This is a genomic window from Aestuariivivens insulae, assembly GCF_022662195.1.
GTDB lineage: Bacteria > Bacteroidota > Bacteroidia > Flavobacteriales > Flavobacteriaceae > Aestuariivivens > Aestuariivivens insulae.
Map to the genome: position 1 here is coordinate 1 of NZ_JAKMCS010000022.1, position 51,475 is coordinate 51,475.

General features: G+C 35.2%; 46 protein-coding genes and 1 tRNA gene. 31 read left to right on the forward strand and 16 right to left on the reverse strand.

Annotation, left to right across the window (positions count from 1 at the left end; translation table 11 throughout):
• Window positions 1-81: 81 nt before the first annotated feature.
• The 6 genes from mobB to MR062_RS16880 form a co-directional block, all read right to left on the reverse strand.
• On the reverse strand, window positions 82-1,080 hold the full coding sequence (gene mobB / locus MR062_RS16855; RefSeq protein ID WP_242206449.1) for a MobB family relaxase: 999 nt from the start codon (window positions 1,078-1,080) through the stop codon (window positions 82-84).
• Between the two features lie 2 nt (window positions 1,081-1,082).
• Entirely contained in the window at window positions 1,083-1,640 is a 558-nt protein-coding gene (locus MR062_RS16860; RefSeq protein ID WP_242206451.1) for a BfmA/BtgA family mobilization protein, read from the reverse strand.
• Window positions 1,641-2,101: 461 nt separating this feature from the next.
• On the reverse strand, window positions 2,102-2,299 hold the full coding sequence (locus MR062_RS16865) for a hypothetical protein (protein WP_242206453.1): 198 nt from the start codon (window positions 2,297-2,299) through the stop codon (window positions 2,102-2,104).
• A 16-nt stretch (window positions 2,300-2,315) separates the two neighbouring features.
• Window positions 2,316-2,765: a JAB domain-containing protein gene (locus MR062_RS16870; protein ID WP_242206455.1), complete on the reverse strand. Its 450-nt coding sequence runs from the start codon at window positions 2,763-2,765 to the stop codon at window positions 2,316-2,318.
• 78 nt (window positions 2,766-2,843) lie between these two features.
• On the reverse strand, window positions 2,844-3,179 hold the full coding sequence (locus MR062_RS16875; protein ID WP_242206458.1) for a single-stranded DNA-binding protein: 336 nt from the start codon (window positions 3,177-3,179) through the stop codon (window positions 2,844-2,846).
• A 2-nt stretch (window positions 3,180-3,181) separates the two neighbouring features.
• Window positions 3,182-3,388 (reverse strand): hypothetical protein, encoded by a 207-nt coding sequence (locus MR062_RS16880; RefSeq protein ID WP_242206460.1) that lies wholly within the window; start codon window positions 3,386-3,388, stop codon window positions 3,182-3,184.
• 362 nt (window positions 3,389-3,750) lie between these two features.
• Here MR062_RS16880 and MR062_RS16885 point away from each other — a divergent pair, with 362 nt between their 5' ends.
• From MR062_RS16885 to MR062_RS17010, 26 genes are all read left to right on the forward strand, one after another.
• Window positions 3,751-4,272 (forward strand): hypothetical protein, encoded by a 522-nt coding sequence (locus tag MR062_RS16885; RefSeq protein ID WP_242206462.1) that lies wholly within the window; start codon window positions 3,751-3,753, stop codon window positions 4,270-4,272.
• On the forward strand, window positions 4,265-4,954 hold the full coding sequence (locus tag MR062_RS16890; RefSeq protein ID WP_242206464.1) for a nucleotidyl transferase AbiEii/AbiGii toxin family protein: 690 nt from the start codon (window positions 4,265-4,267) through the stop codon (window positions 4,952-4,954). The genes MR062_RS16885 and MR062_RS16890 overlap by 8 nt, the downstream gene beginning before the upstream one ends.
• 485 nt (window positions 4,955-5,439) lie before the next feature.
• The gene (locus MR062_RS16895) at window positions 5,440-9,453 is read left to right on the forward strand and encodes a hybrid sensor histidine kinase/response regulator transcription factor (protein ID WP_242206467.1); all 4,014 of its coding nucleotides are present in this window, start codon (window positions 5,440-5,442) and stop codon (window positions 9,451-9,453) included.
• A 188-nt stretch (window positions 9,454-9,641) separates the two neighbouring features.
• Window positions 9,642-10,094: a lipocalin-like domain-containing protein gene (locus MR062_RS16900; RefSeq protein ID WP_242206468.1), complete on the forward strand. Its 453-nt coding sequence runs from the start codon at window positions 9,642-9,644 to the stop codon at window positions 10,092-10,094.
• Window positions 10,095-10,118: 24 nt separating this feature from the next.
• Window positions 10,119-10,667, forward strand: coding sequence for a hypothetical protein (locus tag MR062_RS16905; RefSeq protein ID WP_242206470.1), 549 nt, complete (start codon window positions 10,119-10,121; stop codon window positions 10,665-10,667).
• A 57-nt stretch (window positions 10,668-10,724) separates the two neighbouring features.
• Entirely contained in the window at window positions 10,725-11,300 is a 576-nt protein-coding gene (locus MR062_RS16910; protein ID WP_242206472.1) for a hypothetical protein, read from the forward strand.
• 22 nt (window positions 11,301-11,322) lie between these two features.
• Window positions 11,323-13,080 (forward strand): hypothetical protein, encoded by a 1,758-nt coding sequence (locus tag MR062_RS16915; RefSeq protein ID WP_242206474.1) that lies wholly within the window; start codon window positions 11,323-11,325, stop codon window positions 13,078-13,080.
• Window positions 13,073-14,299 carry a radical SAM/SPASM domain-containing protein gene (locus tag MR062_RS16920; protein ID WP_242206476.1) on the forward strand — a complete coding sequence of 409 codons (1,227 nt, stop codon included), beginning with the start codon at window positions 13,073-13,075 and terminating at the stop codon, window positions 14,297-14,299. The genes MR062_RS16915 and MR062_RS16920 overlap by 8 nt, the downstream gene beginning before the upstream one ends.
• 11 nt (window positions 14,300-14,310) lie before the next feature.
• Window positions 14,311-15,030, forward strand: coding sequence for a sterol desaturase family protein (locus MR062_RS16925; protein ID WP_242206478.1), 720 nt, complete (start codon window positions 14,311-14,313; stop codon window positions 15,028-15,030).
• 176 nt (window positions 15,031-15,206) lie between these two features.
• Window positions 15,207-15,581, forward strand: coding sequence for a hypothetical protein (locus MR062_RS16930; protein WP_242206480.1), 375 nt, complete (start codon window positions 15,207-15,209; stop codon window positions 15,579-15,581).
• Window positions 15,582-15,773: 192 nt separating this feature from the next.
• Window positions 15,774-16,427: a hypothetical protein gene (locus tag MR062_RS16935; RefSeq protein WP_242206481.1), complete on the forward strand. Its 654-nt coding sequence runs from the start codon at window positions 15,774-15,776 to the stop codon at window positions 16,425-16,427.
• Between the two features lie 145 nt (window positions 16,428-16,572).
• The gene (locus MR062_RS16940) at window positions 16,573-17,430 is read left to right on the forward strand and encodes a hypothetical protein (protein ID WP_242206483.1); all 858 of its coding nucleotides are present in this window, start codon (window positions 16,573-16,575) and stop codon (window positions 17,428-17,430) included.
• A gap of 52 nt (window positions 17,431-17,482) precedes the next feature.
• A complete protein-coding gene (locus MR062_RS16945) occupies window positions 17,483-18,541 on the forward strand; it encodes a sensor histidine kinase (RefSeq protein ID WP_242206485.1) in 1,059 nt (352 codons plus the stop codon).
• Window positions 18,531-19,232: a LytR/AlgR family response regulator transcription factor gene (locus tag MR062_RS16950; protein ID WP_242206487.1), complete on the forward strand. Its 702-nt coding sequence runs from the start codon at window positions 18,531-18,533 to the stop codon at window positions 19,230-19,232. Before MR062_RS16945 ends, MR062_RS16950 begins: the two co-directional genes overlap by 11 nt.
• Window positions 19,233-19,386: 154 nt before the next feature.
• Window positions 19,387-20,406: a hypothetical protein gene (locus MR062_RS16955; RefSeq protein WP_242206489.1), complete on the forward strand. Its 1,020-nt coding sequence runs from the start codon at window positions 19,387-19,389 to the stop codon at window positions 20,404-20,406.
• A 153-nt stretch (window positions 20,407-20,559) separates the two neighbouring features.
• Window positions 20,560-21,504 (forward strand): toxin-antitoxin system YwqK family antitoxin, encoded by a 945-nt coding sequence (locus tag MR062_RS16960; RefSeq protein WP_242206490.1) that lies wholly within the window; start codon window positions 20,560-20,562, stop codon window positions 21,502-21,504.
• Between the two features lie 55 nt (window positions 21,505-21,559).
• Complete coding sequence (locus MR062_RS16965) at window positions 21,560-22,054, forward strand: hypothetical protein (protein WP_242206494.1); 495 nt, start codon at window positions 21,560-21,562, stop codon at window positions 22,052-22,054.
• A gap of 228 nt (window positions 22,055-22,282) precedes the next feature.
• Window positions 22,283-23,074, forward strand: coding sequence for a hypothetical protein (locus MR062_RS16970; protein WP_242206496.1), 792 nt, complete (start codon window positions 22,283-22,285; stop codon window positions 23,072-23,074).
• A gap of 56 nt (window positions 23,075-23,130) precedes the next feature.
• The gene (locus MR062_RS16975) at window positions 23,131-23,634 is read left to right on the forward strand and encodes a hypothetical protein (protein ID WP_242206498.1); all 504 of its coding nucleotides are present in this window, start codon (window positions 23,131-23,133) and stop codon (window positions 23,632-23,634) included.
• A 47-nt stretch (window positions 23,635-23,681) separates the two neighbouring features.
• Entirely contained in the window at window positions 23,682-24,422 is a 741-nt protein-coding gene (locus MR062_RS16980) for a lysophospholipid acyltransferase family protein (RefSeq protein ID WP_242206500.1), read from the forward strand.
• Window positions 24,419-26,743 carry a phosphotransferase gene (locus MR062_RS16985; protein WP_242206502.1) on the forward strand — a complete coding sequence of 775 codons (2,325 nt, stop codon included), beginning with the start codon at window positions 24,419-24,421 and terminating at the stop codon, window positions 26,741-26,743. The genes MR062_RS16980 and MR062_RS16985 overlap by 4 nt, the downstream gene beginning before the upstream one ends.
• The gene (locus tag MR062_RS16990; protein ID WP_242206504.1) at window positions 26,744-27,268 is read left to right on the forward strand and encodes a CDP-archaeol synthase; all 525 of its coding nucleotides are present in this window, start codon (window positions 26,744-26,746) and stop codon (window positions 27,266-27,268) included.
• The gene (locus MR062_RS16995; protein WP_242206506.1) at window positions 27,265-29,697 is read left to right on the forward strand and encodes a PEP/pyruvate-binding domain-containing protein; all 2,433 of its coding nucleotides are present in this window, start codon (window positions 27,265-27,267) and stop codon (window positions 29,695-29,697) included. Before MR062_RS16990 ends, MR062_RS16995 begins: the two co-directional genes overlap by 4 nt.
• Window positions 29,694-30,422 (forward strand): hypothetical protein, encoded by a 729-nt coding sequence (locus MR062_RS17000; protein ID WP_242206508.1) that lies wholly within the window; start codon window positions 29,694-29,696, stop codon window positions 30,420-30,422. Before MR062_RS16995 ends, MR062_RS17000 begins: the two co-directional genes overlap by 4 nt.
• A 1-nt stretch (window position 30,423) precedes the next feature.
• On the forward strand, window positions 30,424-31,395 hold the full coding sequence (locus MR062_RS17005) for a class I SAM-dependent methyltransferase (protein WP_242206510.1): 972 nt from the start codon (window positions 30,424-30,426) through the stop codon (window positions 31,393-31,395).
• A 9-nt stretch (window positions 31,396-31,404) separates the two neighbouring features.
• A complete protein-coding gene (locus tag MR062_RS17010; protein ID WP_242206512.1) occupies window positions 31,405-32,346 on the forward strand; it encodes a fatty acid desaturase family protein in 942 nt (313 codons plus the stop codon).
• A 281-nt stretch (window positions 32,347-32,627) separates the two neighbouring features.
• On the opposite strand, the gene MR062_RS17015 is transcribed toward MR062_RS17010, so the two are convergent.
• A complete protein-coding gene (locus MR062_RS17015; protein WP_242206514.1) occupies window positions 32,628-33,518 on the reverse strand; it encodes a polysaccharide deacetylase family protein in 891 nt (296 codons plus the stop codon).
• Window positions 33,519-33,972: 454 nt separating this feature from the next.
• Here MR062_RS17015 and MR062_RS17020 point away from each other — a divergent pair, with 454 nt between their 5' ends.
• From MR062_RS17020 to MR062_RS17035, 4 genes are read left to right on the forward strand one after another with little or no spacing between them, the layout of a single operon-like run.
• The gene (locus MR062_RS17020; protein WP_242206516.1) at window positions 33,973-35,601 is read left to right on the forward strand and encodes a long-chain fatty acid--CoA ligase; all 1,629 of its coding nucleotides are present in this window, start codon (window positions 33,973-33,975) and stop codon (window positions 35,599-35,601) included.
• A gap of 46 nt (window positions 35,602-35,647) precedes the next feature.
• A complete protein-coding gene (locus tag MR062_RS17025) occupies window positions 35,648-36,553 on the forward strand; it encodes an alpha/beta hydrolase (RefSeq protein WP_242206518.1) in 906 nt (301 codons plus the stop codon).
• 26 nt (window positions 36,554-36,579) lie between these two features.
• Window positions 36,580-37,488: an alpha/beta hydrolase gene (locus MR062_RS17030; protein ID WP_242206519.1), complete on the forward strand. Its 909-nt coding sequence runs from the start codon at window positions 36,580-36,582 to the stop codon at window positions 37,486-37,488.
• Between the two features lie 38 nt (window positions 37,489-37,526).
• The gene (locus tag MR062_RS17035) at window positions 37,527-38,450 is read left to right on the forward strand and encodes an alpha/beta hydrolase (RefSeq protein ID WP_242206521.1); all 924 of its coding nucleotides are present in this window, start codon (window positions 37,527-37,529) and stop codon (window positions 38,448-38,450) included.
• Between the two features lie 169 nt (window positions 38,451-38,619).
• On the opposite strand, the gene MR062_RS17040 is transcribed toward MR062_RS17035, so the two are convergent.
• The 3 genes from MR062_RS17040 to trxB form a co-directional block, all read right to left on the reverse strand.
• Entirely contained in the window at window positions 38,620-39,879 is a 1,260-nt protein-coding gene (locus tag MR062_RS17040) for a site-specific integrase (RefSeq protein WP_242206523.1), read from the reverse strand.
• A gap of 250 nt (window positions 39,880-40,129) precedes the next feature.
• Window positions 40,130-40,204 (reverse strand) — tRNA-Pro (locus MR062_RS17045).
• 199 nt (window positions 40,205-40,403) lie between these two features.
• Window positions 40,404-41,384, reverse strand: a complete 981-nt coding sequence (gene trxB / locus MR062_RS17050) for a thioredoxin-disulfide reductase (protein ID WP_242206525.1) — start codon at window positions 41,382-41,384, stop codon at window positions 40,404-40,406.
• A 176-nt stretch (window positions 41,385-41,560) separates the two neighbouring features.
• Here trxB and MR062_RS17055 point away from each other — a divergent pair, with 176 nt between their 5' ends.
• Window positions 41,561-42,031, forward strand: coding sequence for a hypothetical protein (locus tag MR062_RS17055; protein WP_242206526.1), 471 nt, complete (start codon window positions 41,561-41,563; stop codon window positions 42,029-42,031).
• Window positions 42,032-42,164: 133 nt separating this feature from the next.
• Here MR062_RS17055 and MR062_RS17060 read toward each other — a convergent pair whose 3' ends face one another.
• The 6 genes from MR062_RS17060 to MR062_RS17085 all read right to left on the reverse strand — a co-directional run.
• Window positions 42,165-42,806 carry a CAP domain-containing protein gene (locus MR062_RS17060; RefSeq protein WP_242206528.1) on the reverse strand — a complete coding sequence of 214 codons (642 nt, stop codon included), beginning with the start codon at window positions 42,804-42,806 and terminating at the stop codon, window positions 42,165-42,167.
• Between the two features lie 51 nt (window positions 42,807-42,857).
• Complete coding sequence (locus MR062_RS17065) at window positions 42,858-44,801, reverse strand: OmpA family protein (protein WP_242206530.1); 1,944 nt, start codon at window positions 44,799-44,801, stop codon at window positions 42,858-42,860.
• 13 nt (window positions 44,802-44,814) lie between these two features.
• The gene (locus tag MR062_RS17070; protein WP_242206533.1) at window positions 44,815-45,738 is read right to left on the reverse strand and encodes a PorP/SprF family type IX secretion system membrane protein; all 924 of its coding nucleotides are present in this window, start codon (window positions 45,736-45,738) and stop codon (window positions 44,815-44,817) included.
• Between the two features lie 87 nt (window positions 45,739-45,825).
• Window positions 45,826-47,085 (reverse strand): T9SS type B sorting domain-containing protein, encoded by a 1,260-nt coding sequence (locus tag MR062_RS17075; protein WP_242206535.1) that lies wholly within the window; start codon window positions 47,083-47,085, stop codon window positions 45,826-45,828.
• Window positions 47,086-47,278: 193 nt separating this feature from the next.
• On the reverse strand, window positions 47,279-47,464 hold the full coding sequence (locus MR062_RS17080) for a hypothetical protein (RefSeq protein ID WP_242206537.1): 186 nt from the start codon (window positions 47,462-47,464) through the stop codon (window positions 47,279-47,281).
• A 328-nt stretch (window positions 47,465-47,792) separates the two neighbouring features.
• Window positions 47,793-51,475: beta strand repeat-containing protein (locus tag MR062_RS17085; RefSeq protein ID WP_394800550.1), on the reverse strand; the 3,683-nt coding region annotated here is incomplete at its 5' end.

The following is a 51,475-nucleotide window of genomic DNA, read 5'->3' on the forward strand; positions in this document are numbered from 1 at the left end:
TTGTAAACTCAAATAGAAACGATTCTTAGTGGCTCACTTTCGTCCGGCAAGCTATGCTCAATTTAGACCGGCAAGGGTGGCTCACTTTGCTCCGAAGTTAGTGGTATACTTTGTCCGAATTTTGCACAATTGGACTTGGTTGGTTGGGATATTAAGGTCAGGGATGCGCATTCCGGATTTGCCCATAATCTTAAAGGCTGTACTTTTTTCGTTTGTTGGAAGTGCCATCAGGTGCGCAAAGAATTTGTAGGTATCCTTCCTGTACATTTTATGGGCAGAATAGCGCTCCACAAAGTTCCGGTCGTATTTGAACAGGGTATCAAAGGTCTTTTCTGCCTTTTCAAAAAAACCATCACGGTCAAAGCCCCGTTTTACGGGATTGCCGTTCAAAATGACTTCTGAGGCCTTATGTGAACTCCCTGGGGACAGGCTGAGTTGGTTGGTCACATCCTTACGGCTGACAATAATATGCACATGGGTCTGGAACCCTTGTTTTTTCATGCCCTGTTCGATCATCTTGCCGTCCATGTGGTGCGGAGCCTCGGCCCTCAGCCTGTCAATGTTCTTTTGGATCGCTTTGCTATTGCCCTTTAGTTCCCCTCTCCTGATCTTTACAAGGTCGTGTTCCAGTTTAACGATCTTGGCCCTGTAAGGCTGGTTCTCCTTGATCTCTTTGTCAAAACCTTTATAGGTACGTTCGTACTCTATCTTGGCATAGTATTTTATGCTGTCCACCGATACCGGGACATCCCTGTAAAAGGAACTGGCGTAAGCTTTCATGGTCTCACGGACGTACTGACGTAATTTGTCCGGGTCATTGTCTATATGTTTCAGTTCCCTTTGGCTTGGGCTTATGGTGAGGGAATAAAATTTGGGCTCATTTTTTCTGAGCTTGGCGGTATTGCCGTCGATATCCCAGACGACATGCTTGACGGATACCTGATCATTGTGCTGGTCAAAAAAGTGCTCCTGGAGCTCAGGGGACTTGTCCCTGTTTTCCTTTTCCAGATAATCCACAAAATCACCACAGCTTTTTGAAAAAGTGGTGCCCGAATGTTGTTTGGTAATGGAGATGTACATAGTTAACTGTTTTTGATTTTTTCTTTAAGGGCTTCATAGTCTTCCAAGGCCATATCCAATTGGAGCCTGGGCTTTCCAAAACTGCTTTTTACAATACGTACCCTGGAAAACAGGATGTCCTCGAACTGTTGTTTAGTTTCTTTTAAGTCTCGCTTGAGTGCGTTCTTTTCCTTTCGGAGCTCGATGGCCTCCATGGAGGTGGCAAAAAAAGGGTCTTTGGAGGTTTTGCTGCCTTGTTTGACCTCCACCAAACGGGGTTGCTTTGGTTTGGATGGTGATTGTTCGAACAGCAATTGGAGCATGGCCGTGGTAGGCCTTGTTTGGTTCTTTTCGATATCCTTAACAATTGAGGTGAGTGCATTGATCCTTTTTTTGATATTGGCCTCCATGCCCCGCATGTTTGGGCCAAAATCTTCCATGGGTGACAATTGATAGGTATCAAAAAAATCCATCATATGGTCCAGGGTATCTGTATATGATCCGCCAACCTTGGCGCAAAAACCCTTGAACCGTTCTACGGTGTCCTTATGGAAATTGATACTTAAAAATCGGCGTTTCATTTGTTTTTTAATTGTTATTTCCTTGATTATGTTAATGCACCCCAGTGTTTATGCGGGTTTCCAAGGGCATTAACATAATTTTGGTGTTCACCCCAAGGAATAAACATGATTTTAAATATTTTAAACAACTGATTTACAGCTGTTTACAAAAACTAAAATAACGCAATGTCGCTTTAGCGCATTGCCCTCTTGCTATTCTTTTCGTCACGCCAAAGCGTGACAAAATTTTTCTAAACGGAGTACTAATTTTTAGTCCCAATCCGCTTATTTTAAATTTATAGGATTTGTTTCTAACTCAAAAATGGCGTTTGGTTTCAATTGGTTGGTTTTGGCATTAAAAAAAATGATTTTTGCCAATGTTGTGAATCTGGACGTCAGATTTTCAAAATGGTCTTAGATAATTTGCAAATAAAAAGACCTTCGAAATTCAAAGGTCTTGTAGGGTGTCATTATAGCATTTATCAAATATTGAACACATACTGATACGTGTACAGGTTTTTAATAGCTTCTTCATCCAATAATGCATCGTAATCCAAATGGTGTTCTTTGGCGTATTGCTTCAAATCATTTCCAAACTTGTTTTCTACATCTTCCTTGGATACCGAAAGCAAATGGTTTTGCGTGTCTGCATCGAGGTTGTTATAATTCAAATAAATCATGGTTCTAATTTTTAAGTTATAACAATCCGTTATCTGAAAAGCTGTAATAGTCTCCATTTGGAACAACAATAATATGGTCCAATACTTTGACATCGAAAAAAGCAGCTGCATCCTTTATTTTTTCGGTGAGCTGTTTGTCCGCTTCGCTGGGCATCAGTTTACCGCTCGGATGGCAGTGCGATAAAATCACGCCCACTGAAAGGGATTTTAGGATGACCGCAAACAGAATGCGGATATCCACTAATGTGCCAGTAATACTGCCAGTCGATAATTGATAAATTCCTTTGATTTTATTGGAGTTGTTCAATAACAGCACCTTAAAGGATTCTTGTATGCCTATGGTGTCCTTGTCCCATGTCTCAAAAAGTAGTCTTCCTGCATCGGCTGAACTTTTGATAGAAGGAGATTTGGAAAGGGAAATTTTATCTTTGTAACTGATTTTTATTTCGTTAACTTTGTCTTTCATTGTTTCTTTCTTTAGAAATTAATAATGAAAAGAGGGCGCATACTAATTGAAAACTGGTCTTTGTGCCCTCTTTACTTTTTACTTACTGCCTAACAGTAAAACTTCAGAAGCTACTACTTCGGTAACATAGCGTTTTGTACCGTTCTTGTCCTCATAGCTCCTTGAGGTCAGTTTGCCCGCAATGGCGACCTCTTTTCCTTTGGTCACATATCTTTCAATAATGTTTGCTGTTTTGCCCCAAGCCACGATATTGTGCCAATCCGTATCGGTCTGTTTTTCTCCTTTGGCATTCTTGTAATGTTCATTGGTCGCCAATGGAAATTTTGCTACTGTCTTTCCGTTTTCCAAAGTTGTAACCGTTGGGTCTTGTCCTACGTTTCCGATTAACTGTACATGGTTCTTTAATGTTCCCATAATTAAATTGATTTAGCATCTACTAAAAAGTAGACAGGATTAATATTCAGTGATTTACTTATTGTATCCAGAAGCGTTTTTCTTTTTTGATTTTTTTTAGTGCCACTTCCTTTTTGGATATTTTGATATGATTTCATGGTCAGGTATTTTGATTTACTTCCCGTAGAGCCTTCAGCTGTTATCTTTTTTTGATGCTTGGTGTGATCCAATATTCAGGCTTGGTAAGACGTATAAAAAAGGGGCGTGTGCGCCCCTGGCTTTATGCCGTTGTCCAAGAATGAATGTTGTTGTTTTGCTGTCAAAAAAAGTAGGACAGTGATGGCTCGGAAGTGGATTGAAAAACTATGTGAAATTTAAAATGTCAGGAAGTGGGACTAATACATACGAAATATAAAAGGTATGTAGAGAATCGTTATGAAATTAGTTTTGTCCCTATAATTAACCATATTTGGAACTAAACAAGCGTTTCGAAACAATCTTATATTGCATATCGCAATATCAAATATATTTAATTAAAACATTGTTTATTAATTATTTAATATGTAATATTGCATATCGCAATATGAAATATATGCAACAATCCAGAAACAATTTGAAGCCTCAAGACATCGTAATACTCCTGAAAATAATAGCTTTAGGTAAACAATCATGGTTCCATCACACGATTGCCCAAGAATTGGGAATAAGCCAGTCGGAAGTAAGCCAATCCTTAAACCGTTCTAAATATGCGGGCTTAATTGATGGTACAAGAAAAAAAGTAAATAAATTAGCATTTAAAGAATTCTTGATGCATGGTATAGCCTATGCTTTTCCACAGCACCCAGGCCCCATTGTAAGAGGCATGTTAACTGCACATTCAGCGGAGCCTTTAAATAACATAATCCACGCCAATGATAAATATGTTTGGCCCTATGCCAAAGGACAAGAACGAGGTCAAGCCATAGAACCATTATACAATACTGTTGTAGAAGCCTCATTAAAGGATAAAGAGCTGTATGAGTTACTAACATTGGTTGATGCCATAAGGGTGGGAAGAGCTAGAGAAAAAGAAATAGCAAAAAAAGAACTGGAAAAGAGAATACAAAATGCATAACAAAGCCATCAATCTTGCATTAGTTGCCCAAGTTGCGAAAGGGTTAAAAGAGCTGAACGAAAAAATGGTTTTTATTGGTGGTGCTGTAATCAGTTTATATACTGATGACCCAGCAGCTGAGGAAATTCGTCCAACTACTGACATTGACATGACCATCAATTTGGCAAATTATTCTGAATGGGCTCAAATGCAAGAAAGACTAGCAGAACTTGGGTTTTCTCCTGACCCGCAAGGTCAATCCATATGCTCCTATAAATTCCAAGGTATTGCTATTGACATCATGCCGGCAGAAGACAGTAGTATTGGTGTTTCAAATGCATGGTACAAACCGGGTTTCCAATTTATACAACAAATAGAACTACCTGAAGGCATATCCATAAATCTATTACCTTCCCCCTATTTCCTGGCAACCAAATTAGAAGCCTTTAAAGACCGGGGTAAAAATGATTTTTATGGCAGCCACGATTTCGAGGACATAATCTATTTATTGGACAACAGAACCACAATCGTGGAGGAAATACTAACAAGCGAAGAAACGTTACAACTATACATTAAACAGGAATTGAAAACTATTAAAAACCATCCACAGGCCGAGGAAATTTTAGCCATGCACATACATCCATTAATTCGCGAAGAACGCTTTAAAATGTTGATGGAGAAAATAGAGCTCATAATAAATTAAATATATTATGGTATATCGAGCAAATCTTTTAAGAAAACCAAAAACCATTATAGACTGGGGGTTTTAATGTCTAGGACCATTAATAGCAGATATATATGAAGAATCGGGGACTATCAGAAAGTGAAACTAAATGCAATAATGGAATTCCGATGAAGTGGGCTTAAGTTCGGGCTTCTCAATTAAAGTTGACATGAGTAAATTTTACATCTTTTTGCTAAACGAAGGTAATTTTTAACAATATTTACCCTTGTACAAATAACATATGTAATCATTACTTGCTTTGAGCGGATACTTAATATGCCATTAACTTATAGGCCTTAAAAAAGGAAATGTTACTTAATAACAATAACTAAATTGTTGTAATGAAATTGCAGGGTTTGAGACCCTAATTAGAAATCAGTTCTTTATTTTTTGTTATTTAAGTAACTCTTGCAGGACTTTTTATATATTTATATAAATGAACTTGTTACAAAAAGATCTTTTTAATGCTAACAAATAATAGGATCGTTATTATTGTTTTATGTCTTTTAGTTAGCCTTTCTACCTTGTCTCAAATTGTTGACCCTAGAGTAGAATATCTTTCTATTGATGATGGAATGTCTCAAGTTTCTGTTAACGATATGGTCGTTGATGATGGTTTTGTATGGATAGGGACTGCTGATGGTTTGAATAGATATGACGGAAATTCTTTTAAAATTTATAAACATAATTCTAAAGATTCTACTTCAATTTCAGGGAATTACATTACAAAAATAACTAGAGGTCATAAAGGTGAGCTTTATATAGGAACGAAAGGTAACGGTCTCAATATTTTTTATCCTGAAAAAAATATTTTTAAGAGAATTACCCTTGCATTTGATTTTGAAGATGAAACCATTTCAGGAGTTGTAATAAAAAAAAATAGCGATGCAATAGTGTCCACAGCCAACAAAGGGCTCTATCTAATAAAAGATTCTGACGGAAATAAACATACAGTAAAAAAGTTACTCTTGGGGCAAACCATTACAAGTCTATATTATGATGAAATGGGATTATTGTGGGTTGGGAGTTTAAACGGTAAAGTTTATGGTTATGATGACAAATTCAGTAAATCCATAGTAGAGTTTAACATCGTTGGAAATGTGCAGTGTTTTTTTAGGACAGGTAATCTTTTGTTTATAGGAAGTTATGATGGATTTTTTGTGTACGACTTCGAGACACAAAACACAGAGTCTATAGAATTGGAGGAAACCGGAAATTTTAAAACCATGCATGTGGTCGATTTTCTAAAAGAAGATGATACTAATTTATGGGTTGCAACCGGTCGTGGCCTATACCTATATAATCATTCAAATCTAAAAGTTATAAAGAAAATTGAATACAAGGAAACCATAGGTAATAGTTTAAGTAATAACACTGTACAATCTTTACTTAAGCTGTCACCAACATTATTGTACGTGGGTACTGCTAACGAACTTACATGTTTAGAGTTCAAAGAACCGGTTTTTAATAATATTTCCAAGAACAAAAAAGGATTGAATATCCTAAATGACAATGTTATTTTTTCAATCTACAAAGATGACAACCTATGGATAGGAACATCAGATGGAGGGCTCAATTTGAAGACCAAGGATAGTGTATATTATTACATTGACAACAAAAACAATCCTTCAAGCATTGCGGGCTCAGTTGTCAGAGCTATAGTTCATGATACCGTTAACCAGCGTATGTGGTTTGCCACAACTAGAGGTTTGAGTTTATTAAAGTTAAAGGGGTTTAATCCTAATAATCCTGAATTTGTGAATTTTTACCACACCCCTTCAAATCCTAATTCTATAAACTCCAATTTTTTAAAGGATTTGGTTTTAGATTGTAATAATAATCTTTGGGGCGCCACACACGAACATGGTATTTTTAGGTTGGAATACTACGAGAATGGTACTTATGAAATTATAAGATATGTTTCTGGTGATGGAAATGAAAATGCATTGATCAATAATGAGGTTAATTGTTTGGAAATTGATAAAAACAATACTATTTGGGTTGGAACTCAACATGGCATGTCCAACATAGTATTTGACAAAACATACCAAAGGATAAAGTTCGAGAACTTTAAAAGCGATGCTACTACTGCCCAAACCCTTCCTCACAATGCCATAAATGATATTTTAATAGATAGCCAAGACAGGGTGTGGATTGGTACCAGAAATGGTTTAGGGCTTTTGGAAAAAGAAGTGTTTTATGCATGGACAGCCCAAAATCAATTCCCTAATGATTTAATATATAGTATTCAAGACGATTTGGATGACAATTTATGGATAGGAACTAACGATGGGTTAGTTAAGTTTGACACGCATAACCAAAAGTTTTCACATTTTTCTGTTCTAGATAACATTCAGGGTAGGGAATTTGACACCCATGCAAGGTTTAGGGATAATGAAGGGAACATTTATATGGGAGGTGTAGATGGGGTTACTTATTTTCATCCCAACGATGTTATCGCATTGGACAAACCCAAACCATTATATTTTTCCCAATTACAAATTAAGGATGAAATTATTGGAGTTGACACCAATAACGGTGTGTTGGGGAAGGTGTTGGAAAAAACACAAAAGCTAACGTTTAAACATGACCTGTTCCCTTTCAATTTGAAATTTTCGTCCAAGGATTTTCGTTTTGATAAGAATGTTCAATTTGCATATAAATTGTTGCCCTTAGATAATCACTGGAATTTTTTAAATAACAATACCATACAGTTTTTAAGTCTTCCCAAAGGAGAGTACATGCTCCAGGTTAATGGCTTTTCCCGCGGAGAGGAATGGAACCAGGAACCACTTACTCTAAAAATTAGAGTAAAGTCTCCATGGTGGTCTTCCCATTTGGCATTTTTGACTTATGCTTTGGTAATAATAGCATTGGCGTATTGGTTTTACCAGTTTCAGCTGTCCAGAAAATTGGCTTTAGAGGAAACCAAAAGATTAATGCAAATTGATGGTTTAAAAAGTTCTTTATATATCAATATTACGCATGAATTTAGAACACCTGTTACTGTTATTTTGGGTATGGTCGATGAGATAGGTTCAAAGTTTAACATTAGGGAGAAAAAGCCTTTAAGGCTTATAAAGCACAATGCAGGGATTTTGCTTAAAATGGTAAATAATATGCTGGATCTTGCCAAATTGGAAAATGCAGGAATGCCGTTGGATTTGGTTCAGGACAATGTGGTTGGCTTTATAAAATATGTTTTTGAGAGTTTTGAATCCTTAGCTGAAGAAAAACGAATAAAATATACCTTTTATTCAGAGATAGATACTTTGCTAATGGATTTTGATAGTGAAAAGCTTTCGACCATTTTAACAAATCTTATAGTTAATGCTATTAAATTCACACCAGAGAATGGACAGGTAATTTGCCATTTAAAAAAGACGGAAAATAATTTATTGCATTTAAAGGTTGTAGATTCAGGTGTGGGAATACCCGAAAAAGATTTACCTAATGTTTTTGAAAAGTTCTATCAAGTAAGTCAAAGTACAACCAATCAATTCAATGGTACAGGCATAGGTTTGGCGTTAACCAAAGAGTTGGTGGAACTTATGGAAGGGGACATAAAAGTAAATAGCAAAGAACATGAGGGCAGCGAGTTTATAATAAAGCTCCCAATAAAAAATGAAGCTAAATTAAGGGCCTCTGTAGAAGAGCCAATTAAAACGAAACTCAATACACAGGAAAAAGGCAAAGGTTTAAATACTAATCTGGGATTGGATCTAAATGATAAATCGGCAATAGCATTAATTATTGAAGACAACGAAGACGTTGCTTATTATTTAAAAGGGTGTTTGGAAACTAAATATAACATACTTTGCGCCCAAGATGGTGAAGAAGGCATAAAACTGGCGTTAAAATTTATTCCAGATATTATAATAAGCGATGTCATGATGCCAAAAAAAGATGGTTTTGAAGTATGCAAAACTTTAAAATCTGAAATAATAACCAATCACATACCCATTATATTGCTTACAGCAAAAGCTACAAATAAAGATAGGATTGAAGGTCTAAGCTATGGTGCAGATGCTTACTTGGTAAAGCCTTTTAACAAACAGGAACTTTTTACAAGGATAGATCAATTGGTAGGTGTTAGAAGGAAAATGATTGAAAAATTTGCTAAAGAAGATTTTAAGGAATTCATTAACAGAAAGGATAAAACCCCACAAACAATATTCATAAAAAAAGTTGTTGATGTGGTTAGTGAGTGTATTGACGATACAGAATTTGGGCCATCCAAACTGGCAAGTAAATTAAATTTAAGTGAATCTCAACTCTATAGAAAAATTAAGGCTACTACAAACCGATCTACAGCTGTATTTATTAGATCTATAAGGCTAAATAAAGCTAAATTACTGATACAAAACTCTAATAAAACCATTTCGGAGATAGCCTATGAAGTAGGCTTCAACGACCCTTCCTGGTTTAGCCGTGCCTATAAGGATGAGTTTGGTAAATCGCCAAGCGACATAGGTTAAATGGATACTATGTAAAGGATTGTCTCATCTCTTAATATGCAAGAATACTACCAATTGGATATTGGCATGCATTAATACTCCTACACTTTGATTAATTAGTTAAAGCCCTCTGGTCTTTTTAAATATACTTTTGAAGTATAGCTTTCCCTTTTTACTTTTCAATTTCGATAACCATAAATCAGGATAATATGAAAAATGTAATTAAAACAATACTACTGCTCTCCTTATTTGTAGTTTTTGGGTGTAGCTCTAATGATGACAACAATACGGAATCTGATTCCAGTTTATTCATAGGAATATGGAAGCCAATCAAATCTGTTTATGTCTGCTCTAGTGGAACCGATATAGAAAATTATACAGCATGTGAACAAACAGGCAGATTAACTGTTAGAGAGAATGGTACGTGGACAGAAACTTATTTCTATGAGTATAATGACATTTGTGAAGATGATGGTACGTCTAGTGGTACCTGGGAAATAGTTAATGATAAATTAATAGTGACCGAGAACGGTTCTGGTGATATTGAGATTACTTTTTTTGAGATTATTGGGAATACCTTAAAGCTAGGGCAATACGATGATGAAATATGCGGAGAAGTAGATGAGTCTGCCCATTATTACGGAGAGTATGTAAAGATTTAATAGAAAACGGTAAGCATTATTGATATGATAAACAATATAAAGTTTAAACAACTGACTTTGTCTCTCTTTTTTGTTATGGTTGTAGCAACAAGTTATAGCCAAGAAGCATCTAAATTTAAATTTAGGAGCGTCAGTTTAGATATTGGATATTTTGAATCCCTTGGTGATAATGATATTGAATCAGACTTTTTTGGTATATGTTTTAATGCAGATGTAGGATTTAGTCTAAATAATATTATTCTTTCTGCATACTTTGATTATGGTTTAGATGTAGGCTTTTTAGGAATATATGATCAATCTTACTTTGGAAGTTATTTAACCATTGGAAAAGAATGGATGTTAAATGATTGGTTAGGTGTAGAAGGGCACATTGGCGCGGGATATATTTTATTTAATACAAGTGTGTCCATTAACGATAATAAAACATCAGGTGAGTTTGGTGTTCCCCTGCGTTTAAAGGGAAACATTTATTTCAGTGATCATTTTTCTCTAGTACTAAACCCTAGTATTAATTTCAACACATTCACATCATCCATCTTGGCACTTAGTATTGGTTTGCAATATAAAATTTGAAGCAAATTCTAACCATCGACAGGCACATGAAAAGTATCATTAAAAAAACAATTAAAAATGAAACATGTAAAATTTAATGTGAGGGTTACTGCTTTTATACTATTCATGACATTTTTTAGCTCAGCTCAACAAGAGGAAGAGCCTAGGCTTTCTTTAAGTTTTGGAGTTGGCTATTTTGGGTTTTTATCTTCGGGCGGTGTATATGGTGATTATGGTAATGTGTCATTTGCAAACGAACCCGATAAGCAAACCCAAATAAACTTGAGTGGGGATGTAGCACTTAGGTTAGATGAATACATCTTTTCATTTTATTTAGGTTTTGGGCTTGTAGACCCAATTCCCTACAAACAAGCAAATTATTCTGAGTTTAATATTACCGCTGGGAAGGAGTTGATAAGCAATAAAGGGTTTGTCCTGGAAGGGCATTTTGGTATTGGTTATTTTCAAACCAAAGAGGAATATTCATCTGGGACTATTGAAACTTGGGGTAATGTAGGTTTTCCGTTTAGAATAAAAGCTAATTTTTATTTAAGTAAACATTTTGCAATTGGTATAAACCCTAATGCAAACTTCAACTTAGGTCAAAACTCTTCAATTTTAAGTGTTAACTTAATAAGTCAGATAATATTTTAAAACAACCCATAATAACATTAATATGAAACCTTTAAACCCTTTTTTTAGTCGCTCCTATATTTCGTTAAGGTTAAGCCGAAAGCAATCTGTTTTTATTTCAACTTTTTTGATATTAACCATTTTATGTTTTTCTATATCGTGCTCTTATTACAATGTTAGAAATGTTGCAACTACACAGGAGGAAATATCAACCGGAGTTAATGAGTTTAACAAAGCCGATAAGTATGTAATACTCCATTTTGATGCATTACAATGGCACATAAGTGACATGGTAATTAGCGAAGATGACCAAACCATAAAAGGAACGCTAAAACCAGTGTCTAAAGAACACCAATTTGTAGGCAAGAAAACTATTAATAGAACGAAAAAGAGTAAAAAATCAAATGATACACTTTCTCAAAATTTGTCAACAAGGGACAGTAAGCGGACTCATAGATATAATCCAAAAAAATTACAACCTTTAAACGAAGTCCATTTTTATTTAAAAAACAACTACAACTATGAAAACTATCAAATGGTAAGCATCCCTTTGTCGGAAATTAACAGAATTTCAGTTAACGATAAAAATACGGGTCGGGCGGTTGCTAATGTATTGTTGGGTACGGTGGGGACTATATTTGTTGCAGCACTTCTATATGCCGCTTTAAAATCTTCGTGTCCTTTTGTATATGTTAAAAATGGAGAAGAATACTATTTTATTGGAGAACTATATCCAGGCACTATAACTCCAAATATGCAAAAAGATGATTATTTGCAATTACCGCCCTGTGAACTTGAAAATGATGAGTATGTACTTAAAATAACAAACTATTTAAAGGAAATTCAATATACGGACGTTGTTCAATTGGTTAGGTTTATCCATGATGAGGATGTTGAGGTGCTTTTAGATAGCCAAGGAAAATTACAAACATTCAAAAACATTATTGCTCCCCGAGAAGTTACTTTAGATGATGGTTTAAAAAGCATTGAACCAGCTTTAGAGAAAGATGGCGATTTTTATGCTTTTAACACAACATTAAAAACAGAAAATAGCACTAGGCACATTGTTTTGGATTTTGCAAAACCAAATCATGCCAAACAAATGAAGCTATACTTAACCACCAAAAATTCGGTTTGGCTGGATTATGCCTTTGGAAAGTTTAATGAACAATTTGGACAGTACTATAATACATTTCAAAAGAAACAACAAAAGGTGTCCAATGATAGTATTAGGGCCTGGGCAAATAAACAGCATATTCCGTTGTCGGTTTATCTAAAAACGACTAATGGTTGGAAATTGATAGAACGAATTAGCACCGTAGGCCCAATGGCTATGAGGGATTTAGTAGTGCCGATTCCATTAAACGAAGTAGTACAAGGCAATGTTCAAATAAAATTGGAAACGGGATTTATGTTCTGGGAAGTTGATTATGTTGGAATGGATTTCTCTGAAAATGTCGATTTAACACCCGAATACATTAGTCCTTATGAAGCCATCGATCAGAACGGGGAAGAAGTCACCAAGCTAATAACAAAACATGACCAAAACTATCTTGTACAGCCTAATATAGGGGATGAGGTTACTGTGACCTTTAAAGTTAAAGAACCTAAACCAGAATCGAAACAGTCCTTTTTCTTGAAAAATAGGGGGTATTATAATTATATTAGGGATTATAAAGGAATACCAGATTTTGAGACTTTAAAATCGTTTAAAAAGGATCATGCTTTTACCCAATTTTCAGAAAAACGTTATTTCGACTTTGTGAATTTTAATGTAAACGAATTGGCTTATTATGAATGAACATGTAACATTAGAAGCCAATATCATACCGATTTCATCTGAAAGTTTGGACAAGTTTGAAGAAGTTACAAATGATGAATTGTCGGTTAAGGTACTTCATGGGGTTTTAAAAAGTTGGGCTTTATTTCGAATTCGATTAACCCTTCTGTATGTTCTTATGATGAATTACACTAATCCTAAAGATTGGATACTTGGAATAAAGTATTTAATACAATTACGGAAAAAGTTTTTAGGGGATTATAAGCTAAAAAAAATGGTGAAGGTCGGAAGTAAATATTATATGGGGCTATATACACCAGGGTGGAACGATGTAATTTACAGGTGTTTTATAGCTTCGGAATTGAACCACTTTAAGCCTGTTAAGCAAAACACATTAAGGTTTAACCATGTGCATTTGGCGATAACAAAAAAGTGTGCATTACAGTGCGACCATTGTTATACTTGGGACATTCTAAACCAAAAAGATGTACTTGACCAAGAGGACATCTCCAATATTATTGAAAAACTTCAAGTGCTTGGTACTGGTCAAATTCATTTAACAGGAGGGGAGCCGATGCTTAGAATGGATGTTTTGGTAAGTGCACTAAAGAAATATAATACGACTTCAAATTTTTGGATAAACACTTCGGGATTTAAGCTTACAGCGGAAAACGCCAAAAAATTAAAAGATGTAGGGCTTACAGGGGTATTTATAAGTTTAGATCATTATGAAGAGACCATGCATAATGAATTTAGAAAGTTTAAAGATGCTTATTATTGGGCAATTAATGGAGCTAAAAATGCTATTGATAACAATTTGGTTGTGGCTTTTTCAGTGTGTGTAACCAAAGACTTTGTTACAGAAAAAAACCTTACCGCCTATATGCAATTAGCCAAAGAAACAGGAGTACACTTTGTTCAATTTTTAGAGCCAAAAGCAGTTGGTCATTACAAAAATAAAGATGTAAGCTTAACCCAAAAGCACACCCAAATATTGGAATCCTTTTACGTTAAAATGAATTTTTCCAATGACTATTTGGATTTTCCAATTATAAATTATCATGGTTATTACCAAAGACGCCAAGGGTGTTTCGCAGGAGGTAATAGGAGTATTTATGTCGATACTGATGGCAATATCAATGCATGTACATTCTGTCATACTAGTTCAGGAAATATACTGGATGATGATTTTGACTCCCAATTAAATAATATGACGAAACAAGGCTGTCCAACGTATTAAATAAGGTCGTTATGGAGAAATTGTTAGAATTATCTGCTTTTAAGTTATGGTTGTTATTAATGTCTGTATTGACATTGCGTTATTTTTTTGTTGCTGGAATTCCTTATTTATGGTTGTATGTAATAGGCAAGGATAAATATAGGGGTTATAAAATACAAAAGAAGCAACCAAGCGTAAGCCAAGTTGTTTTAGAGGTAAAATACTCGTTAATTACATTTTGTGTGTACAGTTCTGGTATTTGGCTATTTTTGAATTGGCTTAAAAATGGTTATACCCAAAATTATACAAATATTGATGAGTTTGGAAATGTCTATTTTGTGTTTAGTGTTTTTATTATGATAATTATGCACGATACCTATTCGTATTGGATACACAGACTAATGCATCATAACGCCATATTTAAATACACCCATTTGTTGCACCATAAATTTAAAAACCCTTCGCCTTGGAGTGCATTTGCATTTCATCCTTTTGAATCTGTTTTAACCATGGGTATTATACCTATCATTATTTTTACAATCCCTTGGCATAATTGGTCATTGGTGATTTTTATTACCTGGATGATTTTTTATGATACGTTTGTACATTTAGGTTATAACATAAAACAATTAAAACTATTTAAATTTCAAAATACACCTTTAGACCACGATGTACATCATCGAAATTCTAAATACAATTTTGGATTATATTTTACTTTTTGGGATAGGTTAATGGGAACGTATAAAACTTGAAAACCGGTTGGGTTTTAAAATGAAAAAAGATTAGTTCTTTCCAACTCTAAAGCGCGGTACGAAAGGTGTAGGTAGAGTTTATACATTTCCAAAAAATGTACGTGAGCTTGATTTGTATGCCTCCATACGCAGTTGAGACCATGATTGACATAAGTAATTAACTTAACATATAGAACATGAGAATTAATTTAATGTTTTACAAAATATTACTAGTGATTCTTTTTTTGAACAATGGATGTTCTGGTGATGATAAAGAAGAGGAAGATGTTTTAGTATCAAGATGCTTTGTGGTTAAAGAAAAAGGAACAAATATTCTTATTAGTGGCGCCAGAGTTTTTTTAGAAGGGGATTTTGATTGTATGTATGGAGGGTGTGGTTATGCGCAATTTGGCTATGAAGAAACAGATGGCACTGGAGAAACTTGCGTGACCATTAAAGAATCACAGATGAAAAAAGTCGATCATATTTCTTGCTATAAAGAAGGGTATAAACATTTTGCTATTGACAACCCTCCACTCCATTTTAACGAAATCTTATTGGAAAAATATTAAAACAGCGCATGTATTAGATAAAAAAAAATAGCCAAAAGGGGTTAGATGATGATGTTTTACCTAAAATTGTCTTGAGACTAGCATATTGTGCCTATAAGTGTTTGCCTCCTGAACCACCATGTTTGACGAAATAATTATAATGATGATAACCATTAACTTACTTTTAATTCAGAATCTTAAAATCTGAATATCATGAAAACAATTAAATCCTTTTTTTTATTTACCGTATTTGCACTATTGTTGACCTCTTGCATTGTAAATTCTCTGTATCCTTTCTATACAAATGATGTGCTTTTTTACGAACCAAAATTTGAAGGTAATTGGGTAGATCAGGAAAATGGTGTTTGGAATGTAAAATCATTTTTGGAAGTTTTTAAGGAAGTGGAACGAGATCTCGATAAGGAATCGTACAAAAAGTATAGTAAGTATAACAACATAAGCTACTATGTATATTATGAAAAAGACAGTTCCAAATCCGCTTTTCTTGTAGTGCCTTTTAAAATTAAGAATCAGCTATTTCTAGATTTTACCCCAGTAGATGATAACGAAAGTCTAAAACATATAAATGATGTCTACAAAATGCATTTAATCGGCTCCCATGCCTTGGTCAAGCTAAACATAGATTCCAAAGAAAACATAAGTATTAAATGGCTTTCCTCAGAAAAACTTGAAGCCCTTTTAAAAGCAAATAAAATCAATATTAAGCATGAAAAAATTGGATTAGACGAAGACATTGTTTTAACCGCTTCTTCAGAAGAATTAGTGAAATTCATAGAAAAATATATCGCTTCTGAAGATATAGACAAATGGAAAACGGATGTTGAATTTATCCTTAAAAGAAAATAAGTTAGTTACCGTTGCTTAATATATGACAAAATTGGGTGTGACTGAGATACAAAAATTGTTTGCCTTCTAAATCAATGTGTTTGACGAAATTGCTTGAAATGGTTTGGTTTTTCTTCTTAAATTGTAATTAATAAGCTTGGGTCTAATGAAGATAATCAAATTTTGGTTGGCAATTATAGGTGCAACATTGTTTTTCAACTCATGTTCAAATATTGTTATATCCTATAACCCATTTTACACAAAAGACGTAGTTTATTTTGAACCAAAACTTATAGGCAATTGGATGGAATGTGAACTTGTAAATGATGATGAAGTTTATGAAATTCCAAGAGGCAGTTGGGAGGTACAAAAATTTAAAGATTTTCTTCTTAACTATCATTTAAATCCATACATCCCCCTCGAAAATAATAAAGATAATTATAAAAATATTGGTAAACACACACAAATATCATTAAATGATGTCTTATTCAGATACGAATACGATTTAAAGAATTACGACGGTTATAAGAATTCGTACGCCATAACTCATAGGAGAGGTGAAACTAGTACCATATTCCTCGGCACCCCTTTTAAAATTGACAACCAATTGTTTCTTGATTTAATGCCCATATACCAAAGTGATTGCAGTAACAATAATTATGATGACGATAAATTAGACAATAATTTTATTTTTAAAGCCCACTTAGTTGTTACACATTCACTTGTAAGACTGAAAATTATATCTAACAACCTAGTTTATATGGATTTTATTAACGAACGGCGACTTAGTGACCTTATTAATGCCCGTAAAATAAAAATAAGCCACCAAAAAGCGACCAATGCCTATGATTATTTACCTAAAAGCACTGCCTACGGTGTGGGGTACGAGGATTATTTATTATTGACGGCTACATCAGAAGAGTTGGTGAAGTTTATAAAAAAATATACCAAAGATGAAGATAACTGGGATAAATCCGATGATGAATATGAAATTAATGAGATACATTATCTAACAAGAGATTAAAAAGATAGCTAGGATTTCTCTTCGCCACATTAGTGATTAAAAAATAAAAAACATGAACAATTTTGTTACGCGATCGGTCAGTATGTCTTTACAGAGTAATATTATATTCAATTTAGTATTATGGGTCTGCTTGCTTTTTGTATTACTTTTTATTTTTGCAGAAAGCCTCCATCCCTACTCCATCGATGTTATTTATACGGTCGGTTTTTTATCAACAGCCCTAATCCCTGTACTCATTAACTTTTATATCTTGATTCCCAAGTTTTTAAAAACTGAAAAATATTTGCTGTATCTCTTCACTTTTGTAATTACCCTTTTAGCGTTTAATAAGTTAAGTACCCTGTACTTTGAACGTTGCATCGACTATCTTTTTCCGGATTATTACTTTATAAGTTACCACTCCAATACCACTTTGTTTGCCATTTACAGCTTATTGTTGGTTGGTACCACCTTAATAAAACTCTCGGTAGACTGGTTCTATTTTAACCGCCAGGAAAATCGGGAACTTAAAATTAAGACCCAGCAGATACAGACCCAGCTTTCTTTGTTAAGATCTCAAATAAACCCTCATTTTTTGTTCAATTCGCTCAATGTGATTTACGCCTTAGCCATTGAAAAAAAGATAGAAACCAAAGATGCCATTGTGCAACTTTCTGATATTTTGCGGTATGTGATTTACGACTCTAACACGCCACGTGTATCTTTAAAGGACGAAATGACCTTGTTGAAAAATTATATCGAATTTCAGAAGTTTAGGCAAAAGGAAACAGGAAATATCAAGTTTAATTGTAAGGTTGACAACGAAAATTACCAAATTTATCCTATGTTATTGATACCTTTAGTGGAGAACAGTTTTAAATATGGGATTAAAGGAGATATAAGCAATACCTTTCTTAATATCGATTTATCGCTGCAAAACAACGAATTTCTATTTCACATTGAAAATAATTATTCGCAAGACCAATTGAAGCCGAACCAACATTCGGGTGTTGGATTGGAAAATATTAAGAAAAACCTTGAGATTGTTTATGCCAAAAAACATGAATTTAACATAGTGAAATCCAAGGATACCTTTGGAGTGATTTTAAAACTACATAAGCATGAAAATTAATTGCTTAATAATAGATGATGAGCCTGCTTCTCAAATTGTTTTAAAAAATTTTATTGCAGATGTTGGTTTTTTAGAAATGAAAGCCATTTGCAATAACGCCATTGAAGCTATTGATAAACTAAAGGAATTCAATGATATTGACTTGCTATTTTTGGACGTAAACATGCCCAAAATTTCAGGGTTAACCTTTTACAAATCATTACAAAATCCACCTCATGTAATTTTTACAACGGCCTATCCGCAATATGCGGTAGACGGGTTTGAAGTCAATGCCATTGACTATTTACTAAAACCCTTTTCTTTTGAACGCTTTTTTATTGCTGTGAATAAGGTGTTGGAGAAGCGTTATAATAATGGTAATAACACAAGTGAAGAGCAGTTTTTCCTTGTTAAATCAAACAAAACACTTCATAAAATTAACTTTAAAAATATTTTATATATTGAAGCTTTTGGCGATTATGTGAAAGTACATCAGGAACAACAATGCCTATTGACCAATGCGACATTTACATCTGTACTTGAATCCTTACCTAAGGATATTTTTGTAAGAACCCACAAATCTTTTGCCATTAATTTCAAAAAAATGAATGCTATAAGTGGTAATCAAATTACCATACAAAAACATAAAATCCCCATTGGGCAAAAATATAGAGTCGAGTTCTATAAGTTTATAGATCAGGCCAACAGATGACGACAAGGTTAATGTGCATGTTTTTTTAGGGATTAACATTAGATATGAAAGGCTTTTTAATTTTTAAGTTATTAACTAATACTTCATTTTAATCATGTACAATTTTATTATTACAATAGTTTTAAAAATTAGATATTCGTATTGGCTTAACTTAATGGTTTTGCTCTTAACTGTGTTTTGTTGTAATAATAATAAGCATAATCCAGCATTTCAAATTACCGACCCCTGTGAAAGCACCAGCCCAACGCCGGATAGTTTGCTATATACACCTGTCTATGAAAAGCCCGTTATAACTTCTCCGAATAATAATTCAATTATTCCTATAATTTATGGGGATGAAGTCGTTGAAATTAAGTGGGAATCACCAAAAGATTTGGTTCGTTTAGAATTAGAATATTTTAAATTAGATCATCCTTATGATTGTTTGGATTATGAAAAATTTCGTCCGTCATATCCTATAATGGTAAATGGTGTTGTTGGTGAAGGTTCGACAAGCTTTCCGAATAATACCGGAAGGTGTCATTATTGGTTGATCAATGGGTTTTATGATCCTTTCAAAACGGATTATTTTGAAATCATAAAAGATACTGTTTATGTGGCCTATAGAATGCGGTCAAAATCAATTTGGAGTGATCCTTCCAAAAAATTTAGCTTATGGACCGATGTAAAAACTTTTGCAATGGTTCCTCTTGTAAATTTAAAGAAGGATATTATTGAGGTTTCTTATCATTTTAATTTTATTGCAGAAGAAACGCATGAATACTATTTTTCAGGGATGGCTAAAGCGAATAATTATCGCCTTAATAACATGGCTTCTGATAACCATTTAAATTTGGAAAAAATCAGATCCATAAGACCAGTAAAATTTGTAACCAATTTTGTAAGTGGGTTTGCGCGCAATAAAAATCCATTTTTATTGCTAACGATTGGGTTCAATGAAGATTATGAATACAAAAAACTTTTTTGCCCTTTTGAACTAATTGGTAGTGTTGCTCCAAGCTCGAATCAAGAAAGTCGTTCTATTGAGGGGCAGTTTTTGGAAACTTATTCAAATAACTTCCTATCCCAAATGAAAGATTATGATTTAAAATTGGCTTATAAACTGGAAGGTGCTTCGGGTACTGAACAGAAGGTGTTAATAACTCTGACCTATGAAGTTTTTAGTGATTATTAAATCATTTTCATTGTGTAAGTGTAAAGTTCGACGGACTATTACAATTTAGGCTTTTGACGTTCAAACATTCGTGTTTGACGAAAAAAATTTAATTAACACTCTTTTTCTTTAATTTTAATATACTACTTAAAACTGGCTAACTAAAACCAACCAATGAAAAAAATATTAACACTTCTGTTCCTAATTCCTTTTATTCACTTTGGTCAAGAGGAAAAAATTATTGATTATAATGACATTAACAAAATGGGGGAGCTTTTTGTTTCAAAAAACGACTCGACCTTAATTACGGGCAAAGTCAAATATTATTATGAGAATGGACAATTAAAGGAAGAAGTAACCATCAAGAATGGTAGATTAGATGGGGTAGGTAAAAAATGGTATGAAAATGGGCAGTTAAGTTATGAAGCGGTACATAAGGATGGTATATCCAACGGTGTTAGTAAAAAATATTATGAAAATGGCCAACTAATGAGACAAATACCAAAAATAAATGGCAAAATTAATGGGGTTCAAAGGGAGTGGTATGAAAACGGTCAATTAAAGAGAGAGGTTGAAACTAAGGATGATAAAATAGACGGGGTTGATAAAGAGTGGTATGAAAATGGTCAATTAAGTTTTGAAGGAACTTATAAGGATGGTAAGGCCGAAGATGTTATGATAGAATGGTATGAGAATGGGCAATTAAAATATAAGGTATTATTCAAAAACGATAAAAAGGAAGGCCTTGCACAATGGTGGCATGAGAACGGAGAATTAAAAGAGAAAGTAACATTCAAGAACGATAAAAAAGAAGGGGTTTCACAATGGTGGTATGAGAATGGGCAGTTAAAAGAGGAGGAAACATTTTTAGACGGGCAACCTAATGGGTTAGCGAGAGAGTGGCACCAAAATGGGCAATTAAAGGGTGAAGGTGTGTTCAAAAATGGTCTACTAGAAGGTATTTCGAAATGGTGGTATGAGAATGGGCAGATGGAAGATGAATGGACCTATAAAAAAGGAAAACCTAATGGAACTTGGAAAAAATGGAATACTGATGGTAAACTACTTAAAGAGCAAACGTATAAAAGAGGCCGTTTAATTTCTGAGAAAAGTTATTAATCCTTAATATTTCTTGCAATGGTGTACACTGTATACATAAATTGACCATTAAGTCATGAAAAAAAATATCGTTGTTTTTATCGCAATCTTATTGATTATTGAATGTCAGGGTCAAGAAGGAATTTCACTCTCCCAATCTACAAACAATACCTTTATAATAGATATTTTCGCAAGAGGAGATAACAATAGGCTGCATTTTGGATATTCACATCAATTTAACGGTCAGAAAGGGAAAGTTGAGAAAACAAAATTGGATGGATCTACAGAGACTGAAAAAGGAAAATATTTTTGGACCTGTGATTTAGGATATAGTAGGATATTTTTCAACCATATAGCCGTGCATTCTGAGCTAAGTATTGGAGGTTCAAAAAAGTTTACCAATTTTAAAGACGAAAGAGATTATATTGATGATTATTCTGTCATTACTAGTAGAAACTTAGCGGTTGGTATTGGATTAAAACTTGGTTACTCATTTAAATTTGGTTTTGAACCTTTCATTGGATTTAATACACTCAAAAAGGTGGATATTGGAGCTCGGGTTTTCTGGTAAAAATTCTATTAATTTAAATTAGAGAAGAAAGTAATTTAAAAATGAATAACTTGATTGTAAAAATGAAAAAATAAGCAAAGGATTTAAACATAATAATAAATAAAGTGTTTGACCTTTGAATAACAGTTTTCGACAAAAATATCGAATCCACAATTTCTTTTCATTTTATTTAGCATGCTCTAACTTTTATAAAAAACATATGTGTCAACTATATCTAATATTTATAAAATGAAAACTACCGCTCATTTAAAAACAATATATATTATTATACTTTTCTTGCTAACTACAGTTGTTTTTGCACAAGATTCTATCAGACTTTTTGAACCATTGCCCCGTAATTCAGAAAAAATAAATTTAATCCAACCAAAAGGAGCTATTATTTGGGGTAATTCGGACAAATACACCTTAGAGAATTATGGTGCCGCAAAAGTTAAAAACGGGATAACCTCAACTGGAACAAATAGAAAACGTGGTGTTTATTATTCTGTTGTGAAACAAAAAATCACTATCAATTTAACAACTTTCAATAATATGACTTCTACTTTAAAAGTACAAACTGTGCAAAATGAAGAATATACTCTTAAAGATACTTCTTTCGAAAATGCCTTATTAAATATAGCAGGCACTGGAGTTGAAACCGAAGAAGTTCAAAGCTATGCTCCATTTGAAAAAACAATAAGGGGCTCAATTACCACCAGTTCTGAAATTTCCAAAAATTGGGATATTAATCTAATAATTGATAAAACTCCTTCATTATTTTTAGAACTAGGCAATCTTACTAACGGCAATCAAACCATAAAAATCATTAGAACAAATTTAGACGATAACAAAAATATTAATGAAAATGGCAACATTCCTGAAGCAACACAATTTTATGAGCTTTTGGAAAATGGTATATCATTAGGTGCTGTTACTACTAAAAATTATAACGGAGACAATTCAATTTGGCTAAAGCCAGGATTAGATGCCTCAACAAAATTAATTTTATGTTCAGCTTTGTTGTTATTAAAGAAATTTTAATTGCGTTTATCTTAAACTATTCAAAAATTAATCAAACATTTTAATTGAATATAGTTATGCAAAAATTTATGTTATTAGTTTTCAGTCTGGTTGCTTTTAATAGCCTGATTGCACAAGAAAGAGGTCTTAGTATTTATAATGATCAAGAATCTAAAAGCATCATTATTAAGGAAAATAAAAGGATTCGCATTAAAACTTTTGATGGGATAAAGTTAACAGGGAAGTTTAAAATAATAGACTATGAAACTATTCATATAAAGAATAGACACATAAAACTTAATCAGATTGAAAAAATAAAAAAGCATCCCTTGGTTATTTCTATTTTAATAAACGGATCACTTTATTGGTTGGGAGCAGCATTTTTCATAGGTGGAGTTGAACTAGCAATTTTAGCTTTTTCTGGAGGTGATGGTTCTGGTTTACTTTTGGCTCCCGTTGCTTTACTTATAATGACACCCTCTCCATTTTTAATTTATGAAGCAATTAAATCGCCTAACATTCTTAAAGGCTATAAAAACACAAGTCATTGGAAATATGAAATAATAACAATATCAGACTAGAAGTGTTTTCTTCCTGTTTAAAGCATGAATAATTTAACAAGTTTAGTATGGCATATTACTTCAAAATAAAAGAAACATTCATTACCATTTACCGATGGACAACCGCCCTTAGCATTACCTTTATTACAGGAAGCATTGCTTTAATATTTGTTGTGATAAGTTTTGGGAAGCTAAGAAACCTTTGTGTAACCTTTATTATCAAACCTTCTTCCCGCTCTATTTTATGGGTCAATGGTTTCCGTGGTTATTATCCTCCTTTGGATAAATTTCCCAAACATCAAGTACTTTATACTTTCAATCATAATGCCGAACAAGATCTTTTTCTTTTAACAGCCTTAGGGCTTCAAAATACAAAATTTCTTCTTTCTGAAAAAACATGGATTTATATACCATTGGTTATTTCTGCTTTGGCAACAGGGACATTTTATATCCCTCAAAAAAAACATGCCCGAAGAAGATTGAAATTTTTTAAAAAGACCACTAAATTTCTTCAAAAAACCAACTACTCTATTGCCGCTTCATCTGAAGGAGTACATGAACATTTTCATGGAATAGCTCCTTTTAATCGAGGGATATATAGAATGGCATTAGAGGCAAATTTACCGATTGTCCCTTTGTTTATTAATGTTCCTAAAGAAAGTGATAATAGAACTTTTGGCATCGAATTATTAGATGAAATTTCTACAAAGGATTGGCAAGTTTATAATCTTGATAAGCATATTGAACATGTTAGAACCATTTTTGTTAATCGATTCAATGAGTTAAATCCAAATTGTAAAACTACATGAAAATAAAGTATCAACAAGCACCTGGCAGAGGGTTAATGAACCCAACTGCATTTGAGTTAAGGATGAATTATTTGGAGACCTTATCTAAAGATATAAGTAAGGATATAAAGTCTGAATCTATAGCACTGTCCCAAATACAAAACAATATTGAAAGTTTTATTGGTACCGTTGAAATTCCATTAGGATTAGTTGGTCCCCTGTTATTTATTGATAAAAACAAAACCCCTGAATGGGTTCATAGTGCTGTTGCCACAACAGAAGGTGCTTTAGTAGCAAGTATGAATAGAGGGATTAAGGCTATTAGTGAGTGTGGAGGCTTTGAAGCTCATATTGTACATCAAAAAATGGTCAGAACTCCCATGTATACCTTTAAGCGTTTGTCTGAATCTATTGCTTTTGATGATTGGATTAAAAGAAATTTCAAAAAAATAAAGGCAAAGGCACAAATGCATAGTAACCATGCTGAATTACTTGAAATTGGAAGTGTTGTTATTGGAAAAATTGTACATCTAAAGTTTGTGTATACCACAAGCGATGCTTCCGGACAAAACATGACTACGTCTTGTACTTGGAATGCCTGTTTGTGGATCGAACAGAACTTTGAACAGGAGACCAATATAGATATCATAAATTTTGTAATTGAAGGCAATGGGGCATCAGACAAAAAAGTTTCTTTTTATGCAATTCAAAACGGAAGAGGATGCCATGTAATAAGTGAATGTTTTTTAACAAATGAAATCATTGAAAAAACATTGAGGACAAACGCAAACGATATGTTTAGCTCCTATAATCATTCGCTTTCCATTAGTCGTTTAGATGGCATGGTCGGACATAATGTTAATGTGGCAAATGCCATTGCAGGAATCTATGCTGCTACAGGTCAGGATTTGGGATGTATTCATGAATCCTCTGTCGGTATTTTGCAAATAGAGCAAACCAAAGAGGGTTTATATCTATCACTAGTACTTCCTAACTTAGTTATAGGCACTGTAGGTGGCGGCACCCATTTACCTGTACCTTCAAGAATATTAGAATTGATGGATTGTAATGGAGCAGGAAAGATTGAACGGTTTGCAAAGTTAATTGCGGGCTTTGCGTTATCCATAGAAATTTCGACGTTGGCCGCCATTGTAAGTGGTCAGTTTGCTCGTGCACATCAGAAATTGGGAAGGAATAAGCCTGTAAAATGGTTACTCAGAAATGAAGTGGATATGGATTTTATAAAAAAAAACACTCCTTTTTTTAACGCAGATATTACCAGTATAAGTTTTGTTAATGATATTCATTTAGATAATGGAATTCTTACCGATTTAACAAAGAAGATTACTAAAAAGGTCATAGGGTTTATCCTAGCTGATATCGATACGATCGATGGGAAACAATATCCCTTATTATTAAAAAGTAAAGCACTTGGTAAAGAGGTTTTAGATGGCTTACACTTTATGGCGAATAATGTTAATGTCGATTTAGCTGATATTCTTTCAAAAAATTACCATACATTAGAATACAAAGACAACCACATTAAGGAAATAGAGGTTTATAAAGCTTTGCAAAAAATCGGTTTTCAGTTTATGCCTATTTTATATGGAACAAAAGAGGATATTGATAGAGAAATTTACATGATTATTATGGAGCGATTAGTGAAAGAAAACTTGTTGCTCATAAATTCTGAATTAAATCCGGAGAAATGGTGTATTCCAATCCTAAAAAAAACTATTGACAGCATTCATATTGTGCATTACAATTTTCAATACGATACCAATAAAATTGAATCCATCGAAGCTTTTGCCATTGAAAATGCACTGGAGCTTTACAGTGCTTTTGTAGCTTTAAACAGAAAAGACTATGATCATTTAAAAGCAGATCATCGTTTTGATGAATTAACAGATTTCATAGAGGATTGGAGTAAAAATGGATATAAACCCAAAAGTAAAATGACCTTGATCCATAATGATTTTAACCCAAGGAATATAGCAATCAGAACCAACGGCGACCCCTGTATTTATGATTGGGAGTTAGCGACTTACGGAATTCCTCATCGCGATATATTTGAGTTATTAGCTTTTACATTAACCCCTGATTTTGAGAGTTCGAATTTCGTTGACTTATTGAAATATCATTTTGCTCTGGTTAAATCAATAAATAATAACACCTACAATTGGCCTGATTATTTGGATGACTTTAAAATGGCAGGTCGGGTATTTTTAATTGCAAGAGTTAACTTTTATTTGACAGGAAGTATTTTAATGAATTATCCATTTATCGAAAATGTGTTTACCACCTCTTTTAAAATGTTGGATGTGCTAAAAAAAATATCTTAGATGAATAGCCTTCATATCCATTTGTATCTGTTTTTTCTTCCCTTAATTCTCGGCAATGTAATGCACATGATTATTATTAAACGTAATTGGTTTAATGGTCTGGCATTCCCTATTTCCAAACCATGGTTTGGGAACAATAAAACATATAGAGGTCTTATTGTCATTCCCAATTTAACAGGGGTAATAGCCCTGCTATGCAGTATTTGGTTAGGGCCATTTAAGACATCTATAATCTATGATGCTTTTTTTGGTTATGGACTTGGATTGGCTTACATTTTGGCCGAATTACCTAACTCATATATTAAAAGGAGATTAGGAATAGCTCATGGTGAGCTATCAAAAAAATACAAATACCTACAATACTTTACAGACAAAGCAGATTCTATAATTGGTGTTTTAGCCTTTTATTTTTTGGCTACGGACACTTCTTTTAAGATTATTCTAATTATGTTTTTTCTAAGTATAATTATACACATTGGCATTAGTCAATTCTTAGTAAAACTAAATATAAAGAGATCATTTTGAGCTATATATATTCACTTAACGAACCTCTGTCGGCCAACCTAGTTGGAGCAAAAGCTGCAAGCCTTTCTTCCTTAATTTCTTATGGGTGTGCTGTACCTACGGGATTTGCCATTAGTAAAAGATTGCAGGAAGTGTATCATAAAAACGAGTCCTTTCCCACAGATTTTAAATATAGCTTAGAACGTTGTATGGACGGAATTAATTCTAATAAGATCATTATAAGAAGCTCTGCCATTGGTGAAGATTCCGATAACTATTCTTTTGCAGGACAGTTAGACTCCTTTGTTGTTAGCAACAATATAAATGATATCCTACTTGCAATTCAAAACTGTTGGTCTGGTCTTAATAATGATAGGATTTCGGCATATGAAAAACATGCGGGCAAAAAGCTTTTGGAAATGGGGGTGGTTATCCAAGAATTTTTGGAGGCAGATTACGCAGGAGTAACATTCACATGCTCACCCTATAATGCAGCCCATATGTATACCGAATATGTTTACGGTGGTGGCGAACAATTGGTTTCCGGGAAAGTAACACCTAATAACTTCTCGATAGACTTTAAAGGAACACCCAAAGATAAACTTCCTTTTAATGGTATTAAATTAATCCAGACAGCCAGAAGATTAAAAGAAAAATATGGGTATCATATCGATATAGAATGGGTTGCTATAAAACAAAGCATCTTTTTTGTACAAGCAAGACCTATTACTGTTGTGCAAAAAAAGAAAGTACATTGGACGAACACAAATTTAAACGAAAATTACCCAGCACCAATATCACCACTATTGTATTCTATAGCCCGGGATGCCTATTACCATTATTTTAAAAACCTAGCTGGTCTTTTGCAAATAAATAAAAGCAGTATTCGAAAATTGGAGTATGATTTCAGTAATATAGTTGGCATTTGGGGTAACAGACTGTACTATAACATGACAAGTATCCACAATATACTTTCCTCATCACCTTTAAAAGTATACTTAAAGGATGCTTTTAACAAATTTGTAGGATATACTGAAAAAGATGTCACTCAAATAGACACTTCCAAGTCCACCTCTATTGTTCGTTTTATATTTAGACTCATTCGATTAAATTTTTCTTTAGAAAAACATGTTAGAAGGATTGAACAAATGGTTGATGATTTTGCTTCGAATGCTACTAAAAAAGAACAACATCTTCCATTGGCATCACTTTTCTATACTTTTTTAGACCTAAGATTCAATCAATGGTATCGGGCAAGCTTAGCTGATTTTTTCGCCATGATTCACTATAAGGTTTTAGGAGAAATAACCAAGATATTTTATGGTGAACAAAAGGTTGGCATGCATAATACTTTGGTTCAGGCCATTCCTGGTTTAATAAGTAGTGAACCGTCATATTATATTTATGATATGGCTGAAGAAATCAATAAAAATAAGGACATAAAGTCCTTCTTTCATTCGCATTCATCAAAAGAAATATACCAAGAAACCCAGGAAAATCCGAGTTTTTTGAACATTAAAAAAAAACTGGATTTATATCTTGAAAAATGGGGCTTTAGATGTTCTGGTGAACTCATGTTTTTTAGTACAAATTATATTGAAGAGCCTACTAAGTTTATCGAGTTATTACAGGCATATATATTCCAAGACTTGCAAAATCCTCGAGAGGTAATTGCGATTAATGATCGAGAAAGAAGACTAGCTATGCGCAGTTTTGCATGGAAAATAATAAAGAAAAGGACAATATTTTTTCCTGTGTCTATTTTAGAGGTAGGCTTACTTTATTTAAGCGCAAAATTATGCAAGCAAGCTATTTCCTGCAGAGAAAGAGTGCGTTACAAACAAGCAGAAATGTATTATCATTTTAAAACCATTGTTAAAAAAATCGGTGCTCAATTTGTTGAAGAAAAGAAGATGATAAATGCTGACGATTTATTTTTTATGAGTTACAAAGAGATTGGAGAATTATTATCCTCCTCATCCATGTTTTCAAAAGACATTAACGAGGTTATTCAAGAACGACGTACACGATTTAATTTGGAATCAAACAATGAATATCCTGAGAATTTCTCAACTAATTTTGGAGAAAGACCGGAATTGAGAAAGGAAGATGTTTTTTTTAATGGAGAGTTTACAGAGTTTAATGGATTAGCTGTGAGTGGTGGAAGGATTAAGGCAAAGGTAAAAGTGCTAGAATCTGTATTAGATAATGCCAAACTTAACAAAGGAGATATACTGGTTACCAAACAAACTGATCCGGGATGGGCCATGGTATTCCCTCTAATTGGAGGGCTTATTGCCGAGCGTGGCGGGGCTTTATCTCACGGTGCAATTGTAGCAAGAGAATTTGGAATTCCAGCGGTAATAGGAATCCCAAATATTACAGATATCTTAAATGACAATGATGAAGTAATATTAGATGGTGATCTTGGTAAAATTCAAATGTTGTGATAGCAGTTTTAAAGGAATATATAAAAATTAGAATTGACCTTATTAAACTAATAGGACTAACAATACTAATGACTATTCTAGTTTTATCGACTGGTGATGCTGGAGAGGTATGGATATATTCAATGCTATTTTTAGCTTCTTCTTTTACCGTGTTTAGAGTTTTTGATGATGCTTTTTCTGTGGTAACAGACAGAAAAGAGCATCCAGAAAGGACATATTTAATTCCTCAGAAATTCAAATCATTTAAAATAATAACTTCAGTAATTCTTGGCGCCTATTTATTGAGTATAAAGTTCCTTTTTTCAGATGCTTTTTTAATTATACTGTTGCTGCTAATTAGTTCATTGGTTTTTTACCTTTTATTAAGGAAACAATTGATAATGTTAAAATTAATTCCATCATTAAAATACCCTATTCTACTTTATTGTACTTCAATGATTTCATCAAACGAGGTTGAATTAGGAATACTATTCTCCTCATTTTTATTAATATTAGGGTTTGATAGTTTTGATATTGTGAAAAAACAATCAAATAACATTTGGAAACCCATGTTTTTTCTTTTTTGTTGTAGCATATTACTTTTTAAGCCTTGGCTGAACTACAACAATATTCTGTTTAGTATATTCCCATTGTTCATCATTTATTTGATTAGGAATAAAAGGGGCGTTCAATATTTCTCGATACTCTATTTGCCTATAATGTATTTTATATTAACAAATTTGTAATATGGACAGACTATTTTTAAAAAAACTCAAGAATCCGGACAGATATCGATTTGAAGCTACAAGTTGCTATTCTTGTAATGGTGATGATTATTCTTTTTTCTTAAAGGGAGAAGAAGACTTAACAGGTAAAGAAGGGGAATTTCAATTTGTAAAATGCAATAACTGTGGGTTGGTTTACCAAAATCCAAGAATTGCTTTAGACCAAATTAAAGAATTTTATGATGGAGAATATATTGCGCATCGTAAAAAGAAAAACTGGGGTTTATTAACGCCATTATATGAATGGACAATGAATAAGCACGATCGGGATAAAGAAAAGCTAGTGGCTAAACATGTTGAATTAAATGGCCAAACCGAAATTCTTGATGTTGGTTGTGCTGTAGGTACATTTTTATTGCACATTCACCAAAAATACAATGTTAACATAAGTGGTGTAGATTTTAAAGAAGGATTGGAATATCCAGACTTCAATAAAATTGAATTCTATGAAGGCTTATTTTATGAACAGGACATAGAAGAAAATAGATATGATGCCGTAACCATGTGGCATTTTTTAGAGCATTGTTACGACCCAAACAAATCCATACAAATGGCCAAAAAAGTATTGAAAAAAGGAGGAAAACTGATTGTTGAAGTACCGAGGCTAGATAGTATCACATTCAAGTTATTTGGCAGAAAATGGCCAGGAGTCCAAGCGCCCCAACATACAGTATTATATGATAAAAAGTCATTTATTAGTATGATGAAAAAAAATGGTTTTAAGGTTACTACATATTTGCCTTATGGCGCTTTCCCACCTTATTTTTATGTGTTTGCCGGATCTTATTTTAGAATTATTGGAAAGAATTTAAATTTAAACCGTATTATTTTTCCTTACTTCTTAGGACAACTTATATTGACGCCTATATTATGGTTTCAAAATTATTTAAACCTTGCCATGCAAACGGTAATTTGTGAAAAGATTGAATCTTAATTTAAACCTATGACGACACGTAAAATGATACCATCTCATTTAAAAGCCAGAAATGATCTTGCCTTTTACAGTCTAATCATTCCGCTAGTGCTTTTAGTCTCCGGCGTAGGCCTTTCAACAAATCATGACTGGCCACTATATTGGATTGGCCAAGTTATACTATCATTTTTCTTTCTTCAGACATTTATATTATTACATGAATGTGCTCATTTATCTTTTTTTAAAACACGTTTTTTTAATATAGTAATGGGACATTTGTTTGGCTTCCTATCAATGATCCCCTATTATTCTTGGCAGCAAATGCACAACCAACATCACCGATGGACAGGCTGGAGAGATAAAGATCCAACTACTGAAACCACCACGAAGCCAAGTTCTTCCACAACAAAAAATTTAATTATAAATATAGCTTGGAGATTATTCATCCCTGTATTTTACCTTAGTTATAAACTAAGCAATTATTGGAATTTGTTTAAAATTAAACGGTTCTTAAACCAAAGAAAATATAATAAAGTTAAGACTCAAATCATAATGTATTTTATCATGTATATGCTTTTTAATTACTTTTTTGGTGAGCTAATAGTCCATTTTTTTATTCCTTCCTTCACCATAAGTCTATTGCTTAAAGAATTGATTATTATGACTCAGCATTCCCATATTGAAATACCAGTTTCTAATAAAAAAGAAGTAAAACCCATATCATATTTAGACCAAGTCAAATATACAAGGAGTTTTTATATCAATCCATATCTTGCTAAGTACTTCCTGTTTAATTTCAACCTTCATGAGGCTCATCATGCATACCCAGCGATACCTGCCTATAAATTATCATTTATTGATCTAGATATTCCTAAAAAACCGAAGTTTCTCAATTGGTTTATTAAAGCAAAAAAAATGAAAGGTGTTAATTATATATTTAAAACTTCAAAGCATACGGGAGAGACATTTTAATTCTGAAAATTATACAATAGTCTAGATGTATTGCTAAAATCAAAAATGTAATACAAACTTTATATTAACATTTATAGTACTTTATTCGTAAACATTTCTTTTACATTATTTAAATGATAATTAGTTTTCTCACGGAATAAATTGACAATAAGTAGCTACATTCAATAATAACAGAATGATAATTATTAAAGCATTTTCTTTATTTTTCATGATTTTGTCTATTCAACCTACAGTATATATTATTAGCAATGATATTATTTATCTTATAAAACTAAGGTCTCTTAATAGAAGGCTTTTTTTATTTGTCTCCAAGTGACCAATTTTATATTCTCTTTCTTTAAAAGTTCTTTGCACGTCTCACTTGTAAAGAAATTAAAGTCTTTTTGCCTCCATACGCTGCCCCAGTCAGGATGGCCAAAAGTCATACCTTTCATTTCTTCATTGTCATATGCCGTATGTATTGAAAAATATGATAAACCCGGTTTTAAATTTTTAAGAACGCGAACATAATAGGCCTTCTCCCCTTTTGCAAAAGTTTCAGGTGTTAGATTATAAAAATAATCTACAACGACTCTTACATTATATTTATCCTTTAATACTGGTGTGAGAAGTTGTTCGACAACAAGGACCGGCAAATGATACAACTTCCCTATTTTTAAATAGAGCTCTGTTAATTCCCTCGTTTGTAAGACACAACCCATATGTGGATCCAAATGGGTAGGCTCAAAACCCATCGCATAGGCCAGATCCACTTGAGCTTTTAGCTCTTCTTCTACCTCTTTCAAATTTAAATCTGTTCTACAAGCCTCATGAAAGTAACCATATTCATCTATAAGGCTAGGCACCTTGCCTTTTGAACTAACCGGTCCCCATTTATAATGTTTCCATTCAGAGGACAGGACGAGATGTACACCAAAATCATGAGTATCCGGATTTGATTTGGCATGGGTAACAGCTTCCAGTGCCCAAGGCGCTGGCATCATAACACTTGCAGAATTCACAGAGCCTTTTTCTATAGCTTTGAAAGTAGCCATATTCTCTGAATGCGATACCCCTAAATCATCGGCATGAATAATTAATAGCTTGGAATCTTCCGAATAACCTAATTTTGTTGCGATATTTTCTTGAGATAATAAATTACCATTTACTCCTAAAAATAGAGCTGTTAACATAAAAACGGATTTAGTATACATCGTAAATACTTTTATAGTATAGGTCAATGATTATGGAGATCAAGGTATGTTTGGTATACAACAGTTTGCAAATAGTTTGTTGCGTATTTTGAGTACCTAATTTAACAAATACAAACCGAATGGAAAATCCACAAAGATTTTCAGAAGTAAGATAGGACAAAAAATACTAAAATGAAAAAAACACGTTGCAACAACAGCTCATATAATCTACTAAAATTAAAGACTATCATCGGAAATAATCCATTACCTCTATTTTTTATTAAAAATTTTTCTTACATTTAAAGCATCGTGACTCCTACTTGGAAATTGCTGACGGTGGCAAATCGTTTCCAATACAATTAAAATCCTGTATTTGAACTATAAACTGGCTCCGAAAGAACGCTCTGCAATACAAAGCGATAAAAGGAAATAATAACATTCTAAATTTTTGAGTATGGAAGGCCTGATGATGGATTATCCGCTTACTACCAATACAATATTGGAGTATGGCAATAATGTTTTTCACCACAAGAAAATAATCACCTATTTACCTGATTGGAGCAGACATGAATATACGTTTGGCGATATGTATAAACGATGTAAAAAGTTGGCCAATGCACTCACCAAAAGATTAGGCGTAAAAAGGGGCGATATTGTGGGCACTTTTGCGTGGAATCACGGACCACATGTCGAGTTATACTACGGCATACCGGGGATTGGGGCTGTTTGCCATACCATCAATATTAGATTATCCCATCAACAAATAGAATATATTATCAACAACTCCGAAGACAAAGTGCTCTTTGTTGATGCGACTTTAGTTCCATTAATCGAAAAAGTAGCACCTCTTTTGGAAACCGTGGAGTATTATATCATTATTAATGCAAATAAGGATTTTAAGACCTCTTTACCAAATACCATACACTATGAAGACTTATTAGCAGAACAGTCAGACGCTTTTGAATGGCCTCAATTAGATGAAAACGAAGCCAGTGGCATGTGTTACACCAGCGGAACAACAGGCTTACCAAAAGGTGTTTTGTATTCACACCGCTCCACCTATTTACATGCCTCCGTGGTCATGTCGCCAAATGTTGCAAATGTTGGGAACAAGGATATATTATTATCCATTGTACCTCAGTTCCATGTTATGGCCTGGGGCGTTCCTTATACATGCTTACTATCTGGTACCGATATGGTTATGCCGTCATCCCATCTTAATCCGGAAGATCTTATCAAAATTCTTAAAGAAGAAAAGGTAACAAAGGCCACAGGAGTACCCACTATTTGGCTGGGCATTTACCATGAAATGAAAAAAAATCCCCCTAAAGAAAAACTAGCGCTTAAAGAATATGTTGTTGGAGGCTCGGCACTTCCCGAAAGTCTTATTGAAGCCTTTGAAAAAGATTTTGGTGTGAAAGGCGTTCATGCCTGGGGAATGACTGAAACCTCTCCCGTTGGCACCGTAAGTCAGCTTCAATTAAAACACGAGGCTCTTCCATATAAGGAACAGCTAAAAATAAGGGCTAAACAAGGGATTCCTGCTCCGGGAGTTGAACTCCGGATTGTTACGGAAGATGGTTCTATTGCCCCCCGGGATGGACAAACTATGGGCGAATTACAGGTAAAAGGCGCCTGGATTGTTAGTGCCTATTTTAAAACAAACAATCGGGAAAATTTCACTGAAGACGACTGGTTTAAAACAGGCGATGTAGCCACAATCGATGAAGATGGCTATATGGTCATTACAGACAGACTGAAGGATTTAATAAAAAGTGGAGGTGAATGGATTTCAAGTGTAGAATTGGAATCTGTTTTGATGTCGCATCCCAAAATAAAAGAGGCCGCCGTAATTGCCATCCCTGATAAAAAATGGCGGGAAAGGCCTCTGGCAACATTGGTTATGATAGATCATGAGGAAAAACCAAGTGTTTCCGAACTTAAAGAATACTTATCGAGAGACTTTGCAAAATATCAAATACCTGATGACTATGTTTTTATAGACGAAGTCCCGAAAACCAGTGTGGGCAAATTTGACAAAAAAGAAATTAGAAAACGTTACGCCGAGGGAAAACTTACTTAAACAAAGTTAACAGCTCATTAAAATTTATTATAAAAACATAATAGCAATGAAAAAACTTAGACCTTTAAAATTAACATTTCTACTACTATTTCTTAGTAGTACTATTGCTTTTGCCCAAGAGCTATATGCCGATTTCAGTTATTTCCCAAAAATAGAATTCAACGATAAAATAGTAGGAAGTAAAACGGATGATAAGGGTGCAACTTTTGAAAAAATAGTCATTGATGGTTTCGATTCCAAAATTCCATTTTACTTTATAAGTCCCAAAGATAGAAAAGAGGTCAAATTTGTAATACTTCTTCACGGCATAACCAGTAATAAAGAGAGCTGGCTTCCCCCTTCAAACAATACGGAAAAAAACATATACCTTTTAGATTTATTATTAGCAGAAGGATATTCTGTTATCATTCCTGACGCCAAGTATCATGGTGAAAGGAGCTATGAAGGGAACTTTACTTCACCCATATACTTTTTTCCATCCCAAGATTGTCAAAAAGTTTATAATATGTTTGCTACTACGGTTAAGGATATTAGAATCCTAATGGATTATTTTCAATCTCGTTTTGCAGATACTTCCATTACTTTTGATGTGGTTGGCTATAGCATGGGTGGAATGCTATCCATTTATTTAAATTCTGCAGATAATAGATTGCATCGTGTAGTTGCATGTGTTACCCCTTTGGATGCTCAAAAAGGTTCTAAAATTATGGGAATGACTGATGAGAATGCAAAAAAAATGAAGAACTTGTCCGTGAAAAACTATGCAACGGTACAAAAATCACCTATAACCTTATTAATGGGAACAAAAGATCTTCACTACAGCACCGCCGAAGTTGAAGATTTTTTTGAAAAAATAGCCATTACAGATAAAGCATTGAAATTCTATGAATCGGGACATGCATTACCACACGATTATATTTTTGATGCGATTAAATCATTAAACAAAGAATAAAAAACATAAATAAATCAATAATAGCAATGAAAAAACTTAGATCCTTAAAATTAGCATTTCTACTAGTATTTCTCAGTAGTACTATTGCTTCTGCCCAAGAGCCATATGCCGATTTTAGTTATTTCCCAAAAATAGAGTTCAACGATAAAATAGTTGGAAGTCAAACAGAAGATAATGGCACAACCTTTGAAAAAATAGTCATTGATGGATTCGATTCCAAAATTCCATTTTACTTTATAAGCCCCAAAAATAGAATAGAGGACAAATTTGTAATACTTCTTCACGGTATGAGTGAAAGTAAAAACCTTTGGGTTAACCCCCGTATAAACAGTAAAAATAAAAAATTTGTAAAGCTCAAGGATTCATTATTAACATTAGGATATTCTTTAATAATCCCGGATGCCAAATACCATGGCGAAAGAAGCTATGAAGCAAACTTTGCCTCGCCTGTAACTTTTATCCCGTCAAAAGATTACCAAAAATTATTTAATTTATACACTACAACAGTCAAAGATATTAGAATCCTAATGGATTATATCCAATACAGATTGAAAACCTCATCGATTACGTTTAATGTGGTTGGCTATAGTATGGGCGGAATGATGACGCTCTTTTTAAACTCGGTGGATGATAGATTAAAACATGTAGTGGTGTGTGCCGCTCCTTTAGACGGTAAAAAAGGCGCCAAATTAAGTGGAATGAGCGAGGAAGACTCTAAAAAAGTAGTACTGTCGCCAATGGACTTTGCAACATTTCAAAAAGCACCCGTTACCTTACTTATGGGCACAAAAGATTGGTGGTACACTAAAGAGGAAGCCCAAGATTTTTTTGATAATATTTCCGTAAAAGATAAATCACTGAAATTCTATGAATCGGGACATTTCTTACCAGATGAATTTATTTTAGATGTGATTGAAGCATTAAACAAACCATAAAAATGTTATTCAACAGAAGAATACTAAACAATACTGATATGAAAAAAATCGTATTCCTTCTCCTAACTATTGTGAATTGTGTTGTGTCTAATTCACAGACAGCAACTCATGAAAAAACGGCTGCTCTCGATACTGGATTACCCTTAGTTAGTGAAGAAGTCTATCAAGCCCTTGCTCAATTTTTTGAGTATGACAAAAATATTCCCCTAAACGCCAAAATAATTTCGAAGGATAAATTTGAAGGCTGTAATAAAGAGAAGCTCATGTTTACAGGAGTTAATAATAGTAAAGTGCCTGCTTACCTTATTACCCCTAATAATGGAGAAGATAAGCACCCTATCGTATTTTTGGTAGATGGCATATATGGTTCCAAAGAACGGTGGTTACAAGACGACAGTTGGCCTAAAGGCGGATTGGTAACAAAGGCCTTCCTTGATAAAGGCTTTGCAGTAATAACACTGGATGCTGTGTATCATGGCGAGAGAGCTTATGAAAATGACTTTAACCCTCCACCATGGCCACGCTCCTTCCCATACGAAGCCAGACAGATGTTTATGCAAACTGCGGTTGAATACAGAAGAGCCTTGGATTATATTTCTACCCGAAACGACATTGATGCTTCCAGAATTGGTTTTTTGGGTCTAAGCATGGGTGGACTCATAACCTTTGAAATAACAAGTACCGATTCTCGAATTAAAACTGCTGTTGCCGGATTAACCCCTATATGGAAAAACCCAGAATATCAACCTTGGGCACCTTACACTTATGCCGGCCACATCAAGTGCAACTCTTTCCTCATGTTTATGGGAAATAAGGATCCAGTGTATACCATGGAAGACGCCCATCAACTTTTTGATTTAATTCCTTTAACAGAAAAAGATTTTGTTGAATATAGCGTAAAACACGAACCGCCTAAAGAATACGTTAAAATGGTAACTGATTGGTTTATCAACAATCTATAATAGTAAAAAGCACTTAGAAAGCTAGCAAGTGCCATAGTGTCTTTCCAAATACCATTTAATACTCCATGTACCAAGTTTGTGTTCTTTTCTAAGATCCAATATGAGATCAAACCGTTTTTTGATTGAGTCTCTTATGATTAAGATATTATTATCGCATTATTCTTTAGAGTCATAAATTTTGACAGGCTCTATCGGATTTCTTTTTTGAGTTCAAAAATTGGTCTCTTAACCTTTTCATATCCTCACTGACCTTTCGCTCTATGACCTTGGCATAGATTTGGGTCGTGGATATTTTAGAATGACCTAACAATTTAGATACCGTCTCTATTGGGATACCATTACTTAGTGTGACCGTAGTGGCAAAGGTATGTCTGGCTATATGAAAGGTTAGATTTTTTTTGATGCCACATACATCGGCAATTTCCTTTAAATAGGAATTCAATTTCTGATTTGATATTTTAGGGAATATGCTTCCTTGTGCTTTCGTTATATGGTTGTTTTTATACATCTCAATAATTTGTAAAGCTTTAGGCAATAAGGGAATTCTAATGACCTTGGTCGTTTTTTCCCTTCTATAATGAATCCACAATTCACCGTCAATCCCAATATTGATGTTATCTGCTGTTAGGTTAATCACATCGATATAGCTTAAACTAGTATAGCAACTGAACACAAACAGATTCTTTACTAGTTGCAATCGCTCAATTGTAAACTGTTTCTCCTCTATCGCATATAATTCATCTGCACTCAAAAACCCTCTTTCTGTTTTTATAATATGGGCCTTAAAGTTTATAAATGGGTCTTTTTCAATCCATCCTAATTTGAGCGCTAGATTAATAAGTTTTCGAAAGCGTTCTATATGTTTCATCACCGTATTATTACCCATTTTCCTTTGGTGGTCCGTTGGAACATACCCTCTCAGGTATTTTTCAAACTTAAGTATAAAATTATAATCGAGTTCTCGCAAATACATATCGGTAGTCTTATAACGCTTCAACAGAAACTTTGATATATACTTTTCGGTAGTGTAGTAATTCTTTTGAGTGCCCCACTTTAGTTTGTCCTCCATGTCCTCTTGATGGTAGCTGATGATATCCATAATGGAATGATTCTGTTCATCGTCTCCTAGGTATCTTGCCTTGATGGCATTAGAGGTTATGAGCTTACGCTCTGCCTTCAAGTCTTGGTAACATTTAAAAAGGTCGCTGTTAACTTGTTCTAGGTAGTTATTAAGTTTCCTTGCATTTTGGTTTGTTCCACGCGCCCTTCCCCTATGGGCATCCCAATCCGATACGGGAACTTTTCGTTTTAAACTCAGCGTTGCTCGCTTGCCATTTACCGTGATTCTTGCATAAATAGAGGCTTGATTGTCTTTTGCCCTGGCGAAGTCTGCCCAAAGCAGAATACCTAAAGTGCTTGTTGTTTTCATGATTTCGTCTTTTTGTTAATACATTTTATTACCAGACGAAAGCCAAATCACTTTAAAGATACATTTATTATTCTAACCAACAGATGGATTTTAACAATTCGGTCAACACGTTTCTAAAAATTATTTTTGTTATCCGATTTGTTGACTTTTTTAACGGGATTGTTTGTCTTCCTTTAATACCCCTAAAAACATAAAAACCTGTAAATTATACGATTAACAGGTTTTTAATTTAGATTGATATACTATTTTGTCGGGATGACAGGATTTGAACCTGCGACCACACGGCCCCCAGCCGTGTACGCTAACCGGACTGCGCCACATCCCGTTTATCTTTTAATTTCATTGTTTAGCAACCATCTCACCAATGTGTGGTATGCTAACCGAACGGAGTTTATCTCGAGCGAAGTCGAGAGACCACATCCCGTTTATTTTTGGATTTCAAAGAAAACACTTTTTAAAATAATTACAAAACAAAAAACCAAAGCATTTTCATGCTTTGGTTTTTTTATATAATAGACTTAAATCTAGTTATAAGTCGACGTGGAAACTTCAAAAGAAGCATCCTTTGCTGCCAAATAGCGTTCGGCATCCAAAGCAGCCATACAACCCGTTCCCGCAGCTGTTACTGCTTGCCTATACACATGATCGGCAGCATCTCCAGAAACAAATACGCCTTCTACATTGGTTTTTGACGTCCCAGGTGTGTTGATAATATATCCTGTTTCATCCAAGTCCAAATAATCCTTAAAGATATCTGTATTAGGTTTATGTCCAATAGCTACAAAAAAACCTGTTGCAGGAATCTCATGCTTTTCATTGGTTTTATTATTAAACACACGCACCCCTGTTACCACTTGTCCGTCTCCCAATACTTCATCGGTTTCGGTATTAAACAATATCTCTATGTTCTCTGTATTCTTTACACGGGCTTCCATTATTTTAGAAGCTCTAAACTCATCCCTTCTAACCAACATGGTCACTTTTTTACACAACTTTGATAGATAATGGGCTTCTTCACAAGCCGAATCTCCTGCTCCAACGATAACAACCTCTTGGTTTCTATAAAAGAAGCCATCGCAAACAGCACAGGCAGAAACGCCTCCACCCAATTGTAAATACTTTTGTTCGGATTCCAATCCTAAATATTTAGCTGAAGCTCCTGTTGAAATAATTACCGTATCACAATGGATTTCCTTTGTTTCATTAACCCATACTTTATGAACAGGACCAGAAAAGTCTACCTTAGTCACCCATCCATCACGTATATCGGTTTCAAAACGTTGTGCCTGGGCCTGTAATTGCATCATCATTTCCGGACCGGTTACCCCCTCAGGATACCCAGGAAAATTTTCAACTTCATTTGTTGTGGTTAACTGGCCTCCAGGTTGTGTTCCTTGGTATAAAACGGGATGCATATTTGCTCTGGCGGCATAAATTGCTGCTGTATAGCCTGCAGGTCCAGAGCCAATTATTAAACACTTTACCTTTTCTATTGTATCAGACATAATCTCTATTAATTTTTTATTGTAGCAAAAGTAGTTTTTTTGATTAAAACCTTACTAACGAATTATCAACAGTTTTTATTTGTACATAACTGTATCCTATTGATTTCTTAAGATTATGACTTTTTTTTTGTAAATTAGAGAATACTAACTACATATAACCTGTAAAATTCCACGTCATGAAAAACTATTTATTCATCCTCTTCGTTGTTTTAGCCTTTTCCTGTAAAAACAATTCCAATACCGCTACAAATGATGACGTTTTGCCGAATCCGAATGAAAAAAACCCTTCTTTACAAGGGGCATGGGAACTGATTAGTTATTTTAATTATAGAAGCGATGGTTCTATCGATACCATTAAATCTTCAAATTCACTCAAACAAATTAAAATGTATTCACCTACTAAAGTGATGTGGTCTAGGTTACGTGTTTCCGATTCTTTAGATTGGTTTGGCTATGGAGACTATACGGCTAACGATAGTGTCTTAACAGAAGTATTGGATTATGGTTCTAAAGCCATGAATAACATCATTAAAGAAAATAAAGAGTTTGTTTTCAAACTCATTTTAGAGGAAGATAAATTTTCACAAATTACATTGGACGAAATGGGCAACCCCATGTTTGCAGAAAACTATAAACGTATAGAGTAAACGTTTAAGTTTAGGTTTAAGTGAATATCCATCATTGACAATCTCTACGAGACTACATTTTAAAAGTGTATCTATCACTAAACAATTTGGCTATGATGCTAAGTCACACACAAGACTCAAAAAAAAGTCCTTCTTAGGATTTACAACTATAAGATTTAGATGTAAACAGAAAGGATGAGATATTACCTTTTTTAATAAGCATAAGAGTATAATACATACGGCCTTCACTATTTTTCTTTGCAGAAATACCAACGTGAGTATAGTCTCCTTCAAGAATCTGTCTGTGTTGGTCACTATTAACCCATGCCTTGACGACACTTTCGGCTTTGGTATAACCATAGGCTACATTCTCAGCTACTTTAATTGCATTCGTGGTTTCTTTTAGCTTTAGCTGTCGCGTATAGAAATTGTCGTGGCTTACTACCCCTTTTTCTATCATATAACTGCTATGTGTTGCAGCGACCTCTTTTATAATATCCATAGGTTCTAAATTAGGCAGGTTATTTTCTTCCCTATAAGCATTTACATAATCTATAATGTCTTCTTGGATATCTATTACTTCTTCTCCTACATTTCTTATTTCCTGTTTCCCTTCATTTACATCTTCTTTGGCACATGAAAATAATATAAACAGCAAAGGAAATGCCAAAACTCTTATGTGCATAGGTATCTTATCCAAACCAACATTTATTCTTACCACAGTACCCTTAGCCCTTTTGCCTATACTAAAGCTACTGAAAAACACCAGTACAATGGAAATTACAAACAAAATCATATCAATGTTTTTTTAAATCAACTTTTCATTACAGTCCCAAGCTGTCCTTTTTTAGTCTGCTTGATGTTTAACAATGAATTCACTCCTTCTATTTTCTTGATGTTCTTCTCCTGAACATCTTATACCTTCCTTACAGCGATTTAACAGTTGTGTTTCGCCATACCCTTTAGCCTGTATTCTGTCTTTTGAAACTCCCAAACCAACCAAATAACTTAAAGTAGCTACGGCCCGTCTTTGGGATAGTTTTAAATTATAATTGGCATTTCCACGACTATCGGTATGCGATCGTATTTCAAGCTTTAGGTTAGAATGTTCAGTAAGAAAGTTGGCTACTTTTTGAAGTTCGATTTTTGAGTCTTCCCGTAGCTGGGATTCATTATAATCAAAATATATAGTATTCGGTTCTAGGACTTTCGAAAGATCAAAACCTTCAAAGAAAGAGGATTCCAAGCTTTCTAAATAAAAATCAAGCTTTTGTAAGGCAATCCCTTTTTCAGGGTATTGTTCTAAACTCTTATATTCTTCCTTGGTTACTTCAATATGCCTATCCTGATATCTATTGGCAATTTCCACTGTATATTTTCCATATTTATCAGAAAACGTATAATACAATTCATTTCCTGGGTTAACATTCCTAAGGCTTACCCTGGCACCTTCAATTGGTTTATTGGTCTTTTTGTCAATTACACTTCCATAAATAACACCCTTAAAGGTTTCTATAATGTCTTTTATTTCTGTAAAGGCGTAAACATCATCTTTACCCAAGTTACCAGGCCTATTGGAACTTAAATAGCCTTTATGGGTATTAACATCTATGGAAAAAGCAAAATCGTCTCCTTCAGAATTTATTGGCTTGCCTACATTTACAACCCCATTGTCCATATTTTCATTTAAGAGCATGTAAAACACATCGTAACCTCCCAGACCAAAATGTCCATCCGATGAAAAATACAGCTCGTTTCTGTCTGTAACAAATGGAAACGATTCTCTTCCTGTAGTGTTTACTCCACCCTCAACAGGATGTGGGGTTTCTAGAGTTCCATCTGGATTTATATCGACTACAAAAATATCTGTGGCCCCTGTAGACCCTGGACGATCTGAGGCAAAATATAACTTATCCTCAGACGGGCTAAGCGCTGGGTGTGCATTAGAATACGAGTTACTGTTTATAGAAAGATCCTCTATACTGCCCCATTTACCATTTTCTCCTAAACGGGCTCTATAAATTTTTAAATTTAAGGTTTGTGCTTTTTTAGATTTGTTCCATCCCTTTTTATTAGTTCCGGTAAAATACATGGTCTTTCCATCCCTTGTTATAATAGGAGTCGATTCATGGTAATCGGTATTTATCTGTCCTTTTAACTGGCGTACTTTACCATAGGTACCATCTAAATTTTCTGAAACCTCATACAAATCCAAAAAATTGAGATTGTTCCATACATCCAAATGTTTGGTCAATGAAGGCGCTCTATCCCTAGTAGAGGCAAAGAGCAATTTATTGTTGGTTTTGGTAATTCCAAAATCTATTCCAGGGGAGTTAAAAGGCAATGGTTTTAGGTCGTACCTATCTGGTTCATTTTCAATTTCAACAAGATAGCTTTTGTTATTTGCAAGATTCAATTCCAAGATTTTCATGTATTGGCGATACATCTCCTTAGCATCTTTCTCTTGTCCCACAGCTCGCATAGCTTGTGAATACCTTAAATAGTATACTGCTTCCTGTTCTTCATTAAGAGCAAATAGTTCTGAATACCATTTGTAAGCTTCTTTATATTGCGCATTGAAATAATGTGCATTTCCTAACCTTTTAAATAGTTCTGGAGATTGATATCCGTCTTCTGCTAACCGCTCATAAATCTTTATGGCATCTATATAGGCCATATTATCGTATTTGGAATTCCCTTTCTTAAGTTTTTTATCTTGGGCAAAAACACAAATTGTAATAAATGACACAATAACATACAACAAAACTTTAGTAAAATAGTGTTGGTTCATGCTTTTCTATGCTTTAAAAAAATCTTGGACAAATAGCTCTTCTTAATCTTGTGGTTAATTCAAACCTAAGCAGAATCTCATGGGAGCCCGAATTGTATGCCGATAAAGGCGTAACATCATAATCGTAGGCATAACCTATAAATATCCCATCACTTACCTGAAAACCGGCCAGAGCACTAATTGCCGATCTCCCGCCCCTGTAGGCTGCTCCCAATGTAAGCTTCTCGTTCAATAGAAAGTTAGCCGACATGTCATAGGTAAATGGTGCTCCAGAAACTGCTCTCAATAGAAATGCTGGCTTAAACTGAAGTCTATAATTTAGGTCAAATACATAGCCTCCCATGGCATACCAATGTGCTTTTGAAGACACCGAAGTCGACTTAACATCGTCGTAATATTCGGTTTCTAATAAATTAGGTACCGACAGCCCCACGTACCATTTATCTGAGTATAAATATAATCCCGAACCAACGGCCAAGGCACTCCGACTAATATTCCCTAGGTTAGGATCTTGAGGGCTTTCTGGATTTAATTTGTTTACATCCAAACTAAAATAATTTAGCCCTGCCTTTAAACCAAACGCCCAATAAGTATATCGGCTTAATTGTATGGTATATGAAAAATCTCCAGACAGAAAGCCTGTATCTGTTGCCCCTACCTTATCACCTATATACGAAAGTCCCAAACCAACCCCTTTAACCCCTATGGGGCTATTTACCGAAAAACTATGGGTTTCTGGTGCTCCTTCTATACCTACCCATTGCGAGCGGTAGGTTCCGATAACATTCAACACACCCCTACTGCCAGCATAAGCTGGATTTAAGGTACTGGTGTTATACATATATTGGGTATATTGGTTTTCTTGCTGCCCAAAAACAAAACAATAGAACAACAGCAAACACCACTTTATTTTTTTTATAATATCAACTTTTTTCACACGTTTAAATTTCAGTAATTGATTGATAATAAATTAATTATAAAATCGAGAACGTGTACAACCACTCCGTTCTCACATTAGTCTTTCTTAATCTGAGATAAGGTATAGATAGCCTACTTTGCTATAGGCTTTCTGCAATCCTGTTGTATCTTTAAAAACAGCCTTTACGGTATAGAAATAAGTTCCAGTGGGTAATGGCCCTCCTTTTCCAATAACCTCCAAACCACCGGAAACATTATAGCCTTTAAAAACATCTTCAGAGTAGGAATCACCATAATCCATGCTCTCATATAGTTTCACCCCCCACCTGTTATAAACAACGACTTCAAGGTTCTGGACTTCTCCACAAGAAAAGGAATCTGCAATATTAAATCGAAGGAAACTGTTCATCTGATCCCCATTCAATGTAATGGCATTGTTTACACCAAAATTTCCACAGTCTGCTCTAGCTTCTATCGAGGCCAAAGTATATACGCCACTACCCGTTACTGGGGCAGTTACCATCTTATTTTCCATATCTACGGTACCTCCAATATAACTCCACTTGTTCTGGTTGGTATCCCATTTTATAATGCTTAATACTGAGCCGTTAGCGATAAGGCCTGTAGGTGTAGTTCGGATCTCATCCCAGCTCAAGCTCAAGATAAAACCTTCTTCATCCTTAAATCCAGTAATCGCCCAATACTCGGCATTATCTATTTGTTCTATCTCTTTATCCTTATTTGCTTCAGAAAACTTAGTGAGCGGATTTTCGTAGAAGTACTGCGCCGTAATCTCGGCCTTTTCCTTTAGGGTACCTATGGATGCTTTACGATAGTAATCTAAGTTTCCTATGGGATAGGTAAAATCGGTGTCTCCATATTTCACCACTGGACCATTAACATGGCTTTCGTCTCCAACCCCTAAAGCTTCAGCGCTTTCTCCAAAGAAAATTGTACCGCCTAACCCTTCATTGGTCAATATGCCATTTTGAAATTCGGCATCATTATCTATACTAATCCCACCGCTAAGCTCAAACGCTGTTTCTGGGGTTTGATTATTAAATATAACATTGTACAGGTTGCTCATGTTCAAACCTGTTATTCTCTGCATTTGGGTCCCTTCAAACTTTACAGTACCCGTACTACCAATGTAGTCCACCAAACCATCATTATTAAAATCCCCGTAGAGGTACAGCTCCCCTTCATTGATAAGCTCACCAGATGCTTTGTTGTTAAAACCGCTTACTATACCCATTTGGGTCTCAGGTTCTATATATAGCTTACCAATGTTTGCGGTTTGCCCAAACATGGCAAATGGCAATAGGGCTACGAGTAAGGCGTACTTGCTTATATGTTTAACTATCATGGATAACTATTTTGAATAGTTGTTTTTATAATTTATCTCCCTCTCTCCTAGGCATTTTTTATGACTCTTGGTTGGAGAGTTATAGGGTAATCTACTTGTTTTTAAAGGGTACAGTCCTTGGTCAAGGGGTTTATACCTCTCTTTAACCCCTTCCATGGGGTTACGAACTGGTATTGTTCGCTTCTGTAGCAGGTTATCGTGATTTACGAGTTGTAAAAAACTGTTTCATTTCCTGGTACAGGGTGGTAGTTCCTGCTACGTTTTCATTACTTAAATACCTAATGTTACTATAAAAAGACAGGGCATTGGTATAGCTATCGTGCTCCAATAATACTTTTGTATCTCTTAACTGTTCCACTAATTTACTAAGCTTTTGCAAGCGATTTTCTATTTGTTCTCTTGCTACATAATTACTGTCAAATTCAGCTTAATCTATAAAATTGGGCACGTGATGTGGGTACTGTTCCATAAGCATTTGGGCTTTATTTACAAATAGCTTGTTTTGTTCTGCAATGCTATCATATTGCCTGAGCTAGTCTGGAGTCAGGTTTACGGCCTTACCCTGGGACAACACTGCCTAATGCGGTATCTAACTTCTGTAATTCTTCTGTAGTGAAGCTTGTGGATATTAATGTTTGCCATTTTTTAGTTATTTATTATTAATAATTCGTTATTTGTCATTACTCCTTCAAGCTTCCATTTTCCATCTACTTTTCACCTACCCCCAAAAGACACTCGATAGCTTCTAATCGTTCTTTAAGTGTTTTGTTTTCGGTTTTCAGGGCTTCAATTTCTTTGTGTTGTTCTATGGTATGCAGGTAAAGCTCTTCTACTTTTTCCAACAGTTGTGCAGAAAGCCCAGACACATTGATTAGATAATTACCTTTTTCGTCTTTTTTCAACTCGTCTATACCTGTTACCCCAGGCAAGTGCTTGTTTGCTTTTACAAAGGCTTCTACAGCTTCCAGGTTAAGGCGTTTATAATTGGAATTTAGGGTAGATGCGCCGTTTGCATATTCTTCAAAAACATAATCGGCATAGGTTTGGCTGGGGGCAATAAAACTACTTGCTTTTACATTGCCAGCTACTTCCAACTTTTCTGTAGGTGTAGCTGTGCCAATGCCTATTAAAGCTCCTGTGCTAATTCCTTGACCAAAAGCTCCATTTACGCCTGTACCAAAAATGGCTGAACCTATATTTAACTGATTGGAGCCTGCATTATTAGGTACATCTATTTTATATCCTAGAATAATATTATAGCTACCAGTCATAGGGTCTAACGTAGAAGATTGTCCCGCTTTAGAACCAATTACCGTATTACCATTACCTTTTGTGGCATATTTCATCGCTGCTTCACCAACAGCAGTATTCTCAGTCGATGCATCACCGGTCGTAATGCCTGTTATCGATTTTAACGCTGATGAGCCTATTGCTGTATTAAAACTATTAAAATTTTGAGAACTACTCATGGTATCAGTACCAACTGCCGTATTATGGGCTCCACTAACATTTTGCATCATTGAACCATCTCCCATGGATACATTTGCAAGTCCAGTTGTGTTATTTGAGAGTGAACTGGATCCAATTGCAACATTTGCAAATCCCGTTGTATTTTTAGATAAAACACCAACTCCTACAGCGATATTACTAGAAACGTTCCCTTTTCCTTTGCCCACGGTAATACCGTTAATTAAGGCATCGGCCGTGCCATCGGTAGCAGTGCTGGCCACCACAAGCCTGTTGGTTGGCGCTTTTGTACCTATACCTACATTGCCGTTATCTAAAACTACAAACTCGGTGCCTGCGGTACGTGCGGTGGTGCCATCGCTTTGTGTGCCCAGTTCAACCCTGTTGGGGTCGGCAGTTGTAGCCGTGGTAGGTCTTGTGTTTACCCAGGCATCGTTGGTGATGTCGGCACCGGCAGCAGCAAGAAACTGTGCTCTTGTACCGGCTTCTTTAAGCTCGCCCGTGGTGGCATCGGCCGTTACGATTACATCGGTAGCGGCATCGGTGCCTGTTAGGTTGCGTAACCTGGTTTTACCAGCTACGTCCAGCCTGTGTGTAGGTGCTTTGGTACCAATACCTATTAAAGGGTTGGTACTCTCATTCGAGTTTGTTCCCGTATTTATATTTAATCCAAAAATGGAAGATCCTATATTTAACTGGTTATCCCCTGATAGTATAGGTACATCTATATCGTAACCTATAACAATGTTTTTACTACCTGTTGTCGTATTATCTCCAGCTTTATAACCAATAGCTATATTTCCAATACCACCAGTAGAATTATTTAGGGTTAAATAACCGATAGCTGTGTTCCCAGCACCTGCTACATTATTAATCAATGCATTACGACCAACCGCAGTATTATAACTACCTTCATTGTTTTGTAACGAAAACGCACCAAGAGCAGTGTTATCTATGCCTGTTTCATTAGTCCGCATTGCATTACGACCAATAGCGGTATTATTGATACCTGTGGTATTGCTTAGTAATGAAGCTGTTCCAACAGCCGTGTTATCTGAGCCTGTATTATTTTGTAACGCAACAGAACCAACAGCAACATTACTACTTCCAATAACATTTGATTTTAAAGCCTCAAAGCCCAGGGCCGTGTTGCTAGCCCCAGTCGTTGTAGCTAGTAATGCAGAAGCCCCTATTGCAGTGTTTCTATCGGCAGAAGTGTTAGCCGCTAATGTCTTAAGCCCAACGGCAGTATTAGTGGAAACATTACCTTTTCCTTTACCAATGGTAAGGTCGTTTATCAAGGCATCTGCCGTACCATCGATAGCGGTACTGTTGGCTACCACAAACCTGTTGGTTGGTGCTTTTGTACCTATACCTACATTACCATTATCTAAAGCTACAAACTCGGTACCTGCGGTACGTACATTAATGCCGTCGCTTTGTGTGCCCAGTTCAACCCTGTTGGGATCGGTAACGGTAGGCATGGTGGGTCTTTTGTTTATCCATGCATCATCGGTAACGTCGGTGCCAGCTCCTGCGATCACCGTTGATAAATTGATCTTGTTCGGGGTTTCGTTCTCATCGGTATAAGTAAGCTCCTGGAAATCGTCAGCCGTATCGGCCACTCCATCGGGGCCCACGTTGTTCGCTATGGCGATGGTCGTCAAGGTCTCGGCAGTGCCGATAACCGTTGACAGGTTGATCTTGTTCAGCGTCCCGTCCTCATCGGTATAGGTAAGCTCCTGGAAATCGTCCACCGTTCCAGAAGTTCCATCAGGGCCCACGTTGTTCGCTATGGCGATAGTGGTCAAGGTCTCGGCCGTGCCGATCACAGTCGACAGGTTGATCTTGTTCAGCGTGCCGTCCTCATCCTTATAGGTTAGTTCCTGGAAGTCGTCGGCCGTATCGGCAGTCCCATCGGGACCCACGTTGTTGGCTATCGCGATGGTCGTCAAAGTCTCGGCCGTGCCGATCACCGTTGTCAGGTTGATCTTGTTCAGCGTGCCGTCCTCATCCTTATAGGTGAGTTCCTGGAAATCATCGGCTGTATCGGCAGTCCCATCGGGGCCCACATTGTTCGCTATGGCGATGGTGGTAAGGGTCTCTGCCGTGCCGATCACTGTTGACAGGTTGATCTTGTTCAACGTGCCGTCCTCATCGGTATAGGTAAGTTCCTGGAAATCGTCGGCCGTATCGGCAGTCCCATCAGCCCCCACGTTGTTCGCTATGGCGATGGTCGTCAAGGTCTCGGCCGTGCCGATCACCGTTGTCAGGTTGATCTTGTTCAGCGTCCCGTCCTCGTCCTTATAGGTGAGTTCCTGGAAATCGTCAGAGGCATCGGTCGGCGTACCGTTGTCGTTGGTCGCCACTGCAAGGCTCGTCAGGGTCTCCTCCCCGGCTACGACCGTGGACAGGTTGATCTTGTTAGGCGTGCCGTCCTCATCCTTATAGGTGAGTTCCTGGAAGTCGTCCGAGGCATCGGTCGGCGTACCGTTGTCGTTGGTCGCCACTGCAAGGCTCGTCAGGGTCTCCTCCCCGGCTACGACCGTGGACAGGTTGATCTTGTTAGGCGTACCGTCCTCATCGGTATAGGTAAGCTCCTGGAAGTCGTCAGAGGCATCGGTCGGCGTACCGTTGTCGTTGGTTGCCACTGCAAGGCTCGTCAGGGTCTCACTCCCGGACACCACATTGTTTATGTTATTGATAATGTCCTGCAAAGTCACGTTGTCGTCCTTAACACCATCACCATCGATATCCACCGTGCCGTCGGGTACCTTTGTATTGGTCGATATCATGTCTCCTAAATTGTCGGTGATGTCCTTTAGAGTAACATTGTCGTCCAAAACGCCATCGCCATTGATGTCTACAGTACCATCGGGAACCATTGTATTTCCCGCCAGCACCGTATTGTTGTAATCTTTCT

What these genes read in the sequence shown, in the direction of transcription:
- mobB (WP_242206449.1), bottom strand. Translation starts at nt 1,080, where the DNA reads ATGTACATCTCCATTACCAAACAACATTCGGGCACCACTTTTTCAAAA.
- MR062_RS16860 (WP_242206451.1), bottom strand. Translation starts at nt 1,640, where the DNA reads ATGAAACGCCGATTTTTAAGTATCAATTTCCATAAGGACACCGTAGAA.
- MR062_RS16865 (WP_242206453.1), bottom strand. Translation starts at nt 2,299, where the DNA reads ATGATTTATTTGAATTATAACAACCTCGATGCAGACACGCAAAACCAT.
- MR062_RS16870 (WP_242206455.1), bottom strand. Translation starts at nt 2,765, where the DNA reads ATGAAAGACAAAGTTAACGAAATAAAAATCAGTTACAAAGATAAAATT.
- MR062_RS16875 (WP_242206458.1), bottom strand. Translation starts at nt 3,179, where the DNA reads ATGGGAACATTAAAGAACCATGTACAGTTAATCGGAAACGTAGGACAA.
- MR062_RS16885 (WP_242206462.1), top strand. Translation starts at nt 3,751, where the DNA reads ATGCAACAATCCAGAAACAATTTGAAGCCTCAAGACATCGTAATACTC.
- MR062_RS16890 (WP_242206464.1), top strand. Translation starts at nt 4,265, where the DNA reads ATGCATAACAAAGCCATCAATCTTGCATTAGTTGCCCAAGTTGCGAAA.
- MR062_RS16895 (WP_242206467.1), top strand. Translation starts at nt 5,440, where the DNA reads ATGCTAACAAATAATAGGATCGTTATTATTGTTTTATGTCTTTTAGTT.
- MR062_RS16900 (WP_242206468.1), top strand. Translation starts at nt 9,642, where the DNA reads ATGAAAAATGTAATTAAAACAATACTACTGCTCTCCTTATTTGTAGTT.
- MR062_RS16905 (WP_242206470.1), top strand. Translation starts at nt 10,119, where the DNA reads ATGATAAACAATATAAAGTTTAAACAACTGACTTTGTCTCTCTTTTTT.
- MR062_RS16910 (WP_242206472.1), top strand. Translation starts at nt 10,725, where the DNA reads ATGAAACATGTAAAATTTAATGTGAGGGTTACTGCTTTTATACTATTC.
- MR062_RS16915 (WP_242206474.1), top strand. Translation starts at nt 11,323, where the DNA reads ATGAAACCTTTAAACCCTTTTTTTAGTCGCTCCTATATTTCGTTAAGG.
- MR062_RS16920 (WP_242206476.1), top strand. Translation starts at nt 13,073, where the DNA reads ATGAATGAACATGTAACATTAGAAGCCAATATCATACCGATTTCATCT.
- MR062_RS16925 (WP_242206478.1), top strand. Translation starts at nt 14,311, where the DNA reads ATGGAGAAATTGTTAGAATTATCTGCTTTTAAGTTATGGTTGTTATTA.
- MR062_RS16930 (WP_242206480.1), top strand. Translation starts at nt 15,207, where the DNA reads ATGAGAATTAATTTAATGTTTTACAAAATATTACTAGTGATTCTTTTT.
- MR062_RS16935 (WP_242206481.1), top strand. Translation starts at nt 15,774, where the DNA reads ATGAAAACAATTAAATCCTTTTTTTTATTTACCGTATTTGCACTATTG.
- MR062_RS16940 (WP_242206483.1), top strand. Translation starts at nt 16,573, where the DNA reads ATGAAGATAATCAAATTTTGGTTGGCAATTATAGGTGCAACATTGTTT.
- MR062_RS16945 (WP_242206485.1), top strand. Translation starts at nt 17,483, where the DNA reads ATGAACAATTTTGTTACGCGATCGGTCAGTATGTCTTTACAGAGTAAT.
- MR062_RS16950 (WP_242206487.1), top strand. Translation starts at nt 18,531, where the DNA reads ATGAAAATTAATTGCTTAATAATAGATGATGAGCCTGCTTCTCAAATT.
- MR062_RS16955 (WP_242206489.1), top strand. Translation starts at nt 19,387, where the DNA reads ATGGTTTTGCTCTTAACTGTGTTTTGTTGTAATAATAATAAGCATAAT.
- MR062_RS16960 (WP_242206490.1), top strand. Translation starts at nt 20,560, where the DNA reads ATGAAAAAAATATTAACACTTCTGTTCCTAATTCCTTTTATTCACTTT.
- MR062_RS16965 (WP_242206494.1), top strand. Translation starts at nt 21,560, where the DNA reads ATGAAAAAAAATATCGTTGTTTTTATCGCAATCTTATTGATTATTGAA.
- MR062_RS16970 (WP_242206496.1), top strand. Translation starts at nt 22,283, where the DNA reads ATGAAAACTACCGCTCATTTAAAAACAATATATATTATTATACTTTTC.
- MR062_RS16975 (WP_242206498.1), top strand. Translation starts at nt 23,131, where the DNA reads ATGCAAAAATTTATGTTATTAGTTTTCAGTCTGGTTGCTTTTAATAGC.
- MR062_RS16980 (WP_242206500.1), top strand. Translation starts at nt 23,682, where the DNA reads ATGGCATATTACTTCAAAATAAAAGAAACATTCATTACCATTTACCGA.
- MR062_RS16985 (WP_242206502.1), top strand. Translation starts at nt 24,419, where the DNA reads ATGAAAATAAAGTATCAACAAGCACCTGGCAGAGGGTTAATGAACCCA.
- MR062_RS16990 (WP_242206504.1), top strand. Translation starts at nt 26,744, where the DNA reads ATGAATAGCCTTCATATCCATTTGTATCTGTTTTTTCTTCCCTTAATT.
- MR062_RS17005 (WP_242206510.1), top strand. Translation starts at nt 30,424, where the DNA reads ATGGACAGACTATTTTTAAAAAAACTCAAGAATCCGGACAGATATCGA.
- MR062_RS17010 (WP_242206512.1), top strand. Translation starts at nt 31,405, where the DNA reads ATGACGACACGTAAAATGATACCATCTCATTTAAAAGCCAGAAATGAT.
- MR062_RS17015 (WP_242206514.1), bottom strand. Translation starts at nt 33,518, where the DNA reads ATGTTAACAGCTCTATTTTTAGGAGTAAATGGTAATTTATTATCTCAA.
- MR062_RS17020 (WP_242206516.1), top strand. Translation starts at nt 33,973, where the DNA reads ATGGAAGGCCTGATGATGGATTATCCGCTTACTACCAATACAATATTG.
- MR062_RS17025 (WP_242206518.1), top strand. Translation starts at nt 35,648, where the DNA reads ATGAAAAAACTTAGACCTTTAAAATTAACATTTCTACTACTATTTCTT.
- MR062_RS17030 (WP_242206519.1), top strand. Translation starts at nt 36,580, where the DNA reads ATGAAAAAACTTAGATCCTTAAAATTAGCATTTCTACTAGTATTTCTC.
- MR062_RS17035 (WP_242206521.1), top strand. Translation starts at nt 37,527, where the DNA reads ATGAAAAAAATCGTATTCCTTCTCCTAACTATTGTGAATTGTGTTGTG.
- MR062_RS17040 (WP_242206523.1), bottom strand. Translation starts at nt 39,879, where the DNA reads ATGAAAACAACAAGCACTTTAGGTATTCTGCTTTGGGCAGACTTCGCC.
- trxB (WP_242206525.1), bottom strand. Translation starts at nt 41,384, where the DNA reads ATGTCTGATACAATAGAAAAGGTAAAGTGTTTAATAATTGGCTCTGGA.
- MR062_RS17055 (WP_242206526.1), top strand. Translation starts at nt 41,561, where the DNA reads ATGAAAAACTATTTATTCATCCTCTTCGTTGTTTTAGCCTTTTCCTGT.
- MR062_RS17060 (WP_242206528.1), bottom strand. Translation starts at nt 42,806, where the DNA reads ATGATTTTGTTTGTAATTTCCATTGTACTGGTGTTTTTCAGTAGCTTT.
- MR062_RS17065 (WP_242206530.1), bottom strand. Translation starts at nt 44,801, where the DNA reads ATGAACCAACACTATTTTACTAAAGTTTTGTTGTATGTTATTGTGTCA.
- MR062_RS17075 (WP_242206535.1), bottom strand. Translation starts at nt 47,085, where the DNA reads ATGATAGTTAAACATATAAGCAAGTACGCCTTACTCGTAGCCCTATTG.